The sequence below is a fragment of the Undibacterium sp. 14-3-2 genome, assembly GCF_016595265.1.
GTDB classification, from domain to species: domain Bacteria; phylum Pseudomonadota; class Gammaproteobacteria; order Burkholderiales; family Burkholderiaceae_D; genus Undibacterium; species Undibacterium aquatile.
The window spans coordinates 115,343-172,858 of record NZ_JAENGS010000008.1 but is presented as its reverse complement, the minus strand read 5'-3'; the positions used below and the strand labels follow the sequence as shown (position 1 = coordinate 172,858).

The window sequence follows — 57,516 nt, the reverse complement described above, 5'->3', positions numbered from 1 at the left end:
TTGCAAAAGTGCCGCTACGTCATGTGCCGCAACAATGGCTGGCTGGCTTGCAAGGAAAAGTGATGGTGGCTGCCCACGTGGCCTTGATTCCTGCTACTACGCCTGTCGATGCCACGCCGCCGGCCGGTACGGTAACGATGCGCGGGATGTTTGAAGGCAGTGTGTTAGTCGGTAGCCAGGTGATTGATCGCGGTCAGGTCTGGACAGATTTTCTGATTCAGGCTGACGGTTTTAGCCGTTTCATCGTCAAGGATCAGGGGTTTCTCGATCAGCAGGCGGGACGTACTGTGCAGCGCATACTGGAAATTGAAACCTACCGCATGATCGCCTTACTTGGTCTGCCGCAAGCCCAGGCTGCCGCACCAGTGTTGAATGCAATTGAAAACGAGTTGGTGCAGATCACGTCCACCATGACGCTGGCAAGCGGCAGTGACGGTGAGCTGGCTGATACCGATGCTGAACAGGGTGTCTTACGGCAAATTATTGATCTGGCGGCGCGCATAGAAAAGCTGGCGCTGGAAAACAGCTATCGTTTTTCGGCGTCCAAAGCGTATTTCAGTCTGGTGAACGCGCGTATCGGCGAGCTGCGCGAGTCGCGGATTGATGGTATCCCTACGATAGAAGAATTTATGGAGCGTCGCCTCGCACCGGCAATGCATACCTGTGAGGCGATTGTACGCAGACAGGAAGCGCTGGCTGCCAGAATTGCGCATACCAATGATTTATTGCGCACCCGTGTCGGCATCGTACAGGAACAGCAAAATCGCAAAATCTTGCAAAGTCTGAATGCGCGGGCAGCACAACAACTGCGTTTGCAGCAGGCAGTTGAAGGGCTGTCTGTCGCCGCGATCAGTTACTACGTTGCTGGCTTATTTTTATACACAGGCAAAGGCATGAAAGCCATGGGGCTGGAAATTAATCCAGATTTGCTGACCGGAATCCTGATCCCCGTGATTGCCGTCTGTGTCTGGCTGGGCTTGCGGCGCATGCATAAAAAACTGCATTGAATTGTATTCAGCGGTTTTTTTGCGGGGCGTTGGTCTGCCGATAAACACAGCGCTCTGCAAGGTAATTGCCCCAGGGATCAATGGCGCAACCGGGGCAATTTAGTCTGCGGCAACTGGATGATTGAACGATAAATCCTGGAAACTGACGTAAATATACTCCCCGGAGTATATTTAAAGGCCCAGTCAATTCGCTGACAATAAGGGGTTTTTCTTTAAAAACAGGGGGAGTATATTAAAAACTGCCGTTTTCAGTTGTAAAGCAGGAGGGGGCATATAAAAATGGTTCAGACGCGCACGACGCGGATGACGCCACTCAGATGCTTGATGCTGCGCATAATCTTTGCCAGATGGCCGCGATCTTCCACCTGAATCGTGAAATGGATGTTCGTCATATCATTGGCATCGCCATCTTCCATATTCACGTGGCTGATATTTGCTTCCGATTCACCGATGCCAGCGGCAATACGTGCTAATGCGCCGCGTTCATTATTCACAGTGACGATGATGCGGGTATCAAAACTGCGATTCAGTTCTTCGCCCCAGGTGACGTCGATCCAGCGGTCAGGTTCTTTGAAATGCATGCGTTTTGCATGTTCACAGTCATCGGTATGCACCACCAGACCCTGGTCGCGTTTTAACTGGCCGATGATATTGTCACCCGGAATAGGCATACAACATGGCGCAAGTTGTACTGATAAACCTTCACTGCCATAAATAATGACAGGCTCGCGCTTGTAATTTTGTTTGTCGCCGAATTGCTGGAAAGGGAAAGGCGAATCGTCTTCGACCAGATCCAGAATATGTCGTGCGACCAGCGTTGCCATACGTTTGCCTATACCGATATCAGTATAGATTTCATCCATCTCTTTGGCGGTGGATTCATTGAGTAATTTATCGACCAGCGTGCCCGGTAACTCCGGATTCAGATTGACTGCCACCAGTGCCTGAGCGAGCAACTGTTTACCCAGTTCGGTCGATTCATTCAGGTTGATCGTGCGCAGATAATGGCGAATCGCAGAACGGGCTTTACCGGTACGCACATAAGTCAGCCAGTTCGGTGTCGGGCGAGAGCCGGGTGACGTAATGATTTCGATGATGTCGCCATTTTTTAATTCTGAGCGCAACGGTACCGGTTCGTGATTGATGCGCGTCGCAATCGCCTGATTGCCGATGTCGGTGTGAATGTTGTACGCAAAATCCAGTGCCGTGGCGCCACGTGGCAGTGCGATGATCTTGGATTTCGGTGTGAATACATAGACCGAATCCGGGAACAGATCGATCTTCACGTGTTCTAAAAATTCTGCCGAATCGCCGGTCTGTTTCTGGATGTCGAGTAAAGACTGCAGCCACGCATGCGTGCGTTGCTGCAAATCCGTCAGACTACCTTCAGCATCTTTGTAGAGCCAGTGTGCTGCGACGCCTGATTCGGCAACGCGGTGCATTTCCTGGGTGCGAATCTGAAACTCGACCGGCGTGCCATACGGGCCGATCAACGTGGTGTGCAGCGATTGATAGCCGTTGGTTTTGGGAATGGCGATATAATCTTTAAACTTGCCGAGCATGGGCTTGTACAGCGCATGCAGGGTACCGAGGGCGTAATAACTCTCGCGGAAATTTTCGACAACAATGCGAAAACCGTAAATATCTAATACCTGAGAAAAACTCAGATGTTTATCCTGCATTTTGCGGTAAATGCCATATAGCGTTTTTTCGCGACCATAGACCTCCGCATTCAGACCCGCTTCTTTCAGCGAGTTCTTCACTGCTTCCAGGATTTTGCTGACGACTTCACGACGATTACCACGTGCGGCTTTCACGGCTTTGGACAAAGTCCGGTAGCGCATCGGATACAAATGCGAGAAAGCTAAATCCTGTAATTCGCGATAAATATTATTGAGGCCAAGTCTATGCGCAATCGGCACATAGACGTCCATTGTTTCGCGTGAGATGCGGCGTTTTTTTTCTGAGCGCATCACGCCCAGCGTGCGCATATTGTGCAGGCGGTCTGCCAGTTTAACGAGAATCACACGCACATCGCGCGCCATTGCCAGCAACATTTTGCGGAAGTTTTCCGCCTGCGCCTCGATCTGGCTCTGAAATTCGATTTTTTCGAGTTTCGATAAACCATCCACCAAGGTGGCTACAGGCGCACCGAAGCGCTCTATCAGTTCTTCTTTTTTGACATCCTGATCTTCCATGACGTCGTGCAGCAGCGCCGCCATGATGGCTTGCACATCCAGCTTCCATTCGGCGCAGATTTCGGCGACAGCGATAGGATGCGAAATGTAAGGCTCACCGGATTTACGCACCTGACCCAGATGCTTTTCATCAGAAAAACGATAAGCCTCCTTAATCAGCTTGAGGTCGCCCGGCGACATGTATTCTGCGAGACGAGCGGAAAGTGCCGTCGTTGAGGCAACACCGACAACAGGTGCAGGCGCGGGGGCCTTTACATTGGCTTCAGTCGAAGTTGCGGCGTTTTTTTTTGCGCTGCTCTGCGGCGTGGCCGCTGATGGAAGGGGGGCCGTATCAGGTTCGGCCGGTTTGCTCAGAGATGAAGAGGTTTCTGTTGCGTTCATTCTGTTTTTTCCGGCCGATAAAGGTGGGTACTTTGATTTTTCGCGTAACGCGAAATTACATAGGAACTTTTTTCAGCATCTCAATACCGATTTTGCCGGCAGCGATTTCGCGCAGAGCAACAACGGTTGGTTTGTCTTTTGCTTCAACCTTTGGTGTGTGACCTTGCAATAACTGGCGTGCGCGATAGGTTGCGCACAGTGTCAGCTGGAAACGGTTAGGGATTTGTTTCAACGCGTCTTCAATGGTAATACGTGCCATATTTTTTCCTAAATACAAATGATACAAATAATTTTTTGAATTAATTCGGGTTGGCGTGGATGCCAAGCTGGGCAAACAATTCGCTGTTCCGTGTCGCCTGTTGAGTAAATCTGCAGCGGGTCGCTTTAACGATCGCGTTCAATTCAGACAACGCAGTGGTAAAGTCTTGGTTGATAATAACATATTCGAACTCGGGCGAGTGCGCCATTTCTCCGCCAGCGGCCAAAATCCGGCGTGTAATGACGTGAGGCTCGTCTTGCCCTCGTTTTTTCAGGCGTTCTTCCAGTGCCGGAATCGATGGCGGCAAAATGAAAATGCCGACAGCACCTGGAAATTGTTTACGTACCTGCTGCGCGCCTTGCCAGTCAATCTCCAGCAACACATCCGTACCCGCGCGCATCTGCTCTTCAATGATCAGACGGGAGGTGCCGTAGTAATTACCGTGAACTTCGGCATGTTCGAGAAATTCTCCGGCTTTTTCACGCGCAATAAAGTCTTCGACGGTCGTGAAATGATATTCGCGGCCATCCTGTTCGCCCGGGCGCGGAGGACGTGTCGTCGATGAAATAGATAACTTGATTTGTGGTTCCTGCGCCAGTAAAGCATTTACCAGTGTGGATTTGCCGGCGCCTGATGGCGCAGCAACAATGAACAGGCTGCCTGCAGTGGATGTGATAGGGCGCATACGGATCTCTGGTTGGTATCGTCAGTGAAACATGAGGCAACAAAAACACAACGGCGGCATTGTGTGCCGCCGGAATTGTCGCTTCTTAAAATATCGGCGGCAGTATAAGCAAATGTACCGCGTTATTCAAGGTTTTGTACCTGCTCGCGCATTTGCTCTATCAGCAGTTTCAATTCCATTGACGCATCGGCCAATTCTTTGAGTGCCGCTTTGGAGCCTAGTGTATTGGCTTCGCGATTAAGTTCCTGCATCATGAAGTCCAGACGTTTGCCGACCTGGCCGCCTTTTTTCAGAATGTGGCGTGTCTCTGTCAGATGTGCGGATAAACGGGCAAGTTCTTCCGCAACGTCGACGCGTATGCCGTATACAGTGACTTCCTGACGAATTCTGTCGAACGCTTCTTCGCGGGTAATGGTCTGGGCAGCGGCGTTGCCATTGGCGGGTTGTGCTAATCCCAGTGCTTCTTCGAGACGTGCAATCGATTTCTGCTGAAATTGCTGCAACATTTGCGGCATCAGCGGCTTGATTCTTTCGACGATTTCTTCCATCGCGGCTACCCGGCTGAGCAGTACCTGCTCCAGTGCTGCACCTTCACGCTCACGGCTGGTAATGAATGCTTCCAATGTGTCATTAATGCTACGGATAATCGTATTCTGCAGGCTGTCGGCATTGATTTCAGCTTCCTCTATGACTCCGGGCCAGCGTAACAATTCATTCACGGTGAAGGGAGCAGCGTCGGGAAAATGACTCTTCAAATTGTTTTGGAAGCTGACCAGTTGTCCGAGTATGGTTGTGTTCAGCGCTTTGTTACTGGTTTCGGTGGTTTTTTTTCCGAAACTGAAACGACATTCAACCTTGCCGCGGGCTAACTTGCGCGAGATCGCATCGCGGAATAATGATTCCACAGAGCGAAAATCATCATTGATGCGGAACTGCAGATCGAGAAAACGGGAATTGACACTTTTGATTTCTATGGTAATCGTGCCTGCATCGGTTTCCTGGGTGCTGGTCGCATAACCAGTCATGCTGTAAATGCTCAAGTTGTTTCCTTTTAGAGAGTATGCTGATGGGCGCAAAAGGGAGTAAGAAGTTGTTACAAACCATTATAGTCTTTACAAACAGTGCGATTATCAACACAATCGCTTTTGTCTAAAGGATGGAAACAACAATGGCTGCACAAAATAACGCCCCCTTGCCAGATGGTCTGGAAATCGCCGGTTACCGCATTGTAAAGAAAATTGCCTCCGGTGGCTTCAGTATTGTCTATCTGGCTTCGGATGAAGACGGTAATGCAGTTGCTATTAAAGAGTATCTGCCGAGTTCGCTTGCTTTGCGTCAGCAAGGTGAGCTTGTGCCTGCAATTTCAAATGAAAATCTGCCGATCTACCGCATCGGCTTGAAATGTTTTTTTGAAGAGGGCCGGGCGCTTGCTCGTATTTCACATCCGAATGTGGTCAGCGTTGTTAATTTTTTCCGCGCGAACGAAACCGTGTATATGGTGATGGCGTATGAGTCAGGACGATCATTGCAGGAGCATATTTTACGTCGTCGCGATAAAGGTGAAAAACCGCTGGTATCAGAGCGTTTCATCCGCCGTATGTTCAATCAGGTGATGAATGGTTTGCGCGAAGTGCATACCAATAAGTTGCTGCATCTTGACCTGAAACCCGCAAATATTTATCTGCGTCTTGACGGTACACCGATATTGCTGGATTTCGGCGCTGCGCGTCAGACATTGAAAACAGATATCCCGAAATTGTATCCAATGTACACTCCCGGCTTTGCAGCCCCGGAGTTATATCAAAAAAATGGTAGCCTTGGCCCCTGGACTGATATTTACAGCATAGGCGCTTCTATTTTTGCGTGCATGATAGGCGCTCCACCTCAACCTGCAGATCAGCGATTGACCAACGATAAAATGGAGGCGCATTTCCGCAAGCTGGAAGGTATGTATTCTCCTGAGCTGATTGAAGTTGTTCGCTGGTGCCTGAAGCTTGATCCATTGGAGCGACCACAGAGCGTATTTGCATTGCAAAAAGCACTGGCGATAAAAGCACAGCCAGCCCCAGAGCTGAGTTCGTTTGGCAAAATGAAATTGAAAATTACGTCTTTTCTTAAAAAATATAAGAAAAAGAAGCCAGAGAGTGACCATACAACGATACAAGAAAGCACATTGAATTAACGATGTTTGTGCTCGTACTGTCGGGTTACCTTTTTTATTAATTGTTATTTAAAGCATTACTACTGTTCATGCGCTTTTCCGTTTATCAAGAAAGTCACATTGGCGGCCGCAAGGTCAATCAGGATCGCATGGGATATAGCTTTACCCGTGATGCGATTTTGTTGCTATTGGCAGATGGCATGGGCGGTCATATCCTTGGCGAGATGGCGGCAGCCATCGCTATGCAGACGATAGGTTCGCTTTTTCAACAGCAGGCACATCCTTTGGTTGGGCGCCCGGAGCGATTTCTGGAGGATAGTTTTTTAGCGGCGCATCAGGAAATACATCGTTATCATACGTTGAATAATTTGCCGGAAACCCCGCGCACCACCATCGTTGCTTGTCTGATTCAGAATGGGTACGCTTATTGGGCGCATTGTGGTGATTCCCGTTTGTACTGGATGCGTCAAGGGCAGATACTCTTACGTACAAAAGATCATTCTCGTCTCGAAACCCTGATTGCACAGGGGAAGGTGGATCCATCAGAGCGTCACACACATCCTGATCGCAATAAGTTGTTCAACTGTCTGGGTGCGCCGAATGCCCCTATTGTTGAACTCTCACGGCGTGCTGCGTTGCAGCCGGGCGATATTATTCTGCTTTGCTCAGACGGTTTCTGGTCTATGTTGCCAGATCATATGCTGGCTCAACGTTTGCACGAACACACCATTGTTCGTGCAATTCCGGAGCTGATACGCTCAGCGGTCAGTATTGCTGGCAAACACAGCGATAACACGACGGCGCTGGCAATGATGTGGGAAGGCGATAACAGACTGGAGGATTCCTCCATTATTTCCACCAATACTTTACCTATTGGTTCCATTACGACTACCATACAGGCACCTGTTGATCCAGATGTCGCTTCGGATAGTGCAGAACACGATATTTTCAATGATGCAGAGATCGAAAAAGCGATTGCTGAAATCCGCAATGCGATCCATAAGTCGTCCCGTATTACTTCTAAAGATTAATTTATGTCTCATATTCAACGCCCTAGCGGCCGTGCAGCGGACGCTTTGCGGCCTGTCGTTATCAGCCGCCATTTTACGAAACATGCCGAGGGTTCTGTACTGATAGAGTTTGGCGATACCCGCGTGATTTGCACGGCCAGTATTGAAGATAAAGTTCCTGGCTTTCTGAAAGGAAAAGGGCAGGGCTGGCTCACTGCAGAATACGGTATGCTGCCAAGATCCACGCACACGCGTATGGATCGCGAAGCGGCCAAGGGTAAGCAATCTGGACGTACTCAGGAAATTCAGCGTCTGATAGGTCGCTCTTTACGTGCAGCATTTGATTTGAACGCATTTGGCGAACGCACATTGCATCTCGATTGTGACGTGATTCAGGCCGATGGCGGAACGCGTACGGCTGCTATTTCTGGCGCAATGGTCGCAGCCTTTGACGCCTTTTCCAAACTGGTTGCAAATGGCGTGATTGCGCAGGTTCCGCTCAAAAATTTTGTCGCTGCAGTTTCTGTCGGTGTTTATCAGGGGCTCCCGGTGTTGGACCTTGATTATCCTGAGGACTCTAGTTGTGATACAGATATGAATGTGGTGATGACCGATGCCGGGCATTTTATTGAAATTCAGGGAACTGCCGAAGGCGTCGCGTTTGATCGTGGCACGATGAATCAATTGCTTGATCTTGCTGAAAGTGGCATTAATGATCTCATCGACTTGCAAAAACAGGTACTCGGTTTGTTGGAAAACTGAGTAGATTGTAATGACAAAAAAAATCGTATTGGCCTCCAATAATCAAGGCAAGCTGAAAGAGTTTTACCAGATACTTTCGCCACTTGGCGTTGAGCTGTATTCGCAGTCAGAGTTTGATGTGCCGGAAGCGGATGAGCCTTTTTTCACTTTTGTGGAGAATGCGCTTGCCAAAGCCCGGCACGCGTCAAAACTGACAGGTTTACCCGCACTGGCCGATGATTCAGGCATTTGCGTGAATGCCCTGCAAGGTGCTCCCGGGGTATTTTCTGCCAGATACGCCGGTGAACCGAAATCGGATTCCAGAAATAATCAAAAGCTGATCGCTGATCTGCAAAATAAGGCCGATAAATCAGCATATTATTATTGCGTGCTGGTTCTGGTTCGTTCAGAACACGATCCCCAGCCGGTGATCGCTGATGGCATATGGAATGGTGAAATTGTTGCCAGTGCGCGTGGTGAGAATGGTTTCGGATATGATCCACATTTCTGGATTCCTTCGCTGAACAAAACAGTTGCGGAACTATCAGCAGAGCAAAAAAATCAGTTATCGCACCGAGGACAGGCATTGCGTGCATTGTTTGAGAAATTGAAATAAATGATTCCGATTAAACCGGTATCTCAGTTAACTGGCGTAGTGCGACCAACGACGGATATCTCCCAAATTCCACAAGATGTTGCGACAAAATTTTTGTCTCCGGGCAGTCTGAATCTGTCGGTGTTGCCGCCGCTGTCTTTGTATATTCACTTTCCCTGGTGCGTCAGAAAATGCCCTTACTGTGATTTTAATTCGCATGAAGTAAAGGGAAGTTTTGACGAAGATGCTTATCTGGCGGCGTTGCGCGCAGACCTTGAAGTTTCGCTGCCCCTGATCTGGGGCAGAAAAATTTATACGGTATTTATTGGCGGAGGCACGCCAAGCCTGATGTCGGCTGCAGGTGTTGATCGCTTGTTGTCGGATATCCGCACATTATTACCGATAGATGGTGTCGCAGAAATTACGCTGGAAGCGAATCCCGGAACTTTTGAAACCGAAAAATTTCGCTCGTTCAGACAGAGTGGAATTAATCGCTTATCGGTAGGCATACAAAGTTTCAATTCACAGCACCTTGCTTCTTTGGGGCGTATTCATAACGGTGATGACGCTAAACGTGCAATTGATATTGCCAAAACACATTTTGATAATTTCAATCTCGATCTGATGTTTGCGTTGCCCGGGCAAACGCTGACTGAAACGCAGCAAGACATTGAGATGGCGCTGTCTTTTGCTCCACCACATTTATCCCTGTATCACCTGACGTTAGAGCCGAATACCTATTTTGCCAAATATCCGCCAGCAATTCCTGATGATGATACAAGCGCAGAAATGCAGGAATTGATACACGCGAAGATGGCAGGCGCGGGCTACGTTAACTACGAAGTGTCGGCGTATGCGCAACCCGGTAAAGCATCCCGGCATAATCAGAATTACTGGAATTTTGGCGATTATCTGGGGATCGGTGCAGGCGCTCATTCCAAACTGTCGTTTCCACATCGCATCATTCGTCAGGCCCGCTTCAAACAGCCGAAAGCATTTATTGAGGCGAGTATGGCTGGTAATGCAGTGCAGGAGTCGAATGAGATCGATGCACGCGATTTGCCATTTGAATTTATGCTGAATGCCTTACGTTTGAATCAGGGGTTTCCTGTCAATTTATTTCAGGATCGTACTGGTCTACTGCTGAATTCAATAGAGAAAGAATTGCAACTTGCGGAGAAAAAAGGACTGATACAAAGAGATCATCAGACAATTTCACCGACCCCGACGGGGAGGTTATTTTTGAATGATCTTCAGGAAATTTTCTTGCGTGACGTGTAATTCGATGTGCCAATCATTTATCCCTTCTTTTTTGCCAGTCATGAATTCGCAGCAGCAGTTGTCTGCGATTTACCCGGATTTTGGTGCCATGTCGCAGAGCGTTGTATTCAGAACGCTGGAGCACTGGCAGAACACAAGTTTTTTCGACAGACTTGCTGATATCAGCTATTTCGTTTCTGTGAAGGATCTCCAAGAAATACCAGCAGATTTGCATACCAGTCTGTCTGGCTCCCGGATCGTGCTCTGCGTGTCTGATGAACTATGTGCTGAAGAGTCGAATCACGCCAAGTTGAATGACATCGTCAATAACGGATTCAGAATAGTCACTGATCAGTTAAATGCGCAAACAGAATTGCGTTGGACGGATGCCCGGCATGTTGCGGTCGACTGTACTAATGGTGTGCCATTAAGTTGCAGGCCCTGGATCACACGTCTTAGCAGCGGTCAGCATTGGGCGAAACAACTCTCGTCTTCGATAGAGTTGGAGCAAGCAAAGCAAGCAGGCTTTACTTTGTTTTCAGGAGATTATGCGTTTAATCCTCCAGCAAAAAATAAAGCGGTGGATGGCTCGGCCCGCACGCGTTTGCTGAAATTACTGGGATTGCTTTCCCGTGATGCCGACTCCGATGAACTTGAAAATTTAATAAAACAAGATCCCACCTTGTCTTTCATGCTGTTCAAATTAGTCAGTTCCGCCGCTTTCAGTCAATCGGTGCGCGTTTCATCCTTTGGCCAAGCCATCAGTTTATTAGGTCGCAGGCAATTGCAGCGCTGGTTACAGTTGCTGTTATATGCGCGTCAACAGGATCTGGGTGGTGCGCTTAACCCCTTGATGGCGCGAGCCGCATTTCGCGCCAGTATGATGGAAGCTGTATTTCAGAAGCTTGGTGCAAGTAAAGACGATCTGGATGGTGCATTTATGGTCGGTATGTTTTCCTTGTTGGATAAATTGTTCGGCAGTGCGTTGTCGGAGGTACTTCAGCCTTTGCAATTGCGTGAGGATATTTTGCACGCGTTGTTATACAGATCTGGAAAACTGGGGCAGTACCTTTGTTTAGTTGAACTCGCGGACCGCACAAACACCATGGCGTTAAACGAACAAACGAGATTGTTGGAATTAGATGCAGACAGCTATTACGCTTGTATTTGTGACGCGTACGTTTGGGTCAATCAGGTCTGCCGGGATATGTGATGACGGAAACATCTGTTGATGTACTTAATCTGAGTCTCGGCGTCACTTTGGGTGAGGCTGTTCTTAGCCTGGATGGGCGTGATCTGGACAGTGAAATTAACCGGATTGCGCATACCTTATTTTCTGATGGGGCGGTCAGTTACGAACGAGGTACCGTTGCGTCTGGAATGTCCGGGCAGGGATTTTGTGTTTCTGTTTCGCCGGAGACTTATTATCTGCTCGCCGCTAAACAGGGTGTTTATTCCGAGGCGGATCTGGAAAAAGTGAATGCGTTGGCCGTGTTGACTGCCCGCCTGTTTGCTAAACGTCAGCATCTTTTGCAGCAACAAGATATGAATTTGCAACAACATATGTTGCAGATGCAGATACTGGATCAGATTCATGAATCGGTGATTACGATGGATCTGGCTGGCTTCATACTGAGCTGGAATCGTGGTGCCGAAAAATTATTTGGTTATCGCTCTGACGAAGTGCTCGGAAAAAATATTCTGTTCTTGTATGACAATGAAGAGTCAGATGAAGGAACGTCAGCGTTTTTCGATCATTTTCTGGAGCATGGTGGTCGTGAGATGGAGGTGCGCCGCCGAAAAAAGTCAGGAGAGGTGTTCTGGGCCAGCCTGACTTTGTCTACGCTCATCAGTCAGGATAATCAGCCGGTCGGCATTGTCGGATATCTCAGCGATATCACCCAACGCAAAGAGGCAGAACTAAAAATTAATCGCCTTGCTTATTTCGATACCCTGACGCAGCTTCCCAATCGTAGTTTGTTTAAACAACTGGTTGATCAGTCTTTGCAGCAATTGCGACGTAAACAAACAAGTGGTGCGTTGCTCTTTATCGATTTAAACCGCTTTAAGCCTGTGAACGATACTTTCGGGCGCCAGATTGGCGACGCTTTGTTGATGCAGGTTGCCAGACGTTTTCAGCAAACTCTGCGAAACGAAGACATTATTGCCCGTTTGGGTAGCGATGAATTTGCCATCGCTTTAACCGATGTGAATCAGTATTATCACGCCAGTCTTGTCGCGCAAAAAATTCTCTCGTCCCTTGATGCTGCATTTGATATCGGCATACATGAGCTACGCGTCAGCGCCAGTATCGGTATCAGTCTGTTTCCGGAGGATGGAATGGACGCAGATAGTTTGTTGCAACGTGCAGATATTGCGATGTTTAAAGCAAAGCGCAATGGTGCTGGTATTTCGGGTAGTTATGCGTTTTACAGTCAGGGTATGGATGCACACATTGCCGGAAAGTTATTCCTTGAGTCTGGCTTGCGCAAAGCGCTTCATCAGCAAGAGTTTTTCCTGGTATATCAACCGAAGATCGACGTGCAGACGCGTACCTTGGTTAGCGTTGAGGTTTTGCTGCGTTGGCAGCATCCTGAGCGCGGTTTAATCTCTCCAGTGGAATTTATTTCCATTGCTGAAGAGACTGGGCTGATTCTGCAAATTGATGCCTGGGTCTTAAGTTCCGCCTGCCAGCAAGCGAAGTCATGGCAGGATGCAGGCCTGACTCCGTTCAGAATCGCAGTCAATCTGTCGGCCAATGAATTCACCAGTGGCTTACCATCGAAAATTGAATCGGTACTGCGGCAATATCAGATTTCACCAGACTGGCTGGAACTTGAAATCACTGAAAGTATGCTGATGCACAACACCGAGAGTGTGATCGCGATTATGGAGCAACTGGTTGCACTCGGCGTTAGTCTTGCACTGGACGATTTTGGCACTGGCTATTCCAGTCTTTCGTATCTGAAGCGCTTTCCAATCTCATCCATCAAAATTGACCGTTCTTTTGTGCAGGGCATCCCTGCTGATGCAAGTGATTGTGCGATTGCGAGTGCGATTATTGTTATGGCGCACCAACTGCAGCTGAAGGTTGTTGCGGAAGGGGTTGAGACAACGGATCAGTATCAATTTTTGAGTGCCACATCTTGTGATGAAGTGCAAGGCTTCCTGTTTTCAAGGCCGACATCCCCGCAAGAGATTGTGAAACTGATCGGTAAAGTCTTTTAAGGCAAAAAATCGTCGCCGAGGCTTGTTTTGCGTATCGCTATCAGGATATAATGCGAGGCTCGGAAGCTTGGCAGAGCGGTTGAATGCACCAGTCTTGAAAACTGGCGAGGTGTTAAAGCCTTCGTGAGTTCGAATCTCACAGCTTCCGCCAAAAACATGTAAAAAATGGGGTGAAATCAAGAAAGATTTCACCCCTTTTTTCTTTGTGTAATCAACGCTCTTAGCGTTATGTTTCGCAAACGGACGTAAAGCTATGTAAAAGGTAGGAAGTAGGTGGAATGTAGGTAACTTAAAAAAGTTACCTACTTTTGCCATGGCACTCACGACAAAGCAGATTGACGCTGCAAAATCCAAGGACAAGCCCTATAAAATCCGCGACATCGAGGGGCTATATCTCTATATCTCTGTCGCTGGATCAAAATCATGGAAGTGCGATTGTGATGTTGGTGGCCGGCGCACGACGATCACGTATGGAAAATATCCCGATCTTTCTCTTGCTGATGTCCTCCTGAAAAATTTTGAGCGTAAAAAAGCCCCGGTTGAGCGCGTAAAGATGGCGCAGACATTTCGCGAGGTTGCGCTGGAGTGGCTTGAAAAGAAAGTCCCTTCGCTCTCCAATCCAAAACGTCAGCATCAGACCATCACATCGCTTGAGCAATTTATTTCTAAAGTTGGTGATCTGGCGATCGATAAAATGCCGCTGGCCGTGCGAATGATGTACTCGATCACGTACTCGCCACAACACCGAAAGTAAAAAATCGGTGCTCATTGAGCAGCCTTTCCATCGCCTTCACACCTCAACTAACGACTCCTGTGTCCGTAGCTTTACTGTTTCTCGCACTAGTGGCTGGAGATTTATTGATAGCCAATAGGTCGAATAAGTAGAAAGGTTTACTATCTACACGGCGACATTCTACCGTGGGCTATCTCAGCCTGGTTCAGTTTGAAAATCTAAAGTGCGCCTGGCGGAAGTATCTGTGACGTCGGGAAAGGCCAGTTTCAGCATCAACGCAGCTGGGCTGTATGTTATTTATCGTGATTTTATGCAGACCTTGTTAAAGTGCGCAGCGCGAAGTTGCCGCTGCGCCTTATTTTGCACTAACACCTTTAAACAGTAGACGACTCAATCGAGATAGACACGTTCTGGTACGTTGGGCAAGGTGAGAGCGAGGTCGGCAATTTGGTCCTTGCGCAGAAAGACGACTCCAGGATGGCTCTTGGCGTAGGTGATGAAGTCGTCCAGAGCTTTGACGCGGCTTGGCGTGCCGGCGATGCGGTCGTGGGTGGATATCGACATCATCCGACGCCGTGTGGCAGATTCTGAGTAGAGCTGGTCGAATTCATCACGGAGTTCTTGCCCGAATGCAGCAGCGGTGAGCGGACCTTCAGCGCCGAAGCGAGCAATATCGTTCATGCGCAGTGTGTAGGGTACGATGGCGAAGGGTAGACCATTGATCTGGGTGCGCATAGGTTCGTCTCGTGACAGATCATCGATGTGATAGCGAAAGCCGAGTGAGGCAAGGATGCTCAGCGTGTTTGGGGTGCCGCGTAGCCAAAACGCATTGAAGCCAGTAGGACGTGTGCCAGTGGCGGCTTCAATGGCAGCAATATTGGCTTCGTAGGAAGCACGTTCGGTCGCTTGGTCCATTGTCCAATGTGGAGTCCAGGTTTGCCCGTGTGCGGCCGCTTCGTGGCCGCGGGCGACGATTTCGTGCGCTAGTTCAGGATGTTTTCGCACCGCTTCACCCACCATGTGCGAGGTGACTTTAATGTTGTGTTTGTCCCATAAGTTGAGCAGGCGCGGGATACCTTCATAGATGCCGTAGTCGAACCATGTCCGTGCGGGTAGATCGGGCAGGCTTTGCTCCATGACTGGGAACGGTGAGCCATTGTTGTGTTCGCTTTGGGCGCCTGCTTCGAACTGCATGGAGACGGAAATTACTAGCCGGATGTTATCGGGCCAAAAGGCGTGTGGAGTTGGCATGTATATTTCCTTATCCGGCGATCAATGCGCCGCTGTCGAGATCGATTACCGTGCCGGTGAGGGCACGGGCTTGCATGGCGAAGAGGTAGGCCGCGGCTGTGTCTTCGGGACTGGCAACAAAGCCAACTGGTAGAGTGCTACTGAGCTTGTCAAATACGGCGGCACGGGAATTCTCGTCCAGATGGGTCCAGTTGGGAGTATCGACGGGCCCCGGGCTGACGGCGTAAAAGCGTAATGGAGCGAGTTCCTTTGCCAATTGCCGGACGGCTGCTTCGAGTGCAGCGTTAATGAGCGTTTTGGCGAGGGCATTGATCGTAGGCTTGCGAGCCAACATGCCAGAGGTCAAGCCGATGGAACCACCGTCACGGATGCGCGGTGCTGCGTACTTGGCCGCGAGCAGGCTACCGTAGAGCTTGCTGTCCACCGCATCATGTAGGGCTGAGAAATTTTGTGTGACGAGTGGCGAGGCTCCGATGGGGGCGGCAGCGGTGACGACGAGGTGATCAAACGTACCAATATGCTCGAAGAAGTCAGCGACTTGTTTTTCGTCGCGTATGTCGAGCACTTCGGTAATGATTCCAGGGATATCCTGGGCGGCTGCGGTTAGCTTGTGGGCGTCCCGCCCAGCGATGTGGACTTTCCCGCCTTGCGCGGCAGCGCCACGGGCAACGGCCAGGCCGATACCCGAACTGCCGCCGATGACGACAATTCGTTTGTCTTTGAGTGACATGATAGTTCCTAGGTTTTAGTTGTTGGAATTAGTGACCGACAATGCCCAACTGTTGCAACAACGTCAGGTTGTCTTCCAGGTGCCAGTTCTCGGCGATACGCCCATCGGCAATCCGATAAATATCGGTTGCGATGAAATCTACTTTTTGGCCCTTACCCTGTACGCCGTTGAAGTGCCCGGTGAAGTGCCCGGTGAAATGCAGACGGCCCACCACGCGGTCTCCGACAAGGAGCATTTCATCGACCGAAGTAACGAGATCGGGTACGGCAGCACGAAAATTGCGGGACGCAAATAAGGGGCCTTCAATTCCTTGTGGGCGGCCGGGCGGCAAAGTACGGTCGATAAAGTTGCTGTCAAGCGCAGCTTTGGCGAAACTGGCATCGCCCGTGTTCCAAAAGGCATAGTAGCGACGGGCGGCGAGGCTCATAGATTCCTGCTGCGAGGGTGCAATGCCCTTATCGACGATAACGGAGGGTGCGTTAGGCAGAGCGGAACTGTCGGCCGCACTGGCGGCGTTGCCCATAAGTGTGATCATGACGGCAACGACTAGTTGGTGAAGTTGAAAAGTGCTCATGGATATGTCCTTTAACGATTATTCGTCAGCCACTTGCTGGCGTATCGCTATTTTTATCTTTATTAAATTGGAATAAAATGGATGAAAATGCATAAGCATCTGTTCCATTTTAGAAAAGATTGAGAGGCTTCCATGGTAGAGTTAGCCGATATGCGCCTGTTTGTGAGCACGGTGGCCTGCGGTAGTTTGTCTGCGGCGGGGCGTGATCTTGGTTTTTCTCCGGCAGTGGGTAGTAAGCGACTAACACGTCTGGAGGCGGATTTGGGCGTTCGACTGTTGCAGCGCAGCTCTCGTCGTTTGGCGCTGACGGAGGAGGGGGTAATCTACTACGAACGCTGTCAGGCGATTTTGGCCGATGTAGCTGATGCGGAGGCCGCCGTGGGCAGTGTCCGGCAAGAGGCGCAGGGCGTGTTGCGGGTATCTTCCCCAGTGGCGTTGGGTCGTCGTTGGATCGGACCGGCCTTAGCTGAGCTGGCGGTGATGGCACCAAGGTTGTCTGTTCAACTGACGCTGACAGATCAACTTGTCGATTTGATAGAGGGCGGTCTGGATTGCGTTGTGCGTATTGGCGGTGCACCTGATTCGCGGCTGATTGCGCGGTATCTCACGGATAATCGCCGTATCATCTGTGCCGCACCAACCTATTTGAACCAACGTGGCATACCCCAGACGCCAGCAGAGCTGGTTGCGCATGATTGCATTGTGATGAGTCGCAACAGTGCATCCCATGCAGACTGGCGTTTGGAGCAGCGCGATACGGGGCTGCAGACGACCATAAGGGTCAAGGGGCGATTTGCGACGGATAATGGCGAACTTGCCCACGACTGGGCGCTTGCAGGCATGGGCTTGGTGCGCAGGTCTTTCCTCGACGTTTCGGACGAGTTAGCCAGTGGCCGTTTAGTGGAAGTGCTGCCACAGTGGACTGGTGAGTGCGCCCCTGTGCAAGTGTTGTACGCATCGCGCAGACATTTGCCGGCGAGGGTGCGACTGTTTATCGATCACTTAGCGGCGATGTTTGCGCGTGCCGCAATGTAGTATGCCAAGGAACACTGACGAAGAAATCGAAGCATGGCGCAAAATTCGTTTCGCTTCTGCCCATAGAAATACCTAAGCCGCTGAAAGGTTTTTGAAACACGCCTTACAGGCCGAAACGAATGAGCTTATGGGTAAAACCTTCCCGTAAAATTCAGCCACGCATAATCAGTGTTCTTGAGGCAAACTCATATGCCAAAGTAGAGATGTGTAAGAGCAGATTTACAGAAACACAGATCATCGGAATGATGAAAACCATCGAAGCGGGCAGGCTAGTCAAAGACATCGAAGAAGAAAACCATATCCATCGTAGGCTACACTTCGCCCGCTTCATAACGTTTGATATTAAACATGTTTATCTTTTTTAATAACATTACGCAGCTTCCGCCAAAATCAAAAAAAAAGCCTTTGATTTTCAAGGGCTTTTTTGTTTTTCTGAATTGTTCAGTATGCTATTTTGTGTCGGAATGAGTTGAATTGGCGTGGACGGGGGCGAACCGGCAATTGGCGATATCACTTATTACGCTCCCTGGGGAAATCTGGTGATTTTTTACAAAGACTTCGCTTACTCAGAAGGTCTCATCAAGCTTGGGAAAATCGACTCTGACCTTGAAGCGTTCAAAAGGGATTGGTTGCTAAAAGTCACCATCCAACTGGTAAGTAACGCCCAGTAAACGTGGTTTATCGTCAGAATCGAATCTGCAAGAGATAATGCGTTTTTATCTCGACCAGGGCTAACGCGCGTATTTGTTTGCACTTGTTGGGATTATCTGCGTGCGATAGCTTCGGGATAGTCGCTTTGCCATCCACCGCCCAGCGCCCTGAATGTCGCGACTGCTGTGCGTGCCGATTCAGTTTGCGCTTGTATTTGCATGTCTGAGGCACGTAATAAGTTTTCGTCCGCTTGCAAGACTTCAATCAGGCTGACGATCCCTTTTTGATAGGCTGCAAGCGAGGCGCCTCTTGCCCGTTCCAGAGAAACCACACCCTGGGCTAGGATACTGGCTTGCTCTTCACGTTTTACCAGGGCCGAGAAAGCGTTTTCCACATCTTCGGTCGCCCGCAACATGGCGAGCCGGTATGCTGCCAGGGCTTCGGCTTCTTGCCCCTTGGCCAGGCTAATCTGCGCATTGATACGGCCAAAATCGAACAAGCGCCAGCGAAGACCCAGCGCACCAGTTGCCTGGCTGGCGCCGCTGGTGAATAAGTTGCCAGCAGAAACCGAGGTTGTGCTACCGATGAGCCCACTAAGAGAGAGTTTGGGGTAATACTCAGCGATAGCCATGCCAATACGGGCATTCGACGCAGCCAGGCGGCGTTCTGCCACGATCAGGTCGGGGCGGCGCCGGAGTAAATCACCCGGCGAGCCGCTTGATGCAATCTGTGGGGGCGATGGAATTGCAACAGCATTTGCCAGTTCTACCCGGTAGGTACCAGGCGGTTTACCTAACATGACATCCAGCGCATTCATGGCTGTATCCAGACCTGTTTCGAGAATCGGCACCGATGCCTGTGCCAGCGCCAGCGCGCCTTCGGCTTGTCGCGCCTGAAGTTCAGCGACCAGTCCCTTGCTGTAAAGAAGATTGATCGTGGCAAGCAAGTCTTTTTGGGTCTGCACTTGCTTGCGGGCGATATCAAGGCGAGCTTGCAGGCCGCGGATGCTGATATAGATGTCGGCGGTTTGCGCGGCCACTGTCAGCCGTGTCGCTGCGACGCCAGCCTCTGAAGCCTGATATTCGGCGAGTGCCGCTTCCCTGGCGCGACGTACACCGCCAAATACGTCCAGTTCCCAGCCTACGCCGAGATTAACATCGTAAGCGTTACCGTGACGATCGAAATTAGGCTTTGAATTCAAGACTTGCCCCAGTGGCGTTTCAACCGACTGATAGGCGCGTGCACCCTGAGTATTGACGGTGCCGGAAGGTAGCAATGCAGCATTGGCTGTGTTGAGTCCTGCTCGCGTCTGGGTGACACGGGCGGATGCTTGAGCAAGATCCAGATTTTGCTCCATAGCAGTTTTTACGAAGCGGGTCAGTTGTGGATCACCAAAACTTTCCCACCAGACACTGAAGTCAGCGGTGACTTTGGCATGCCGTTGCTCAATCGCGGTATGACCCAAATATCGATCTGGCATGACAGGGGAAGGTTGAATGTAATCTGGCCCGACAGCGCAACCCGTTGCAAGACTGGTGGTGACGAATATTAAAAGAGAGCGTTTAATCGGCATGGACATCTCCCGTACAGTGAAGGGGCTAACTAAAAGGAAAAATTGAGGTAACTTGAAGTGACTATATCATAAATTAGTCACTTATTGTGTAAGCTGAATTTAAGAGGTAAGCTATTAGCATGAGTAAAATAACCACCACAACCACTATGGCCAGCACCGCTGCCATTGCAACGGCGATTACCGCGACCACTATCGCTGGCACCCATTCAGGCACTACCCGCGGCCCCATTGAGCACGAAGTGCGGAATCAGATCGTCATCGCCGCCACCCAGCACTTCCGGCTGTATGGTTACGAAAAGACCACGGTCTCTGATCTTGCAAAGGCTATTGGGTTTTCTAAAGCGTATATATATAAGTTCTTCGAGTCCAAACAGGCCATTGGCGAACTGATTTGTGCAAATTGCCTGCATGAGATTGAGACAGACGTCAGGACGGCCGTTGATGGAGGCGGTTATCCGTCAGAGAAATTCCGGCGTATGTTTAAGACTATTGTCGAATCCAGTCTCCGTCTTTTTTTTGAAGATCGTAAGCTTTATGACATTGCAGCCTCTGCCGCTACTGAAAACTGGGAGTCGGTACGCACCTATGAAGCGCGCATCAAAATGTTGCTGCGAGACGTCTTAAGTCAGGGGCGCGAGACGGGTGAGTTTGAGCGCAAGACACCGCTGGATGAGACTGTTGCGGCAATTTATCTCGTCTTCCGCCCTTATCTCAATCCTTTGATCTTGCAACACAGCCTTGACTCCACCGCTGATGCGCCGGCACAACTATCCAGCTTAATCCTGCGAAGTCTCTCGCCATAAATGCTATATTTTAATTGTGACTGTTGACATAATTGGTCACTAGTCTCAAAATTGGAATCCTGTTCAGTTATATGTGGGATTCCTATGTTTCGTCACCTCGTTTTTTCTGCTGTCGTATCGACATTGCCGTTTGCGCTGGTCGCTTGTGGTGTAAAACAGCAATCTGATCCGCGTACCGAAGCACCGCTGGTGAGGGTCGCTACCGTCCAGAGTTCGGTCGCAGCATCACGCGCATTTACTGGCACCGTAGCCGCCCGAGTACAAAGTGATCTTGGCTTCCGGGTTTCTGGCAAGGTATTGGATCGATTGGTGGATACGGGGCAAAAAGTCAAACGGGGGCAGGTGCTGATGCGCATTGATCCTGCAGATTTGAAGCTGGCAGCCCATGCGCAGCAAGAAGCAGTTGCCGCTGCCCAGGCAAGGGCATTGCAAACAGCGGGGGAGGAATCCCGTTACCGCGACCTTCGAGGAACCGGTGCAATATCGTCGTCAGCCTACGACCAGATCAAGGCTGCGGCAGATGCCGCCAAGGCACAGCTCAATGCAAGCGAAGCTCAGGCGGAAGTTGCGCGTAACGCTACTCATTATGCAGACTTGGTGGCGGATGCTGACGGCGTCGTCATGGAAACCCTGGTTGAGCCAGGCCAGGTCGTCAATGCAGGTCAGGTGGTGGTGCGCATTGCCCGCGCCGGACGCCGCGAAGCCGTCGTCCAGTTACCGGAAACCTTGCGTCCTGCTGTCGGTTCGGTCGCTCAGGCCACACTATTTGGTAAAGAGGGTAGTGCAGTTCCCGCAAAACTCAGGCAACTTTCAGAGGTGGCAGATCGGCTGACGCGTACTTATGAAGCGCGCTACGTGCTTGATGGCGATCTATCAGACGCTCCGTTGGGCGCGACCGTCACCATACAGATCCAAAGTGCGCAAGCTATCACACAGGATAGCTTGCGCGTGCCGATTGCTTCCGTCTTTGACGCCGGAAATGGACCAGGAGTCTGGGTTGTCGAAGGGGAACCGGCAAAAGTTTACCGGCGCGCAGTGAAGCTTCAGCGTCTGGATGATGACGGTGGGTTTGTTACCGGTCAACTCAAGCAGGGTGATCGGATTGTCGCACTTGGCACACACTTATTGCGCGAAGGTGAGTTGGTACGGGTAGCCAGCCAAGCCACTGCAGCAACGTCAGGAGTAACGCCATGAGTGAAGGTCGTTTCAACCTGTCGGCGCTTGCAGTACGCGAGCGATCCATTACGCTGTTCCTGATTTTCCTGATTTCAGTCGCAGGCATTCTTGCATTCTTCAAACTCGGACGTGCGGAAGATCCTCCGTTCACTATCAAACAAATGACTGTAGTCACCGTGTGGCCAGGGGCAACGGCGAAGGAGATGCAGGATCAGGTCGCAGAGCCACTGGAAAAGCGTCTGCAGGAGTTGCGCTGGTATGATCGCACCGAAACCTATACCCGCCCCGGTATGGCGTTCACGATGATGTCTCTGCTCGACAAGACGCCACCGTCGGAGGTTCAGGAGCAGTTCTATCAGGCCAGAAAAAAAATTGGTGACGAGACCAAAAAGCTTCCAGCCGGCGTCATCGGGCCGATAGTCAATGACGAATATGCTGACGTCACGTTTGCGCTTCTTGCTCTTAAAGCGAAGGGCGAGCAGCAGCGTTTGCTGGTGCGCGACGCAGAAACGTTACGCCAGCAACTGTTGCATGTCGCGGGTGTGAAGAAGGTCAACATCATCGGTGAGCAACCTGAACGTATTTTTATCTCTTTCTCCCATGACCGTCTGGCCACACTGGGCGTCACGCCGCAAGATATTTTCACCGCACTCAACAGTCAGAACGTGCTGACCCCTGCCGGTTCCATCGAAACTAAGGGGCCGCAGGTCTTCCTTCGCGTCGATGGCGCGTTCGATAACCTGGAAAAAATCCGGCAAACCCCGATTGCTGCGCAGGGGCGGACGCTGAAGCTGTCGGATGTGGCGACTGTCGAACGCGGCTATGAAGACCCGACTACCTTCCAGGTCCGCAACAACGGAGAACCCGCATTGCTGCTGGGAGTTGTCATGCGCGACGACTGGAACGGGCTTGATCTCGGTGCTGCGCTTGAGGCGGAAATCAGCAAAATCAACAACAGTCTTCCATTGGGAATGTCCCTGACCAAGGTGACCGACCAGTCCGTCAACATCAGTTCGGCAGTGGATGAGTTCATGGTGAAGTTTTTCGTCGCCTTGCTCGTTGTGCTGGTCGTCTGCTTTGTCAGCATGGGGTGGCGTGTAGGTATCGTGGTTGCAGCGGCCGTACCGCTGACGCTGGCTGCTGTGTTCGTTATTATGGCAGCTACCGGCAAGAACTTTGACCGTATCACTCTGGGCTCGCTGATTCTGGCACTTGGCTTGTTGGTAGACGATGCCATCATCGCCATCGAAATGATGGTAGTGAAAATGGAGGAAGGGTATAACCGTGCTGCCGCATCAGCTTATGCCTGGAGCCATACAGCAGCCCCGATGCTTTCCGGCACGCTGGTCACAGCCATCGGTTTCATGCCAAATGGATTTGCACGTTCCACAGCAGGTGAATACACCAGCAATATGTTTTGGATTGTCGGTATCGCTCTCATTGCCTCTTGGATCGTGGCGGTCGTATTTACACCTTATCTGGGTGTGAAGATGTTGCCAGACATTCAAAAAGTCGAAGGAGGGCACGCCGCTATCTACAATACCCGCCACTACAACCGCTTCCGACAGGTATTAGGACGGGTAATCGCCGGCAAGTGGTTAGTAGCAGGAGCTGTCGTTGCGGCATTCGTACTGGCGGTCGTCGGTATGGGCATGGTCAAAAAGCAGTTCTTTCCGACCTCAGACCGGCCAGAGGTGTTGGTAGAAGTACAGATGCCATATGGTACGTCGATTGAGCAGACCAGTGCCGCGACTGCAAAGGTAGAAGCCTGGCTCGCTAAACAGAAGGAGGCCAAAATCGTGACATCGTACATCGGTCAAGGTGCTCCACGTTTCTTCCTGGCGATGTCTCCTGAGTTACCAGATACCTCTTTTGCGAAGATCGTCGTGCTCACGGGTGACGACAAGGAACGCGAAGCTCTCAAGTTCAGGCTGCGCCAAGCGGTAGCTGATGGTCTGGCTTCTGGGGCACGTGTGCGTGTTACCCAGATTGTGTTTGGTCCACCATCGCCATTCCCTGTGGCCTACCGCGTCATGGGGCCGGATCCGGAGAAGCTGCGTGCGATCTCCGCACAAATCGAGGCCATCATGCACGCAAGTCCGATGATGCGGACCGTCAACACGGATTGGGGTACGCGCGTACCTGCCTTGCACTTAACGCTTGACCAGGACCGGCTACAAAACGTTGGGCTGACTTCGGCGTCAGTCGCATTGCAGTTGCAGTTCCTGTTAAACGGAGCAACGCTGACGGAGGTGCGCGAGGATATCCGTTCTGTGCAGGTGGTTGGCCGTGCGGCCGGCAATATCCGTCTCGACCCTGCGAAGATCGCTGGTTTTACATTGGTTGGCTCGTCCGGGCAACGTATTTCGCTGTCGCAGATCGGCAATGTCGACGTCCGCATGGAAGATCCTATTCTGCGCCGTCGTGACCGTACACCTACCATCATTGTGCGTGGCGACATCGCCGAAGAGCTGCAACCGCCAGATGTGTCCGCCGCTATCATGAAGCAGCTACAACCTGTTATTGACAAGCTTCCGCCTGGGTACAGGATTGAGCAAGCGGGCTCGATCGAAGAGTCCGGCAAGGCCTCTACGGCGATGCTGCCATTATTTCCTATCATGATAGCGCTTACGCTGCTCGTTATCATTCTTCAGGTCCGTTCGATCTCGGGGATGGTCATGGTGTTCCTGACCAGTCCGCTGGGACTGATCGGTGTGGTGCCAACCCTGATTTTGTTCCAGCAACCGTTCGGTATTAACGCGCTGGTTGGGCTGATTGCGCTCTCGGGCATCCTGATGCGTAACACACTGATATTGATCGGGCAGATCCGTGAAAACGAAGAGGCTGGGTTGGAACCATTCAGTGCTGTTGTCGAAGCCACCGTGCAACGTGCCCGTCCCGTGATTCTGACGGCAATGGCAGCAGTCCTGGCATTCATTCCGCTGACCCATTCCGTATTCTGGGGAACACTTGCCTACACACTGATCGGCGGCACATTAGCGGGAACAATTCTGACCCTGGTGTTCTTGCCTGCGATGTATTCCATCTGGTTCAAGATCAGGCCAAGCCCATCGCAACGCTGAATTTTTGCTCATCCACATTTGCTTACACTAAAAGGAATTGCTATGTCGAATTCTAAAGTTGTCGTTGTTACCGGTGTGTCGTCCGGCATTGGGCGCGCCACTGCGGAGAAATTTGCCAGACTGGGATGTCGGGTATTTGGTACGGTGCGTAACCCGGAAACAGCGCAAGCAATACAAGGCGTAGCACTCATTGAGATGGATATCCGGGACGAAGCGTCGATTGAGCGCGGAATCCAGACCATCATCGTTCAAGCCAAGCGCATTGACGTACTTGTCAACAGTGCAGGTATGACCCTGCTTGGCGCGACGGAAGAAACCTCGATTGCCGAAGCGCAGACTTTGTTTGATACCAATCTCTTCGGCCTCTTGCGTACGATCAAGGCCGTGCTGCCGCACATGCGCGAGCAGCGTTCTGGGCGCATCGTCAACGTCAGCTCAGTTTTGGGTTTTTTGCCTGCGCCATATATGGCGCTCTATTCGGCATCCAAGCATGCCGTTGAAGGACTGTCCGAAACCATGGATCACGAGGTGCGTCAATTTGGCATCCGCGTGGCGCTTGTTGAACCATCTTTTACAAAAACCAATCTTGATATCAACGCGCCCCAGACCGTCTCCAGAATTCCTGACTACAACAAAGAGCTTGGCATCGTTTCCCAGGCGATCCAAAACAACGTCCAAAAAGCACCCGCGCCCGATGGAGTTGCTGCCACGATTGTCGACGCCGCGTTAGGCCCATGGAAGATGCGCCATACGCCCAAAGGTGAGGCGTCTCTTCTTGCCAGATTGCGCCGTTTCATGCCCGCCGGACCTGTCGAGAAAGGTCTACGAAAGACGTTCGGGCTGGCCAACTGATTTTGTAGAGAGACGGTGGCGACGTCGCTGCAGAAATGAAATACATGAGTACCCATAACAATTTGGTTAACAATCACATCAACAGATTTATCAACAACGAAGGAGACTGCATCATGAAGCCTAAATTTATGACTCTGACCATCGCGGCAGCCTTAGGTGCTGCATCCCTGTCCTCGCACGCATCTGGCTATCGTTTCGGCTCGCAAAGCGTGTCGGCACAAAGTACGGCTGAAGCCAACGGTGCTGAAGCAATTGATGCTTCCACGATTTTTGCGAATCCTGCTGGCCTGACCCGTCTGGAAGGTACCCAGATCGTGGGTGGTGTGACAGCCGTCGTACCACGTTCGAGCTTCACTGATAGTGGCTCCAGGCGCTTCACCGGCACCAGTTCTGGTGGCCTGACTAGCCAGGATAGCTTTGCACCGGGCGTGGTGGCGGCACCATCCTTGTATGTCAGCAGAAAGATCAACGACCAGTGGGTCGCTGGCTTTGGCCTGTTCGTGCCTTACGGTAGCAAGCTGGACTACGACAATAATTGGTCTGGTCGTTACGCGATGACGAATATAAAGCTGGAATCAATCAACCTCAATCCGTCTGTTGGCTTCAAGCTCAATGAACAGCATTCGTTTGGCTTTGGTGTGAGCGCGCAGCTCATTAAGGCCAATCTGGGGCAGGGGGTGGACGTGCCCGGTTCGATCGCCGCTTTGGCTGGCACCCCAGCTTCTGCTGCTCTGCTGCGTGCCATTGTGACGGCTGGCGGCAACCCGGCCACTCTTGCTGGCGTCAAAGATGGTCACGGCTCTATGGATGGCAAGGACTGGGGCTATGGCTGGAATCTGGGTTACCTGTTCCAGTTGGATGAGAACACCCGCTTCGGCTTGTCTTATCGCTCCCCGATCTCGCACGCGCTGACAGGTAGCGCTGTGTGGGACTTTAACGTGACTACTGATCCGGTAGTTAACAAGATCATTGCCGCCAACTCGGGCAAGAAAAACTCTGATGTATTGCTCAATATCCGCACGCCGGAGACTTTCTCTATTAACGGTTTCCGACAGATCGATCCGAAGTGGGCCGTAATGGGGGACGCCACCTGGACCCGCACTTCACGTTTGCAAAACCTGAACATCCAGTTTCCCGGAACTGTGCAGGGCGATGAGGTCATACTTCAGAATTGGAAAAATACCTGGCGCTTCTCAGTGGGTACGAGCTACAAACTCGACGAAAAATTCACGCTGCGCGGTGGTATGGCATACGATCAGTCTCCAGTTGCAGGCAATACACTGCGTCATCCAGCGTTGCCAGATGCAAATCGCGTGCAGCTGTCATTCGGTACAAACTGGAAGCTGAATAGCAACTCATCTGTTGATCTGGCGTATTCCTATTTGCACTTTCAGAACGCAAGTGGAAGCTACAAAAATTCCTGTTCACCTTTGATCAGTGGGTGCACTGGCAACGGGGAGCTTACTCAAGGTACCTGGAAAACTAGCCTGCATATGATCGGTGCTGCCTACAATTATCGATTCTGAATCGGTTGTATGTAGAAATTTCACCCACTATCAGAACCTGTTTACGTTTTGTTAAAGCATCTTGCATTTCATCTGGTAGTAATAGTGACGACGATAGTTCGCTATCGAGCGTAAAACAGGTTCTCTGGAAATTTCTAAATCAAAAAAATACTGACAATTCTAGCTGCGATATCGGATGAAAAATGTTTGAACTAAGAAACTGCTTGGTGCTGCCGAATTCAGTCTATAGAGCTAGGTAAATGTTAAAAAAAAGCATTGGCTTTTAGATTTTCAATTTTACTTTCGTAAGAGCTAATTTATGTAGGTGAGATATTGTATGACCAGGATGAAGATACGCTATGTCGATGTACAAGCCGCAATTGATAAATTAATTGCTGAAGATAAGCCAATTAATGTTGATAGTGTAAGTTCCTTAATTGGGAAATGGATAAGAAAAGCGACGATAGAAATGTATATTCGAAGGTGGCGAGTTGAGCACCTGACAGATTTTGTTCAGGAAGAATATAAGAAGAATGTATCGATCGACTTGATCAGTGCTTCTTCAAATAAAGTGGAGCTCGACGGAACTGCAAAAGAGGCGTCGATTGCGAGATTTCACGAGAAGATTCAATCACAAGAAGTCATGATTTTTGACTTGAAAAGTCAATTAATAAATTCCGAAAGTGCTTGCTCTTCAGATTCAATACTAAAGGACTAGCAAAATAAACTCACCCCGACGATTAGCGGCTAGACGAAGACGGATGCGTTTCGTTCTCATGATGATTGAGCTGGAACGCAGAGATGCTGCTCGCTGTTGTTGCGTTACGTAGTAGCCACCGGCGTCTCAACTGCCACTCTGATTGCCTCAATGAAGCAACGCAGACGGGCTGGATAGAAGCGCGCATAAGGATAGACCAGATGAACGGGTAGTGGATCCGCCTGCCATGCCGTCGCCAGATGCTGCAGATGTCCGGCGGCGAGATCGTTTTCCATGATCCATGCTGAACTGACTGCGACGCCTAGTCCCTGAAGTGCAGCGCTGCGCAACGCATACAGATTGTCTGTACTCATTCGTGGCGCAATCGCAATACGTTGTACTTCCCCCGTAGTTTTATGGCGCAGGAGTACTTCGTTACGATAATAGGTGCGCAATGCCAGCCAGGGTAGAGCCGCAAGCTCTGCGGGCTGCTGCGGCAATGCTTTATTGTCGAGAATAGCCGGAGACGCCACTACGATACGTGGGACTTCGGTTAGTTTGATCGCAACCAGTGATGAGTCACTGATTTCCCCCACCTGGATCGCGCAGTCAATCCCGTCAGAGATGAAATCACCAATCGCGATATCATCGTGCAACAACCATTCCACATTCACTTTTGGATAGCGTTTCAGATAGTCGGCAAGCGGTTTGATAAAACGCTCCTGACCAAAGGCATGTGGCGCGACCACCCGCAACATGCCCGCTGGCTCCTGACCAGAACCACGCAGATCTGATTCGAACGCCGCCCAGTTCTCTAATAAATTCCTGGCATGCTGGTAGCAGCGCTCACCATCGGTCGTGAGTCGCATGGTGTGGGTGGAGCGATGCAGAAGGCGGACTCCGAGCGAGCGTTCTAATGTTTGCAAGCGGCGGCTGATCGTCGGTTGCGTTGTCCCTAACTGGCTCGCGGCTGCCGAAAGGTTGCCTGCTTCCACGATGCGTACAAAGGTCTGCATTAACTCTATTCTGTCCCCGGAGCTGGATAGTAGAGATGTAGCAGGTGTGCTATCAGGTAGTTGAATGACGGATTTTTTCATACGTTTAACGTATAACATGTGTTCAATCAATGCTACTACCGTATTTTTGTGATCGCAATCAAAATGTGCATCATCAACAATTAACGGGGAATTCGCTATGCCTTCCATTCAGACCACATCAGCTAAAACGCAATCACCTCAGATCGGAACGAGTACCGATTCTCAAAGCCAGCAGCCTTCGTCGTCGCTGGTGTTGCTATTGGCCAGTGGCGCAGGTTTATCTGTCGCTTCACTTTATTACAGCCAACCCATGTTAGGGACTCTGGCGAAGGATATCGGTGTCAGCGACGTCAATATTGGATTTGTACCAACCTTGACTCAGTTAGGTTATGCCTTGGGTATTTTGCTGTTAGCCCCTTTGGGCGATCGTCATGACAGGCGTCAGATTATTCTGATAAAACTGGCCTTGTTGGTATTGGCGCTGCTCGCAACGGCTTTTTCTCATTCGTTGGATGTACTTTTAGTTGCCAGTCTGGCTATCGGGCTGACGGCGACGATGGCGCAGGATATTGTTCCGGCAGCGGCGACGCTCGCGCATGAAAGCCGGCGTGGAAAAGTTGTCGGTACCGTGATGACGGGTTTGTTGCTAGGTATTTTGTTGTCGCGTGTCGTCAGTGGTTTCGTTGCCGAGCGCTTTGGTTGGCGCGTCATGTTTGTCATTGCTGCGGTGAGTGTATTTGGAATAGGGATAGCGATGTGGCGGGGCTTACCTCGGTTTTCGCCGACAACCAATCTTTCTTACAGAGCATTGCTTGCCTCGCTGCTGGACCTCTTACGTCGCCATGCGCGATTGCGTCAGGCGGCACTCGCGCAAGGTGTGTTGTCGATGGGGTTTAGTGCATTCTGGTCTACGCTGGCAGTGATGCTCCATGGTGAACCATTCCATATGGGAAGCGCGGTTGCGGGTGCGTTTGGCCTGGCTGGCGCTGTTGGTGCGCTTGCAGCTCCGGTTGCCGGGCATCTGGCTGATAAGCGGGGGCCAGAAATGGTAACGCGCCTTGGCACCGGATTGGCGGCACTGTCGTTTGCGTTAATGAGTATCGGCTCATGGTGTTCTCCTGATACGCAGTTGTGGCTGCTTATTATTGGCACCATCGGATTTGATCTTGGTGTACAGATGACACTCGTTGCCCATCAGACCATTGTCTATGGAATTGATACCGGAGCGCGTAGTCGCCTGAACGCGGTGTTATTCGTTGGTATGTTTATCGGTATGGCGATTGGCGCATCTGCAGGTAGCATACTTTTGGCGCAATGGGGATGGATTGCAGTGACAGGTATGGCTGCCTTGACTTCCTTAGCTGCGTTTGCTCTGCGTCTAAAGACGACACCCGTAAGCAAATCGTGATGCAGCATTCGGATGCCGAGGCCAGAGTGATTTGTTACTGAGCGTGGTTTGCGATCTTTTCCTTAAATAAAATTTAGGAAGAAATCTTGTAAATGTGGCGTATATGGCAAGATATGTTGCTTACAGAGCAATGACTTTTGGTGTAATGTCAGACGTCACATCTGAGCGGCCAGTGGTGATTCGCCAGAACTGCTTGATGCGAATGAAAAAGATTGTTTTGAATTTTTAAAATTGAATACGGGGACTTGTGGTGGTACCAGAAGAGATGCAGACATGTGATCGCCAGAATCATAGCCAGCGACGTTTGGCTTGTGCTTTTATTTTGTCATGCCTGACATTTTTGTTTGCTTGGACAGGTCTTGCTCATGCTGGTTTGCTGGATGAATATACCCATAAGGCATGGACTGCGACAGATGGCGGGCCGGCGGATGTGCAGGCGATTACACAAAGCCGCGATGGCTGGCTCTGGATTTCAACCCAGACAGGTCTTTACCGCTTTGACGGCAGCAGCTTTGTACGGATGGATAACATTGATGGAACACCGCTGTTGTCAACGAATGTGCTACCAATCTATGCGCCACCGGATGGTGGTTTGTGGGTCGGTTACCGCTTTGGTGGTGCCAGTTTTTTTAAGGATGGGCAGGTTACCCATTATCGTGTAAGTGATGGTTTTCCCCCGGGAGCAGCAATGAGTTTTGCCCGCGCACCGGATGGGAAAATATGGGCGACAAGTTCGCTTGGTCTTGCCTGTCTCGAGGCTGGTCGTTGGCAACGGATAGGAAAAGATGTCGGCTTTGATCCTCATCCGACTGCAGTACGTCAGGTGCTGTTTGATCGCGTCGGTACACAATGGGTATCAACCGAGGCTGGCGTTTATTATCGTCACCAAGGCCAGGGAATGTTTCAGTTGGCGAGCCCGACATCGGTCGAGTTGTGGTCGCTTGCAGAGGGGCCAGACGGCACAATCTGGGCGTCAGATGGCAAAGATGGTAACTATCGATTGTCTAAGGATCCACGTAAAAAAATAGCTGGTGCCCATCCTGATTTACCTGGAAGCGGCATGTGGTTTGACCGTCGTGGCGGGATGTGGATATTACGCCAGTCCAGCGTGGAAAAAATGCCTCCTGATTTGATCGCAAATTCAAGAATGCGTATGGGAATTGAACAGGGATTGAGCGGCAATTCCCCACAGACATTTCATGAAGACAGGGACGGAAATATCTGGATAGGTACCGCGAAAGGATTGGATCGTTTTCATCCGAATCGTCTGCAACCATTGTCGCCTGATGCCGAGCCAACTTACCATGCAGCGATCATTCCCGGAACTGCGGGAGATCTCTGGATTGGTGATTGGATGAACGGAACTGTACATCTTGATGCAAATGCTCGTATCGCAGAAAAATTAAAAATACATTTTAAAACCGCCGCCTTTGGCAATGACGGTCGCGTACGGCTAGGTACTGCGTCAGGCATCTGGTCACGCGAGGGAAAACAGGATTCGCTGATTAAGATACCTCCTGAATTAGTCAGGGATGGTGTGGATATGCGTGCATTAGCGCAGGATGGGAATGGTGCGTGGTGGGCCGCTTTTCTCAATAAGGGTATCTGGATATATCAGTCGGGAATATGGGCAAACGCGCACGAACGCTTCCCCGGGTTATCGGCAGACCGGCCTTTGGTGATGTCTGCAGATGCGTTGGCGCGTCTCTGGATCGGCTATGTACACAATCAGCTTGCTGTGATTGACCAGGGAAAAGTGCAGATCTATGGTCTTAAGGATGGCTTGGACTTGGGAAACGTCCAGAGTTTTTATCACAAACGTGGCCATTATTGGGTTGCAGGTGAAAAAGGTGTGGCACGCTTTGATTCAGGCCGCTTCCACATGTTGCGGACGGCAGATGGGAAAAAAATTCTTGGGGTGAACGGTATTGTTGAAACCGCTGGAGGCGAATTATGGTTGCATGGTTATGACGGTGTCTTTCGTATTCCTGCAAGTGATGTCGGCGAGTTGTTGCAGGGGAAAAGGGATACGGTTCATTACGAACTGTTTGGTGCCCACGATGGCATCAGCGGCAGCACCTCGCCAGTCGGCCCTTTCCCGTCGATGTGGGAAGCGGAGAATGGCAGATTATGGATCACGACTCCTTCCAATATCGTGCATATCGATCCGGCGAATATTCGCCGCAGTTCGCAGGCTCCAGCAGTCGAAATAAGAGCTTTGTCCGTTGATGGAAAACAGTATGCATTACAAAAAAGTGTGACCCTGCCACAAGGAACAACCAGTCTTCATTTTGAGTTTGCAGCGCTGGCGTTAACAAATCCTCAGCGTGCCTCGATCCGTTATAAGTTAGAAGGCGTTGATCAGAATTGGCAAGATGCGCAAGGACGTCATGAAGCCTTTTACACCAATCTGGGGCCGGGACAATATCGCTTTCGTGTGATCGCCGCGAATGAAGATGGTGTCTGGAATAACGAGGGTGCGGCGCTGGATCTGGTGATTACGCCATTTTTTTTGCAAACGATGGCATTTCGCTTACTGTGCGCCGTATTGATTATCGCATTTGCTTACGCAATCTATCGTTGGCGCTTATGGCAGCAATGTAAGGTGATCGAAGTGCGCATGGCTGCGCGGCAGCACGAAAGGGAGAGGGTTGCACGGTCGCTGCACGATACTTTACTGCAGGGGCTGCATGGCACTGTGTTGCTGATGGATGCGGCGATTCAGGATGTCGAGATGAGTTCTCTGGCACGACAGCCGCTGGAGCGTGCGGTTGACCATCTTGAAAAAGTGCTTGCTGCTGGTCGCGATGAAATAGTTGGATTGCGTTCCAGTAAGTCTGATTACTTTTGTCTGGCGGAGTCATTGGAAGCAGTGGGTAAGCGTATGGAACAAAGTTTCCCTGCGAAATTTAAACTGGAACTGCTGGGGCAACCATGGTCTGTGGATGAGGATGTCTGTGACCAGTTTTTTGCCATCGGGCGTGAAGCCATCGTCAATGCTTTTCGTCATGCAGATGCACGCATGATTACTGCCAGGTTGCATATTGATGATGAAACGCTTCTCTTGACGATCAGTGATGATGGCAGAGGCATTGATTGTTGCCCTGATACCTCGGTTGCACGCAGCGGGCATTGGGGTGTGGTTAACATGCGGGAGCGGGCGACACAGATCAATGCTGAATTATCGATACAAGGTCAGGCAGGTAGTGGAAGTGAAGTGCGTTTGTTGTGGCGACGTCCATCGCAAGAGCCGGGACGGCATGCGGCAGATTTTGTCGTATTACCTATGTGAATTAATAATGACTGACGTTGTAACGATGCAGATAAGTGCCGCCAGTTCAGAGCGCATATGGGGGGGTGTTAAGACGACGCAAATCGATGATGCCGCGTTCTATTCCCAGAACTGCGGCGTGCGTTCTGTCATTGGCGGCCAGTTTGCAGAGAATATTTTTGACGTGCGCCTTAACGGTGTCTTCAGAAATATCCAGTACTGAGGCGATGCGTTTATTGGATTGTCCCGCTGCGATTTCCTGCAAAACCTCGACTTCTCTTTTACTCAGCATATCGGCATTGTTTGAGCTTACAAGCTCCATTGCTAACTCATGCGGGATACAGCGTCGTCCCTGATGCACGTTGCGCAATGTATCGAGTAAATCCTTCCTGAGTGAACTTTTCAGCAGATAGCCTGCAGCACCTGCTTTGATTGCACGTATTGCGCGGACATCGCCTTCATAGGTGGTAAGGGCGATAATGCGCGCTGCGGGAAATTCTTTGCGAATAGCGACAATAGTGTCTATGCCATTCATGACGGGCATCTGGATATCCATTAATGTGACGTTGGGACGTAATTGACGGAAACGATCAAGTGCTTCTTCGCCATTGCTTGCTTCTCCGATCAGATGCATGTCGTCCTGACGTTCGAGAATGCTGGCGATGCCCTGGCGGAATACCGGATGGTCATCAACTGTAAGTACGGTGATAGGCTTGCCAGGCAGGTTGGTGTCCATAGAAAATTCCTTGAGTACTGGTCGCAATTACGACAAAAATTCCTGATATGCCGAAATGAGCAGCTGGTCATTGTAGCAAAAGAGGCATTTCTTCACAGACCAGCAAACATGACGCTAAAACGAGAGTCGATGCATGACCGCAGATGTACATGCAATAGAAATTTCAGTGGATTTTTTTTAGTAAATGACCTTTATCACTGTATAGGATTAACCTGAATCTGCAGGTGACTCTGGATAGTGCAACGTGTGGTCGGTATTAATGCTTGTTGGCAGTTGTCGTAGTTAATTTTTAGTGAGTGTCAATACCTCTTACGGGTATTGTGCATTTGCGTGCAGGCCGCAAAATACGACGGTTACTTCGATATCCGTGTCGACACGTCAGCCGCCATCATGCACCTCAAACATGAGTACCAGGTATTTCTGCAAAAGATATGTCTGTTTTTCTTATTGATGTTGATTGTGCCATGCATGGGCAGCGGCAAAAATGAAAATTCGACGTCCAATAAAACCACGCAATTCAGTGTTTGCTCTTTCTTCTGTGATGAGTTGCGTTATGCCCGTTCAGAAAAAAACGGCGAAGGCACTCTCACTGTTTTCTCTTCTTCTCTTGCGTTATGGGGAAATTCAACAACGCATCCGATTGTTGGTCCGGCTGCACCGACAGGATTTTTCCTGGCTTTTTTCTTTGCATTGATCTTACTTATTTTTCGTTACTTTAAGTTGTTGCGTCGGCGGCAGCTGGCCGCTGGATATTTGTTGCATAGAGTGATGACAAGTGAACGCGCTGCCAAGGCAGCACATGATGCGTTGCTACAGGATGTGCAGGGTCTGGCGCTACGTTTGCAGGCGATCTCAAACGAACAGCAGATGCCAAATGCCGGAATAGTCAATATCGCCTCGGTTTTACGGGATATTGATGTGTTGTTTATGCGTGAGCGGACAGCTGTGATGGGGCGGCAGTTGTCACTGAAATTCCAAAGCGAGCTTGAGCAAATGTTTGCCGAATTGGGCGCAGTGATGGCTGAGGGTAGTCATCTCAGTTTTTCTCTCATGGTCTTGGGTGATGTGGTTGAACCAGAAGCCAGCGCAAGAGAAGAAATTTACCAGCTTGGTCGTGAAGTCTTGTGCAATGCCTACCGCCATGCAAGAGCTAAAAAGATTGAAATGGAAATGATCTACACAGGGAATTTTCTGTTGTTACATATCCGAGACGATGGTGTCGGTTTTACGCGCACATCCGAGCTGCGAGCTTTGTTTGTGATGCGGCGTCGCTTAAGGGCGTTGGGAGGTTCTTTAAATGTGTGGAGTCGTTCTGATATTGGTAGTGAACTTTCTCTTGTTGTACCTATTGGTTAATTATTTGATGATCTTCATTCTGCTGATGGTAAGCCGACATGATTGCGCCAGCCGGTGCCGCAGACAGACATGGTCGTCTCAATTTCTCCCTTTGATTGCTTGCAGCTGTTGTTCTTATTACCCGAAATGATGATTGCTGAATACCAATATCTGGCGATGGCGACGAGAGATATCGCGCCTACACTTTGACTCAAGTCGTGCAATCGCTGCATGGGAGGAAATCTTCTTCGTAGATATTTGCATGATGAACTTCAACGCGACAGGAGAGTAATTCATGGATACAGCAGATCAACCATCTGAAGTCGATCTTCAGCGCCGCAACATACTTGTCGGAAGTGTGGCAGCCGTTGCCATGTCCAGTCTGCCATTTGGTGCTGCTATCGCGCAAACCGGGCAGGGAAAACGAAGCGATATTCATCAACATATACCAGGAGGAAAGAACATGGCTACATTTAAAACTAAAGACGGTGTAGATATTTACTACAAGGACTGGGGTTCTGGCCAACCTATCGTCTTTTGTCATGGCTGGCCATTGAATTCAGACAGTTGGGAATCGCAGATGATTTTCCTCGCGTCACAGGGCTATCGTTGCATTGCTCATGACAGACGCGGCCATGGGCGTTCCAGTCAGCCATGGAGTGGCAATGATATGGACCACTATGCAGACGACCTGGCGCAATTGATGGATTTGCTGGATCTGAAAAATGCGGTGTTGTTTGGTTTTTCTACTGGCGGCGGAGAAGTAGCGCGCTATCTTGGTCGTCATGGCAGTAAGCGGGTTGCAAAAGCTGGGTTGATTTCAGCTGTACCACCATTGATGGTTAAGCGTGAAGATAATCCAGGCGGTGTTCCTATCAAAGTATTTGATGATATGCGTGCTGCATCACTGGCGGATCGTTCACAGTTGTATCTGAATATCGCAGGTGGACCATTCTTTGGCTTCAATCGTCCTGGTGCGAAAGTCTCTCAGGGATTGATCTATTCTTGGTGGGCGCAGGGCATGCAGGCAGGACACAAGAACACCTACGATTCCATTAAGGCATTTTCGGAAACCGATTTCCGCGACGATTTGAAAAAAATTACTGTGCCAACGCTGGTTGTTCACGGTGATGATGACCAGATCGTTCCTGTCGAAATAGCAGGTCCGCTGTCTGCCAAATTACTCAAAAATTCTAAGTTGCTGGTCTATAAAGGCGCGCCTCACGGTTTAACTGATACGCACAAAGATCAGTTAAATACAGACATGCTTGCGTTTATCAAAGCATAAGCCTGTGCCAGCGATGTCGTCGATGGCGTGTGTGGCGATATGCGGGTTCCGACGTGCGTGCAAGAGCGAGGTTGCATCATGCAGAGATTGTTTACGATGTTCCCAGCAGGATATCCGGGGATGGGATTGATATTGCTTCGCATCGCGGTTTCTCTTCAATTCCTGTGGCTGGTGTGCTCAGGTGTTGCCATTGCTGTTGAACAGCAATGGGTAATTGCAATTAGTGTGTTATTTGCTGCTTTACTTTGTATTGGTCTCCTGACGCCGGCAATTACTGTGTTGTGGACATTAGCGACAGTTCTACATTTGTCGGCCCATGTTTTTCAACATTGGTGGTTGCTGTTGATCTCGACGTGCAGCGCCACGGCGCTAACGTTATTGGGGCCGGGAGCATATTCGCTGGATGCAAAATTATTTGGTCGGCGGTTGTTGCGTTTACCAGATGGGGACGAGGATTAACTGATTTGTCTGTCCTTCAGGCCAGAAGCGGTGCTATGCATCATGCAGGTCTGGCGCCGTTTAACAGAATGAGTTCTATATAAATATTACTGGCCAAAGCGATTGCGGCGGCCAAATTCATCAACTTTTTCAAGGAGTACATTATGCCAGTAGCAAAACCAGAACCAGGTGAGACTTTACTGAATCCAGTCAATCACACTTTGATCATGATCGATCATCAGTCGCAAATGGCGTTCGCGACTAAATCAATCGATGCCGTTACTTTGCGCAATAACAGTGCCTTGGTTGCCAAGGCGGCCAAGGAATTCAAGGTCTCAACGATACTCACAACCGTGGCAGAAAAATCTTTCTCAGGTCCGATTTTCGATGAAATTAAATCGGTATTTCCGAATGAGAATGTGATTGATCGTACGACGATGAATTCATGGGAAGACAGTCATATTACTGATCGCGTCAATGCTTTCGGCAAAAGTAAAATTGTGCTGGCGGGTTTGTGGACAGCCGTTTGTATCGTCGGCCCGGCATTGTCTGCGCTTGATCAGGGCTTTGATGTGTACGTGATTGCTGATGCTTGCGGTGACGTTTCGGATGAGGCGCATGAACGTGCAATGCAACGCATGATACAAGCAGGCGCACGTCCAATGACTTCACTTCAGTATCTCCTGGAATTGCAGCGCGACTGGGCTCGTGGCGAAACTTACAATGAAACTGTCGCAACATCGATCGCGCATGGCGGCGGCTATGGACTTGGTCTGATCTATGCCAAAACGATGTTTAACGCATCCGAAGGTCATTGATTCTTAGTGGTAATTAGTTGTAGTAATAGATAGTTCTGCAGGAGCTGATGCAATCCGTCGCTCCTGCAAAAATACGTTTGTTAGCACCGATTTTTCTGAACATTTTTGCGCCTTTTCCGGGAGATTCCCATGCATGCTGATCTTATTTTGCACAATGGCCGTATACATACCGTTGATCGTAGTCATCCGTTTGCTAATGCTGTTGCCATCAAGGATGGCAAGTTTTTGATAGTAGGTGAGGCTGCGGAAGTCATGCAATATCAGGGAGACTCTACCCAAGTCATTGATTTGCAGCGTCGCACAGTGATTCCTGGTCTCAATGACTCCCACATGCATCTGATTCGTGGCGGACTCAATTACAACCTGGAATTACGCTGGGAAGGTGTGCCTTCCTTAGCCGATGCCCTGCGCATGTTGAAAGAACAAGCGGAGCGCACACCGCATCCGCAATGGGTACGTGTGGTTGGTGGCTGGACAGAATTTCAGTTTGCCGAGAAGCGAATGCCAACATTAGACGAAATTAATGCTGCCGCTCCTGATACTCCGGTGTTCATTCTGCATTTGTATGATCGCGCCTTACTGAATCGTGCTGCCTTGCAGGCGGTTGGCTACACTAAAAATACACCCAATCCACCTGGCGGTGAGATTCAGCGGGATGCTGCAGGGAACCCGACAGGTATGCTGATCGCACGGCCAAATGCGATGATTTTGTATGCAACTCTGGCGAAGGGGCCGAAACTGCCTCTTGAGCAGCAAATCAATTCAACGCGTCAATTTATGCGTGAACTGAATCGACTCGGGCTGACGAGTGCGATTGATGCTGGCGGCGGCTTTCAAAATTACCCTGATGATTACGCCATCATTGATCAACTCGCGAAAGATGAACAGTTGACGATACGTATTGCCTACAATCTTTTCACGCAAAGAAAAGGTCAGGAATCAGAAGATTTCGAACAATGGACGCAAATGGTGAAACCCGGTGATGGTAATGATTTTTACCGTCATAACGGTGCCGGCGAAATGCTGGTGTTTTCCGCCGCTGATTTTGAAGACTTTCTCGAACCTCGTCCCGAGTTGGCAGAAAGCATGGAGGACGAATTGGAAAAGGTTGTCCGTCATCTGGTCAGCCAGCGTTGGCCATTCCGTTTGCATGCGACATACGACGAGTCTATTTCACGCATGCTGGATGTGTTTGAAAAGGTAAATCGTGAAATTCCTTTTGATGGTTTGCATTGGTTGTTTGATCATGCTGAAACCATTACGGAACGAAATATCGAACGGGTGAAAGCGTTGGGTGGCGGTATAGCAATTCAACACAGAATGGCGTTTCAAGGTGAGTATTTTGTTGAACGCTACGGCGTTGAGGCCGCAAGCGCAACTCCGCCAGTGGCAAAAATGTTGGAGCTGGGCGTCCCGGTGGGGGCGGGTACTGATGCGACAAGGGTCGCCAGCTATAACCCCTGGACTGCCTTGTACTGGTTGGTATCGGGCCGTACCGTTGGCGGTATGCGGCTATACGATGCTGCTGGCAGACTGCCACGTGAAACGGCACTGGAACTATGGACGCGCGGCAGTAGCTGGTTTTCCAGTGAGCAAGGGAAAAAAGGCCAAATTCAGGCGGGGCAGCTTGCCGATCTGGCTGTTCTCTCGGCGGATTTTTTCAGCGTGTCTGAAGATGATATCAAGGCGATCGAATCGGTTATTACAATCGTCGGTGGGAAAATCGTTTACGGTGCCGCTGAATTTACACCACTTGCCCCGCCGCCTTTACCAGTCCTTCCTGACTGGTCGCCCGTCGCAAAAATGGGCGGACATTATCGTCCACTGCCAGTACAGGCGACACACAAAAATGCATTGCCGCACCAATGCAAGGGTGCATGCAGTGTGCATCTGCATTCCCATGATCTCGCCCGCAAATCCACCGTGCCTATCTCTGAGTTCAGTGGTTTCTGGGGCGCGCTGGGATGCAGTTGCTTCGCTTTTTAACTGACGCACCGAGAGGGGAGCTGATCGTGCCATATTTTAAAATCGCTATTGGGCTATTACTGTCATTTCTAGTGGGTCTTGCCTGTCGCATCACGCATATCCCTGTACCGTCTCCACCAGTATTGAGTGGGGCATTATTAGTACTCATGATGAGTTGTGGTTATTGGCTGGTTGATCGGCAATATACCTTGCGTGTAGCACGCAACAAAGGTCTTTGCGCAGGCCATGCGCTGGAGAGGAAATAATATGGAGCTGATCATAGGATCTCTGCTAGGCCTGGCTATCGGTGCATTTTGTCGTTGGCAGGATATACCTTCGCCTGCGCCGCCGACACCCATTGGTGCTCTGCTGGTGGTGGCGATGAGTGCGGGGTATGTTGTCGCAGGTTTGCTTTGAATTGCAGATACAACCAACCAAAACCTGGAAGCTCGATGAGTAAAAAATATCTGAATCAGTTGTTAACGAGGAATTTCCCCGATGCTGGTTTGCTGTTGCTCAGACTGGCTGGTTCTCTGTTGCTGATATATGTACATGGTCTGCCAAAAATCACAGCATACAGCGCCGAATTGCGGCACATAGAGGATCCGCTGCATATCGGTGCCACTCTCACATTGTCAATGGCGATTTTCAGCGAAGTATTTTGCCCTGTGCTGATTGCGCTTGGTTTTCTGACGCGACTGGCTTGCCTGCCGGTGTTATTTTTACTTTTTATCTCTATGCTATTCGTTCATCCAGAATGGACTATCGCAGAAGGCCAATTTGGATGGTTGTTGATGATTATTTTCGCCAGTATCGCCTTAGCAGGTCCCGGATGTTACTCACTACAGCCACTATTGTTGCGCAACTCACAGTCATACGGGAAATTTGGATAATGCAAAACAAATATGTTGGAATTGGGCTTGGCTTTGTTGCTGGCTATGTCGATACAGTTGGATTCATATCGCTGTTTGGTTTGTTCACGGCACATGTTACCGGGAACTTCGTCTTAATCGGTAGTGAGTTGGCACATCCGAGCCACGGGGTGCTCATTAAGTTACTGGCTTTCCCTGCATTTGTGTCAGCCGTGGTATTGACGTATTTGGTAGTGAGCTGGCTGAGGAACAGGGAGCGCAAGGTGCTTGTTCCCATACTGATTTTACAGATAGTATTTTTGATGGCATTCATGCTGTTCGGCTCGCTGGCAGAACCCATCCAAAATGCAAACCAACTTCTTGCCTTGTATGCCGGTAGCGCAGGCGCCGCTGCGATGGGAATACAAAATGCGGCCAATCGATTGATACTTAGCGAAATTGCTCCGACAACAGTCATGACTGGCAACGTGACGCAACTGGTGATTGATCTGATGGCGACTGTTAAAGATAAGAACAGTGCAATTGGTCAGCGTATGGGTAAATTTCTATGGCCTGTCGTCGCCTTTGGCGTTGGTGCGATCAGCGGTGGTTTTGCGTGTGTTCAATGGCAATTTTGGAGCTTGCTGATACCGATGAGCGTGTTATCTTTCATTGCTGCATGTTGGAACGGCGAATAATTAAATCCCCCGGATCTGGCGTCATGGCTGGTTATGTATATGCATGTAAGAAATTGTGAACCATTATGCTTGTCGGCGTTTGTAATTTTTGTAGTCGAAAGGAGATTCTGTATATGAGTCCAGATTTTTCGCCACTTATAACGTTGACGGCGTTAAGTAAAGCGCTGAGAAAATTGCATAAACAACTAATTGACGTTGAAACACAATACTTCGGCAATGTCGGTAGCCCACTTGAGCATTTGCATTTAGTTGTCAATCATCCACATTTTGCGTGGATACAGAAATTATCCAGTTTGATGGCACAGATCGATGAGCGGTTGGATGATCCAGAAGAAATCAGCCCGTCTGAAGCTTTCGCATTTCGTATTGCGATCGAAGAATTGATTGGACCCGCTGAGAAAGGGGATGCGCTGTTTCAGGCGAAATACAACGCATTGTTACATGAAGATCCGGCGCTGGTGATGATGCATGGTGCTGTGAGGCAGACACTGTTGAATATTCGTCCGCAATAATGTTCACTAAAGCGTGTGTCGGGATAAGTGCAAAGTGCCCTTATCCCGACACTAATGCAGAGTTTTGTTGCGTCATTTGATCCATCTTACTGATCGCATCATTTACCTGATTGATGCCTGCGCTTTGTTCAACGCTGGCGTGACTGATTTCATTGACCAGTTTTGTTACTTTATGGATATCTGCGACTAAACGAGACTCCATAGTGATATGTTTCCGATTAATGTTGGCAAACCAGATCTGCTTTTTCTTTCGTCCTCTTTAGTTTTTGTCGCGCTTTAGCTTCTGATTTGGGTGAAGCATTGCGTGCATCTTCTTCGGCCCATTTCACTTGTAAGTGCGCTTTGTCACACTGGCTTTTTTGTTTTTCTGTTTTAGCAGCTTGCCGACTGTTTTCTTTGTCTCGTTTATCTTCTGTTTTATGCCGTTCGCGTTCTAATCTGGCAGCTTCTTTTTTATCTTGTGCTAACTGATTAATGCGATGCTGTTTTTCGCTGGCGCTATCTGTTGCATCCTGGGTGACTTTTTTTCCTATGGCTTTCTGATCTTGGGAGCAGGGCGTCTGGCTGTATTGCATCCGCCCATCTTTTTCACATTGATAAATTTCCGCCGCAGACAGATTCTGGACGCAAGAAATACTGAGTAAGAAAACCATCAGAAAACGTTTCATTTACATCTCCCTGATCAGATAATTTTTCCCGGGTTCATCAGATTGTGAGGATCTAAAGCCTGCTTTATCGAACGCATCAGATTCATTTCGATAAGCGATTTATAACGTAGAATTTCTTCTTTCTTTAATGCACCGAGACCATGTTCGGCTGAGATCGATCCGTGAAAATGATGAACCTGATCATGCACCAGCCGGTTAACTGCTTCCTGGTTCTGAATGAAGACGTCAGCCGATTGACCATCTGCGGGGGAAACGTTGTAATGCAAATTGCCGTCACCCATGTGGCCGAAACAGACTACTCTGCTTCCTGCGAAATGGTGCGCTAATAATTGATTCGTTGTTGCGATGAAGGCGGGAATGCTGGAAATGGGAACGGAAATATCATGTTTGATATTCTTACCTTCGGTTGCCTGCGCCATGGATATGTTTTCCCTGAGACTCCACAAGGCATTTGCCTGGGTCAGGTTTTCTGCCAGGACGGCGTCAAGGATATGCCCCTGATTTAACTGTGCTTCCAGAAAATCCCTGATGAACACTGTCGCGAGTTCCGCGGATTGATGCTCGGACGTTTCTAACAACACGTAATACGGATATTGTTGCGTGAACGGATCCGACTGGTTGGGAATATGTTTGATCACCAGTTGCAGGCAAATCCTGGAAATTAATTCGAATCCGGTCAGGGTGGGGCCGAGTTTTTTACTCGCTTCATTCAGTAATAATAAGGCGGCTTCAGGGCTTTTCAGCGCCACCAAGGCCGTCATATTGGCCACCGGTGCCGGATACAATTTAAGGGTCGCGGCGGTAATGATGCCCAGAGTGCCTTCGGCTCCGATAAAAAGATCGCGCAGATCGTAACCTGTATTGTCTTTGCGTAAGCCTCGCAAGCCATCCCAGATATCACCGTTTGCAGTGACGACTTCGAGCCCAAGGCATAAGTCGCGTGCGTTGCCATAGCGCAGTACAGCAGTGCCGCCAGCATTCGTAGAGAGATTGCCGCCGACGGTGCAGCTTCCTTCTGATGCGAGCGACAAGGGGTAAAGTCTGTCCACCTTTGCCGCTGCTTGCTGAATTGCGCTGAGCAGGCAGCCAGCTTCCGCGGTCAATGTATTGTTTGCAGTGTCAATTGCACGTACGTTGTTCAAGCGCCTGAGCGACAACACAACTGATTTACCGCCACTGTCAGGGATACTACCTAAAACCAGGCCAGTATTACCTCCCTGAGGTACAACAGATACGCCGAAAGATTTACAAATAGTGATCAGACTGGCGACTTCTTGTGTTGACGCTGGTCGTAACACCGCTAAGGCATTCCCACGCAGGCGTTGACGCCATTCCTGCTCGTATGCAAATGTGTCTTCTTTATCCGTCAGAACATAACTTGCGCCGATAGCGTTACGGCATTGCTGGATGAATTCAGTCATTCTGAATCTTTCTGGCTTTTTTCGCTTCCTTTTTAATCGGACGTAAATAGCCCAGAACACCGGTGACGTAAGTGATAGAGAGTATAACTTCCATCCAGGCCAGTTTAACTGACAGCAGATTAATGTCGCTATAGGCGCGGACGATACCTTCAGTGAAATACAGCCAGATCAGCATTGAGGTCCATTGCATCGTGTAATTATCTTTGCGTAAAACGCCGCGCAAAGGAATAAACAAAGGCAATGCTTTCAGCATGAGCCAGAAGCTGCCCGCCCTGACTGGTGCCAGCCAGGCTTCCCATAAAATACACAGCAAAATCAGCGCAATCAGACTGACACAGGCGAGCAGGTGAAATTGCTTTTGGCGTGCTGTAATCATGATGAAGCATTGAGTTTGATAGCCGTTTCCGCAAGCCGGCGACCCAGCGCGATTGCCAGACGGCGACTATCTTCGGAGATCGTGTTTTTCCCATCCAATCCGGACCAGTGGGTGGCGCCGTAAGGGCTGCCGCCTGTGGATGTCGTCATCAGTTCAGCCTCGCTGTATGGCAGGCCGGTGATCAGCATGCCGTGATGCAGCAGCGGTAACATCATGCTTAATAAAGTTGACTCCTGACCGCCATGCAGACTGCCGGTACTGGTGAATACGCAGGCTGGTTTTCCGCTCAGTGTTCCTGAAAGCCAGTCGGCGGCGGTGCCATCCCAAAAATACTTCATTGCCGACGCCATATTGCCGAAGCGCGTCGGCGAACCCAGTGCTATGCCTGCGCATTCTTTAATATCTGAGAGTTCGACATACGGCGCACCGCTGGCGGGAATGTCGGATTCGCTGGCTTCTGTTGTCGGCGACACGGATGGCACAGTCCGCAATCTGGCATCGCAACCGGGAACACTTTCAATTCCCTGTGCGATAAATTCTGCCAGTTTTCGTGTGCTTCCATGGCGCGAGTAATATAAAACGAGTAGGGTGAGGTTAGTTGTGTTCATATTTATTATTATATTGGGCTTTATTGTGACTCTCTCAGTAAAATAGAGCACTTGTATTTTTTATTTAAGAAATGTATGCACGGACCGTTGTGGAAGCATTTGCAGAATTTGTTTCAGTTTGCCCGCAAGCGATTGCGGGAAGGGCAATTGCCGCAGGTGGCAGGTAGCCTGACGTTTACCACCGTACTGGCGCTGGTGCCTATTCTGACTGTGGCGCTGGCAATATTTACGGCGTTTCCCCTGTTTAACACTTTCAGGACTTCATTAGAGGCTTATTTCGTCCAGAATTTAATGCCGAAAGGGATTGCGAATACTATTCTTGGCTATCTCACACAGTTTGCGACAAAGGCAACCCGACTTTCCGCTGTGGGCGGTATCGCATCTCTGATTACTGCGATTGCGACGATGGCGATGATAGACAAGACGTTTAACCAGATATGGCAGGTCAAGCGGTCTCGCCCCATATTTCAGCGTGTGCTGGTGTATTGGGCCATTATTACTCTTGGTCCTCTGCTGATAGGTGCATCCATTTCTGTGACCTCTTACTTGTTTACGGCAACGAGTGGAATGGTCAATTCTGTTCCGTTTGTCGGAGGGATTTTCTACACAACAATCTCTATCGCGATTACGACTGGCGCTTTTACTCTTTTATATCTTGCCGTGCCTTACCGAAAAGTTCATCGGCGCGACGCGGCTTGGGGTGGTTTGTTTGCCGCATGTGCATTTGAAATTTCAAAACGAGGCTTCGCCGCGTTCATTACGCATTTTTCAACCTACACTCTGGTCTATGGCGCGTTGGCGGCGGTGCCTATTTTTTTGATCTGGATCTATCTGTCATGGTTAGTCACCTTGATCGGTGCGGTGATTGCTGCTGCGATGCCTATCGTGAAATTCGAGCGTTGGTGGCATGTTCCGACACCGGGAAGCGCATTTGAAGATGCGATCAAAATTTTACAAGTATTGTTTTTTGCTCGTTACAACACGAACAATGCAGTCGTTAATACTGCGCAGATACGTGCGGAAACCAAGTTCGGGCTCGATGAGATAGAGGGCTTGTTGCAGCGTATGCTCGAGGCTGGATGGGTGGCACAGGTGTCTTTGCCCACGGTAGCGTCAGCTTCAACTTTATGGGTTCGTAGCAGTGATGGTGGCGATTTATGGACGATGTCGGCCAATCCTTCTTTGTTGACAATGGCCGATGTCTACAAGGTATTTGTGTTTGAGCCCGTACAAGGCAGCCGTTTATCTGCCCTCGTTGAAGAGGTCATCGAAGTGAGCTTGCAAAAAAATCTGCAAGAGTATTTTCTGACGCAAGAGCAAAAAAATGAAATTTAGTCAGATTATTACCTCGGAATTAGAACCGGGCTTGCTCACGCAATGGCAGCAATTACAGTTTGTATCCACCGTTTATCGCAGTCCTTATTATCATCCGCAATATTCTCAGATTATCGCGGCTGCGCGGCCGGACGTACGTGTTCTGGTAATAGAAGATGCAGGGCAGGTGATCGGGTTTCTCCCTTATCACAAAACAAATCGGTTCCGTGCCGATGTCATTGGCGGTGGACTCACTGATTATCAGGGGCCAATCTGTTCCTTTCAGTATCACTTGCCGGTCGGTGAAATGCTGAAAGCAATGGGTGTCGCTTATATGGGGTTTAACCATATGCCGCAGGAACGGCATGATTTCTCTGCGTATGCATGGAGTCAGGGCCGTTCATTGACCCTGAATCTTGAAGGCGGTTTTACAGCCTATGCTCAACGTCTGAATGATAAACGCGATGCGTCTTTGCTCAAAAAAGTTGAAACCAATGAGCGCAAACTCGCCAAGAAATTCGGGGCCCTGTCTTTCACCATGGATTCAAGAAGCGCAACGGAATTTGATGCTTTGTTAGTGGGTAAATCGGCGCAATTCACCAGAACGCTTGGTGCTGAGCATGATATTTTTGCGACGCCATGGATACGTGATGTTGTGTATGGAATTTTTTCGCAGCACAGCACAGATTTTGGCGGAATACTCTCAAGTCTATATGCGGGCGATAAGATGATCGCTGCCCATTTTGGTGTGCGCTCGGGTAACGTTTTGCACTATTGGTTTCCTTGGTACGACACGGATTACGCAGAATTTTCACCAGGTTTGATTTTGTTGGCATCCTGCGCCCGAGAGGCGCAGGCACATCAAATTGAGCTGATAGACCTGGGACGTGGTGAGCAAGCGTATAAGCAGCGCTTTGCAACTGGATTCATTCCTCTTTGCGAGGGTGCGGTATCTGCTCCTGCAGCGATAAGTAAAGCGCAGGGCGCTTACTTATCGGCAAGGGCGCATCTGAAAGAATCCAATCTGGGAAAAACGATCCGCGCTTGGAAAAATGCTAAAAAATAAGACGAATGAATGATGGCTCAATAAGCATTTTTATCGCCAAAAACGACTTTCAGAGTGCGCCAGATAATGACGATATCGAGCCAGATAGACCAGTGCTGCATGTAGTACAGATCATAGTCAACACGCGCCTGCATTTTTTCCAGTGTTTCCGTTTCACCTCTGAGGCCGTTAACCTGCGCCCAGCCAGTGATCCCTGGCTTGATCTTATGGCGGAACATGTAGCCAGTCACCAGTTTTCTGTACAGTTCATTGTGCTCCACGGCGTGTGGCCGTGGCCCGACCAGACTCATTTCACCTTTGAGGACATTAAACAACTGTGGTAATTCGTCGAGCGATGTTTTTCTGATGAAGCTACCAAATTTAGTGACCCTGGAATCACCGACTTTCGCCTGAATCACCGGAACATCTTTCGGTGCTATTTTCATGCTGCGGAATTTATACACATTGATCGGTCGCCCGGCAATACCGTATCGGACTTGCTTAAATAGTACAGGGCCGGCCGAACTCAGACGGACGCCGATGGCAATCGCAAGTAAAACAGGTGCCAACAGTATCAGACCTATCAGTGCCCCGGTAAAATCCAGTATCCTTTTGGGTAGTGCTGCCAAACCGATGAATGGCGTCTCGGTCGACGCCAGCACCGGCTGACCTGCTAATTCGCGTAGTTGAATGCCTGGCATACCGAAAATTAAAGATTCCGGAACAAAATAAGTCGTCGCCGTGCTGTCATACAGAACTTCAATAATCTCTTCAAGTTCCGGCGACTCTTTACTGCTCATACCTATAAAGACGATATCCACATTCATTTTCCCGGTTTCCTGATCAACGATCCAGTCAACCGCATCTTCGATATTTCCCAGCTTTTTAATATCGATAGGTGGGCGTAACTCATTCCTGTTATCAAAAAAACCGATCAGGTCTATCGCTGCCAACGGCGAATCCCTTAAAGCACTGACTAATCCAGCAGAAGCTGAATTTGACCAGATCAGCACTGCTTTTCTGCGGCGGGCGGGGTTGGAATAGTAAGCTTTGGCAACAGACCTTATCAGCATGGCGACGCTCATCAGAACAAATGGCGTTATCACCAGCCATAAGAACATGACTTTACGAGACAGTTGTTCCGATGCCTTATCGATATAGGCCGTCAGCAACACGACCATGAAGACGATAAACCAGCGCCAGCTCAATTTGGGAAATAAAGGAAGTGCGTCTTTAGCCTGCAGTGAATTGAGTAACTGGTGACTTGAGAAAACGATGATGCTGGTAAAGCCTGCAATAATGATGCGGATGCCAAACACATCCACATCTGTTTCTTCGACCTGATGCAAAATAGCAAACAAGGTCAGGCAAATTGCGGTACCGAATGCTATTCCCGTCAACACAGAGAGCAAATGTGCCGGTTGCGATGAGTTAGCATGCGAGTGAGAATTGAACATAAGTGCTGATTCTTTTTATTTGGTTTTACTTTTGAAAAATAATCTTTTGATTTGTGCCAGCTGCCATTGATGCAGGTGTTTTCTGAATTCCGGATTGTCATATCTGGGAGCATGCTTCAAGGCTGCTTGCAGATAACCGGCGATAATCAGCAAACCACCGATGATGAAAGGCTTTTCGCGCATCCTGAAGATGCCGGATGCAATTGCATACAGCGGGTGATATCCCATAAACCAGATGCCTCTGCCCCAGCGCAGGCGTCCCCGATAGACATTTTTATCTGAGGATCCCATCAGCCTGTGGTGCATCAGGATGGCTTCCGGATGATAAAAACTCAGGGTATTCCATCCTTTCATCCGTGCTGTATGTACATCAATTCCATCCCACAATACTTCTTCGACGAAGCCGCCTATCTGTTCGAACGCGACACGTCGGTACAACTTAAACTGACCTGCGACATGTTCGTCGATGATGATTTCTTCAATTTTTTTTCCATCTTCCTCGCGAAAGACTTTGCCGGAAACGGCGGCTAATTTTTCATCCTTCGCAAACTGATCAAACATCATTTCCAGGTAGCGCGGCCCAAATGACATGTCGCCATCTAATTTCGCGATGTATTGATAATCCTGGTGTTTGATCTGCGATACGCCGTACTTGAAGGCGGCAACAACGCCGCCACCGACTTTGCGGAATCCCCGGTCTGGCCGTTGCACCAGACGGATGAATTCATATTTTTCTGCATATTCACGAACAATGTCTGGCGTTGCATCTTGTGATCCGTCATCGACGATGATCCACTCAACAGGACGTATGGTTTGGCGAACCATAGAATCGAGAGTCAGACGGATTAAGTCTGCTTCGTCGCGAACAGGAGCGATAATGACCAGCGGTACGGTCTGATAGCTACTGGAGTCAACCTTGATGTTGTTATTCAAAAAGGGATGCTGCGGGACTTGCTCTGTTGTAGATGGAACCATAGTTTGCTTTCATTCATTTTGTGCAATATTAACGTAGCGAGTGTCGTGCGAACAATTGTTAATAGTTAATAATTGTTATGTTTGTGTTTTAAGTCATGGATATGCGGATGCATTTCAAACGCAAGATATTTTGTGTGTATGACAAAAATTTGCATCTTTATTTACTCTGGCAATATAAAATAAAACGGTTTTCCCTCTAAGCTTAGGTTTAAATGATTTTTACTTCTATTTTGAAATTTGAAGCAAAATTTTTAGGGCGTTTTTGTGCCGGAATTCTGCTGATTTCATTATTTGCTAACGTTTTTGCACAAGAGACTGAGCAAGCGATCAGTCCAAAGCTGAAGGTGGAAAGCCAACTCTCCACTTTGCCCACAGAGAAAACACCCACCATTCAGCAGGATCAATCTGCTTTATCTGTACCTGATTTCTCTTCCGACCTGGTAGGAGAAGGCGATCAACTGTTGATTACCGTGTTCGGACAACCTGATCTGAGCGCTGATGTGATTGTTGGTCCTACCGGTATTATCACCTTGCCTCTGGTGGGAACGATAGACATAAAAAGAAAGACGGCGAATGAGGTTGCCAGTATTTTTTCCCGCAAACTGGAACAGGGCCAATACTTACTGAGTCCGAAAGTTTCAGTCAAAATCAATCAGCAAGTCAGTCGCAGTTTTTCAGTGATAGGCGAAGTGCTGCGTCCCGGGCGTTTCCCTCTGCAGGGGCAGATGAGTATTGTGGAAGCGTTGAGCCTTGCTGGTGGTGTTACTCCCCGAGCAGATAAACATCTGAAGGTATTGCGCAGGGCTAGTCGGAACGGTCAGACAGAGTTGCACGAGTTTACTTCGCTGAAGCTCGATTTTGACGATGATAAAAACAATGACAGTCTGATGCAAAAAATTCTGCCGAATGACGTACTGATCATCGGGCAACAAAAGAATTTCTATGTTTACGGAGAGATCCGCCGTCCCGGAATGTATCCGATGGAAGAGGATCTGAATATCGTGCGCGTATTGTCTATCGGCGGCGGCGTTACCGAGCGTGGCTCTGCTTCGAGAATTATTATTCATCGAAAATCAAATAACGGAGAGTTGAAAGAAATTCCGGCGCAGATATCAGATACTGTATTGCCGGGTGATGTGGTCATGATCAAAGAACGGATTTTTTAATGAATAAGATGAAAAATCCTTCGGTTGAATTAATACTTTCATTTACACAAATAGGCGCGATGCTGCGCGCCCGTCGCTATTTGATTTTCATTGTGACGATGATTGCGGTGCTCGGCGCAGGTATCACCAGCATGTTACTGCCGAAAACTTATGTCGCGACAGCAGATATTTTCATTGATTACAGAGTTAATGATCCTATCGGCGGCCGACAGTTTCATCCTTTGCAGGACGAAAGCTATCTGCAGACGCAGTTTGACGTCATTAAAAGTGTGCAGGTGGCTGAACGTGTGATTGCCGAGTTACATCTGCAAAATTCCGCAGACAGCCGGCGTCTGATTGCCCGATATGGCGAGCAGGGTGGCTTACGTGCACTCGCAGAGTCGATCGCAAAAAATATCGAAGTCGCGCCACATAAAAATAGTCGTGTCATTGGTATTCAGTATTCCGCCGGTACCCCGCAGCATGCAAAAGAAGTCGTGAATGCGGTGGTGAAATCTTATATTGATTTATCACTGGAAATGATGAACGCACCGGCGCGTGCGCGCAAGGATCAGTACAACGCTCAGTTGGAAACCTTAAGCCGGCAGATGGATGAAATACAAAAAAAACTGACCGCATATCAACAGGAATTCCAGATTGTTGATGTTGATGAGCGTGCCGATCTGGAATCCCGGCAAATGTCAGCATTGAGTACCAAGCTGATGGAAACACAGTTGCAAAAGCTTGAGGCGCAGGCAAAACGACAATCTTTAGAAAAATTACTGAAGCAGGGTAATTTAAATTCTGATATCCCCGAAATCGCAGGTATTGGTCATATATCTGGCCTGAAGGCCGCCCTGATTTCTCTTGATACGCAACTGGCTAACGCTAAAACCACTTTGGGAGTCAGACATCCCCGTTACATCGCGATTCAGGATGAACGAAAAGCTTTGATGGATAAGCTGGAAAAGGAATCGGCAACGGCGTTTCAATCCCAGTTGACTGTTGAAAGCAGGCTGGCACAACAAGAAAAAGTAATGGAAGCAGAATTAGCGGGCTATCAGAAAAAAACTTTTGAAAACAAAAAGCACCGTGATGTCATCAGCTCCTATCAACGGCAATTAGACAGCGTGCAAAAAGTATATAACGCTGCGATACAAAAATTTGATGAATTGCTGATGACGAGTAACGTTGTCATCTCGAATGCAACCGTCATGCAATGGGCGGAGCTGCCAGAGAGACATGCGAAACCTTTACTGAAAAATAATCTGGTATTTGGTCTGATTGCAGGTCTGATGCTGGGTCTGAGTCTGGCTTTTTTACTTGAGTTGATGCATAGAAAAGTTCGTTGTCTGGAGGATCTGGAGCGGGAATTTGATGTTCCTGTAATGGCGCAGGTCGGCTTTCATGAAAGGCTGCTGGATAAAGACGTAAATATCGGTCGTATTGCTGAGAGGAAGACGCATGCCTGAATTGAATGAGGCGCAATCGGGCGCAACAAAAATTGGGCGTCTTGGTGAATTGTTTTTACAAAAAGGCTTGCTGACCGAAGCGCAGGTTGAACAGATATCTGTCGAACAGCGAGAAAAAAAATTACGTTTTGGTGATGCTGCGCTTGCATTAGGCTTACTTAGCCAGGCAGAAATTGATTCCGCCCTGGGTGAGCAGTTTGGTGTTGGCAGCAAGGACCTTTATAACGGTAGTGCAGATAAGAAGCTGCGTTTTTTTCACGCGCCTTTTTCCAAAGAAGCGGAAGAAATCCGCGGCTTACGTAGTGAATTGCTGTTGAAGTATGGGGCACAGGAAAAAATTAAATTTGCGTTGATCAGTCCAGGGACCGCCGAAGGTAAGACATATATGGCCGCCAGTCTTGCAATCGCGTTGTCGCAAGTCGGACGAAAAACGCTACTGATTGACGCGGATTTACGCACCGGTAATTTGCATGAATTATTTTCGTTGGGGGTTCGCGACGGCTTATCATCCGTCTTGATAGGCCGCCTGGCAATGAGTGATGCCTTGATTCCGCTGATGCCCAATTTGCATATTCTGCCTGCCGGCCCACGTGCGCCGAATCCGCTGGAAATTTTGCGGGCACCAAGACTGCGGGAATTGCTGGATTCATGCCACGACCAGTTTGACGCTTTTGTATTCGATACCTGCGCGGCGTCTGAAAGTTCGGACGCGCAGATGGTTGCACATCAGATCGGCGTTGCTTTACTGGTCGCGCAGAAAGACCTGACGGTATTAAGCGATTTACGTCAGACCAGAAGCGACATGCAAGCGGCAGGGGTCAATGTGATTGGTACGATATACAATCAATACGCGCCGCAGGGCGACAGCACAGGGTTACGGGCTAAAATATCAGCACTTCTGCGTCGCTTGCCCTTCTTTCGACGCGCTGTATAAGATGACGGACGGATACACCAGATGATCGATGTCAGTGTCTGTATTTGTACTTTTCGTCGCCCTCAGTTATTGCGCCGCTTATTACTTGCTGTTTTTTCGCAGAACATACCGGATTGCCGGATTGAAGTCGTTGTCGTTGATAATGACCCACAACAGTCGGCAGCAAGTGTATTGGCGGAAATTAAAGCCGAGCATCACGATCAGTTGATCGTGCTGAATTTAAGTCAGCCAAATATTTCCCTCGCAAGAAATGCGGCCATCCGCGCCGCAGGTGGCGAATGGATATGCATGATCGATGATGACGAGATTCCCCGGCGTGACTGGTTACTGAATTTGTTCAGTACGCAAAAAAAATACGCAGCAGACGTCGTGTTTGCACCGGTGTTGCCCGAATATCAGGATGGTGTGCCTGAGTGGATAAAAAAAGGTGGCTACTTTGACCGGCGTCGTTTAGCGACAGGAACCGTGATCGATCATCGTGATGCCCGTAGCGGCAATGTGCTGGTTCGTCGCACCGCACTAGCGCAGATTACTCAGACGCAAGGCGGCACAGAGGGGCCGTTTGATCCGGCGTTTGGCCGCACTGGCGGTGAGGATTCCATGTTGTTCCGTCGTCTCGACGAGTCCGGTAGTCGTATGGTCTGGTGTGACGATGCTCCAGCGCTTGAATTTGTTCCGTTGGATCGTGCCAGGGCTGCATGGTTGTTGCAAAGATCGTTTCGTACCGGGCAATTGTTTATGCGTACAGAGTTGGCAATGTGTCCGCCATCGGCGCGTTCAGGGCATGCGCTCTGGTTGTCTTTCCGTGCAGTTGTGCAGATGGGTATTGCCTCTGTTTTTGTTATCGCGCTGATGCTTTTCGCTCCCCTGAAAGCGTTTCATTGGGCGCGTGTTGCAGCCTCTCAATTAGGTAAGCTGAGCCATTTCCGTGGCAAGGCATCTGAGGCTTATGGTGATTAATAAATAAAATAAAGTAGCGGGTTTCTTATGAGTTCTTTGCATCAACAGCGACTTTTGGCATTAGACGGCCTGCGGGCAGTCTCGATCTTGCTGGTGCTGGTATCACACGCATGGCTGGGGCACATCGTCCCCGGCGGTTTAGGCGTCACGATTTTTTTCTTTATCAGTGGTTTTATTATTACCCGCCTGATGATTTCAGAGTGGGATAAGACGGGCACGATCAGCATTAAAAAATTTTATATACGGCGCTTTTTCCGGCTGATGCCAGCATTGATTGTATTTGTTGTGCTCTCACTCATCACGATGCAGTTAGCTCATGTTAACTGGACATGGACAGAGCTGAGTTCGGTGTTTTTTTATTTTGCGAATTATTTCGGTATCTTTGTTGGCTTCAGTGGTGAAGTATTGCCGCCACCTTTGTCGATTACCTGGTCATTGGCGGTCGAAGAACATTTCTACATGATCTTTCCGGTATTTTTTCTCGCTGTGATTGCTGTGCCCAAGCGGTTTTATCGTATCGCGATTTGTTTGTTGATTGGCGTGCTGCTCTGGCGAATTTATCTGGTCTATGGCATCGGGCTCGACAATCTGCCGCATTACCGCATTTACAAAGCCACCGATACACGAGCAGACTCAATTGTGTACGGCACTTGTTTTGCGTTTTTACTCGCACGAACAGAGTGGGCCTTAGAATTTTTCAGTCAAAAGAAAGTGATTCTGGCTGGTGCAGCGTTAATGCTGTTTTCGTTGCTGTTCCGCGATGAAAACTTCCGCGAAAGCTTTCGTTACTCGATACAGGGTATCGCTTTGATGTGTCTGTTTCCGGCGCTGGCTTTGAATACCAGCATTGCCAGCCGCATCCTGAGCGCGCCGGTATTTGTGTACATCGGGCGCGTCAGTTATTCGCTTTACCTGTATCACTGGCTGGTTTTCGGCATCATCACCATGTGGCTGCCCGATCTCAGTTTTGCGGTGAAATTTCCAATGATGATCGTGCTCTCGTTTGTGCTTGCCGACTTGTCGTGCCGTTGGGTGGAAACTCCGTTTCTACGCTGGGGACGCCGGTTTGCGCATTAAGAAACGGAATCCTGATTTGATTCTGAATCAGGATTCTCTTCGTCCTGATTCAGTCTGCGCGTGGCCGAGGTAACGGCAACCAGCGCAAAGATAAAAAACACATTCTGAAAACCAAACCCGCGGAACAAGCTGCTTTCCGTAAAATTCGTGACCACCACAACGAGCAGCATCGCACTCCAGAATGCCGCCTGTATTCTGTCTTTATGTGACAGAAGAACCAGCATTCTGACCTGCACCAGCAAGGTTAATATGCAAAGCGTCAGCCCCACCAGTCCTTGCTCGTTGAGGATATCCATATAGCCATTGTGCGATTGCAGCGGAATCCAGTTCAGCGCATCAATCACGAATTGCGAGAGACTGTCCGGCCCCAGCCAGAAAGCACCATAACCCAGCCCAAGCACCCAGTGCCGCTCAATTTCCAGCCAGACCAAGTCCCAGATATCAGTGCGGCCAGTCAGATCCGAGCCTTTGCCGAAAATACCCGCAATCGGCGCAGAGATTTCCGGCCAGGTCGGAAAGCGCGATTCCTGCATATAAAAAATATAGACTGCAACCAGAATCACACACAGCAAGGACAGTAGCACGCGTGTAATCGAATAATCAGAACTTAAACGACGTTTTCTGAGTAAATGAAAAATACCGCTGGTCGAAAGTGTGATGATCATGCTGGTCGAACTTTTACTCATCACCAGCATAAAAAAGCTGAACATAATCACGAATAACAGCAGCTTAAAATCAACTTTTTCCAGGCATGCTTTTACTTGCCATAACAGGATAGACATCGCGGCGACCTGGCCTAATTCATTTTTTTGCGAGAGTGCGCCACGCCACGCGCCCCCCAATTCATAATCGATACCTATGCTCGGCACGGCCACCGCCATCACCAGCGAGAGCGCCAGCATGCTCATCAGGGTATAAATTAAACAGTTCACAATCAGATGCAAAGGGCGCGGTGCAAGCTGTATGCTGAGACCGATCAGGACGATGCCGTAAAGCTGTATCGCCCGTTTGAACGTGACGGCAGGCAAGGGCGACCAGATGCTCGACAGCACGCACCAGATCAGCACCAGCACCAGAAAAGGATTTAAGGCACGAAGGTCTTTCAATACTTGCGGCAGGTGTTTCGATAAAACGAACAGCGCAACCAGAAACAAACTCCCCCATTCTAATTTCGTGGTCAGCGACCCTTCCATCGTCAATGCAGATGTACCGGCATAATCCCAGGAGATACCGTAAGGCAGCAGAGAAAAAATCGCAAATAAGACCACCATGGCCCGTATGAGCAGGATTTCATAGTCTTGCATGGGCTTAAATTGATCTGAAACCGGCGGAATTGTCATTGACTCATATCTTTGTCATTTGTTTGTGCGATATTCTAATGTCTTGCTCTGTTGTCGCGATTTATTTCATGAACTATTTTCTGCATTTGTCCAAACACGGTTGGCGGTCATTGATTTTTCAGTTAATGCTGATGTCCGCTGCATGTTCCATCTCTGCAAGACCTGTTTTTGCCGCTGAT

54 protein-coding genes, 1 tRNA gene and 1 pseudogene (2 of these 56 only partly in view) are annotated in these 57,516 nt (G+C 49.5%); 38 read left to right on the top strand and 18 right to left on the bottom strand.

Annotated elements, in window-relative coordinates:
* Nucleotides 1-1,007, top strand: the 3' portion of a protein-coding gene (locus Undi14_RS17135; protein ID WP_200181820.1) for a DUF3422 family protein. It extends 361 nt beyond the left edge of the window; 1,007 of the gene's 1,368 nt are visible here — the last part of the coding sequence; its start codon lies off the left edge, out of view; the stop codon is at nt 1,005-1,007.
* Nucleotides 1,008-1,291: 284 nt separating this feature from the next.
* On the opposite strand, the gene Undi14_RS17130 is transcribed toward Undi14_RS17135, so the two are convergent.
* The 4 genes from Undi14_RS17130 to Undi14_RS17115 all read right to left on the bottom strand — a co-directional run bounded on the left by Undi14_RS17130 (nt 1,292) and on the right by Undi14_RS17115 (nt 5,555).
* Nucleotides 1,292-3,586 carry a bifunctional (p)ppGpp synthetase/guanosine-3',5'-bis(diphosphate) 3'-pyrophosphohydrolase gene (locus Undi14_RS17130; RefSeq protein ID WP_200181818.1) on the bottom strand — a complete coding sequence of 765 codons (2,295 nt, stop codon included), beginning with the start codon at nt 3,584-3,586 and terminating at the stop codon, nt 1,292-1,294.
* Nucleotides 3,587-3,641: 55 nt separating this feature from the next.
* Complete coding sequence (rpoZ, locus tag Undi14_RS17125; RefSeq protein ID WP_186883493.1) at nt 3,642-3,845, bottom strand: DNA-directed RNA polymerase subunit omega; 204 nt, start codon at nt 3,843-3,845, stop codon at nt 3,642-3,644.
* A 40-nt stretch (nt 3,846-3,885) separates the two neighbouring features.
* A complete protein-coding gene (gmk, locus tag Undi14_RS17120; protein WP_200181816.1) occupies nt 3,886-4,530 on the bottom strand; it encodes a guanylate kinase in 645 nt (214 codons plus the stop codon).
* A 122-nt stretch (nt 4,531-4,652) separates the two neighbouring features.
* Nucleotides 4,653-5,555, bottom strand: coding sequence for a YicC/YloC family endoribonuclease (locus tag Undi14_RS17115; protein WP_200181866.1), 903 nt, complete (start codon nt 5,553-5,555; stop codon nt 4,653-4,655).
* Between the two features lie 143 nt (nt 5,556-5,698).
* Here Undi14_RS17115 and Undi14_RS17110 point away from each other — a divergent pair, with 143 nt between their 5' ends.
* The 9 genes from Undi14_RS17110 to Undi14_RS17070 all read left to right on the top strand — a co-directional run bounded on the left by Undi14_RS17110 (nt 5,699) and on the right by Undi14_RS17070 (nt 14,279).
* Nucleotides 5,699-6,712 (top strand): serine/threonine-protein kinase, encoded by a 1,014-nt coding sequence (locus Undi14_RS17110; protein WP_186898405.1) that lies wholly within the window; start codon nt 5,699-5,701, stop codon nt 6,710-6,712.
* Nucleotides 6,713-6,780: 68 nt separating this feature from the next.
* Entirely contained in the window at nt 6,781-7,722 is a 942-nt protein-coding gene (locus Undi14_RS17105; RefSeq protein WP_186883490.1) for a PP2C family serine/threonine-protein phosphatase, read from the top strand.
* 3 nt (nt 7,723-7,725) lie between these two features.
* Nucleotides 7,726-8,463 carry a ribonuclease PH gene (rph, locus tag Undi14_RS17100; protein WP_200181814.1) on the top strand — a complete coding sequence of 246 codons (738 nt, stop codon included), beginning with the start codon at nt 7,726-7,728 and terminating at the stop codon, nt 8,461-8,463.
* A 10-nt stretch (nt 8,464-8,473) separates the two neighbouring features.
* Entirely contained in the window at nt 8,474-9,058 is a 585-nt protein-coding gene (rdgB, locus tag Undi14_RS17095; protein WP_200181811.1) for an RdgB/HAM1 family non-canonical purine NTP pyrophosphatase, read from the top strand.
* Nucleotides 9,059-10,318: a radical SAM family heme chaperone HemW gene (gene hemW, locus Undi14_RS17090; RefSeq protein WP_200181809.1), complete on the top strand. Its 1,260-nt coding sequence runs from the start codon at nt 9,059-9,061 to the stop codon at nt 10,316-10,318.
* 88 nt (nt 10,319-10,406) lie between these two features.
* Nucleotides 10,407-11,510 carry an HDOD domain-containing protein gene (locus Undi14_RS17085; protein WP_234030660.1) on the top strand — a complete coding sequence of 368 codons (1,104 nt, stop codon included), beginning with the start codon at nt 10,407-10,409 and terminating at the stop codon, nt 11,508-11,510.
* Nucleotides 11,510-13,525 (top strand): bifunctional diguanylate cyclase/phosphodiesterase, encoded by a 2,016-nt coding sequence (locus Undi14_RS17080; RefSeq protein ID WP_200181805.1) that lies wholly within the window; start codon nt 11,510-11,512, stop codon nt 13,523-13,525. Before Undi14_RS17085 ends, Undi14_RS17080 begins: the two co-directional genes overlap by 1 nt.
* 61 nt (nt 13,526-13,586) lie before the next feature.
* Nucleotides 13,587-13,676 (top strand) — tRNA-Ser (locus Undi14_RS17075).
* 162 nt (nt 13,677-13,838) lie between these two features.
* On the top strand, nt 13,839-14,279 hold the full coding sequence (locus tag Undi14_RS17070) for an Arm DNA-binding domain-containing protein (RefSeq protein ID WP_186883484.1): 441 nt from the start codon (nt 13,839-13,841) through the stop codon (nt 14,277-14,279).
* 369 nt (nt 14,280-14,648) lie between these two features.
* On the opposite strand, the gene Undi14_RS17065 is transcribed toward Undi14_RS17070, so the two are convergent.
* From Undi14_RS17065 to Undi14_RS17055, 3 genes are read right to left on the bottom strand one after another with little or no spacing between them, the layout of a single operon-like run.
* Nucleotides 14,649-15,509: a polysaccharide deacetylase family protein gene (locus Undi14_RS17065; protein ID WP_200181803.1), complete on the bottom strand. Its 861-nt coding sequence runs from the start codon at nt 15,507-15,509 to the stop codon at nt 14,649-14,651.
* Nucleotides 15,510-15,519: 10 nt separating this feature from the next.
* Nucleotides 15,520-16,239 (bottom strand): SDR family oxidoreductase, encoded by a 720-nt coding sequence (locus Undi14_RS17060; protein ID WP_200181801.1) that lies wholly within the window; start codon nt 16,237-16,239, stop codon nt 15,520-15,522.
* Between the two features lie 28 nt (nt 16,240-16,267).
* Complete coding sequence (locus tag Undi14_RS17055) at nt 16,268-16,813, bottom strand: ester cyclase (protein WP_186883481.1); 546 nt, start codon at nt 16,811-16,813, stop codon at nt 16,268-16,270.
* A 132-nt stretch (nt 16,814-16,945) separates the two neighbouring features.
* Here Undi14_RS17055 and Undi14_RS17050 point away from each other — a divergent pair, with 132 nt between their 5' ends.
* Entirely contained in the window at nt 16,946-17,848 is a 903-nt protein-coding gene (locus Undi14_RS17050) for a LysR family transcriptional regulator (protein WP_186883480.1), read from the top strand.
* 479 nt (nt 17,849-18,327) lie between these two features.
* Nucleotides 18,328-18,519, top strand: coding sequence for a cyclophilin-like fold protein (locus Undi14_RS17045; RefSeq protein WP_370589969.1), 192 nt, complete (start codon nt 18,328-18,330; stop codon nt 18,517-18,519).
* Between the two features lie 92 nt (nt 18,520-18,611).
* On the opposite strand, the gene Undi14_RS17040 is transcribed toward Undi14_RS17045, so the two are convergent.
* Complete coding sequence (locus Undi14_RS17040; protein ID WP_200181799.1) at nt 18,612-20,072, bottom strand: efflux transporter outer membrane subunit; 1,461 nt, start codon at nt 20,070-20,072, stop codon at nt 18,612-18,614.
* Nucleotides 20,073-20,191: 119 nt separating this feature from the next.
* On the opposite strand from Undi14_RS17040, the gene Undi14_RS17035 reads away from it, so the two are divergent.
* The 6 genes from Undi14_RS17035 (at nt 20,192) to Undi14_RS17010 (ending at nt 28,209) form a co-directional block, all read left to right on the top strand.
* Complete coding sequence (locus Undi14_RS17035; protein WP_234030659.1) at nt 20,192-20,875, top strand: TetR/AcrR family transcriptional regulator; 684 nt, start codon at nt 20,192-20,194, stop codon at nt 20,873-20,875.
* 84 nt (nt 20,876-20,959) lie between these two features.
* The gene (locus tag Undi14_RS17030) at nt 20,960-22,069 is read left to right on the top strand and encodes an efflux RND transporter periplasmic adaptor subunit (RefSeq protein WP_200181797.1); all 1,110 of its coding nucleotides are present in this window, start codon (nt 20,960-20,962) and stop codon (nt 22,067-22,069) included.
* Nucleotides 22,066-25,134: an efflux RND transporter permease subunit gene (locus Undi14_RS17025; RefSeq protein WP_200181794.1), complete on the top strand. Its 3,069-nt coding sequence runs from the start codon at nt 22,066-22,068 to the stop codon at nt 25,132-25,134. Before Undi14_RS17030 ends, Undi14_RS17025 begins: the two co-directional genes overlap by 4 nt.
* A gap of 42 nt (nt 25,135-25,176) precedes the next feature.
* Nucleotides 25,177-25,986 (top strand): oxidoreductase, encoded by an 810-nt coding sequence (locus Undi14_RS17020; protein ID WP_200181792.1) that lies wholly within the window; start codon nt 25,177-25,179, stop codon nt 25,984-25,986.
* 113 nt (nt 25,987-26,099) lie between these two features.
* A complete protein-coding gene (locus tag Undi14_RS17015) occupies nt 26,100-27,512 on the top strand; it encodes an OmpP1/FadL family transporter (RefSeq protein WP_200181790.1) in 1,413 nt (470 codons plus the stop codon).
* Nucleotides 27,513-27,837: 325 nt separating this feature from the next.
* Nucleotides 27,838-28,209, top strand: a complete 372-nt coding sequence (locus Undi14_RS17010; RefSeq protein WP_200181788.1) for a DNA-binding protein — start codon at nt 27,838-27,840, stop codon at nt 28,207-28,209.
* Between the two features lie 104 nt (nt 28,210-28,313).
* On the opposite strand, the gene Undi14_RS17005 is transcribed toward Undi14_RS17010, so the two are convergent.
* Nucleotides 28,314-29,285, bottom strand: coding sequence for a LysR family transcriptional regulator (locus Undi14_RS17005; RefSeq protein ID WP_200181862.1), 972 nt, complete (start codon nt 29,283-29,285; stop codon nt 28,314-28,316).
* A 97-nt stretch (nt 29,286-29,382) separates the two neighbouring features.
* Here Undi14_RS17005 and Undi14_RS17000 point away from each other — a divergent pair, with 97 nt between their 5' ends.
* Entirely contained in the window at nt 29,383-30,633 is a 1,251-nt protein-coding gene (locus Undi14_RS17000) for an MFS transporter (protein ID WP_200181786.1), read from the top strand.
* Nucleotides 30,634-30,973: 340 nt separating this feature from the next.
* On the top strand, nt 30,974-33,925 hold the full coding sequence (locus tag Undi14_RS16995) for a sensor histidine kinase (RefSeq protein ID WP_200181784.1): 2,952 nt from the start codon (nt 30,974-30,976) through the stop codon (nt 33,923-33,925).
* A 46-nt stretch (nt 33,926-33,971) separates the two neighbouring features.
* On the opposite strand, the gene Undi14_RS16990 is transcribed toward Undi14_RS16995, so the two are convergent.
* Nucleotides 33,972-34,640, bottom strand: coding sequence for a response regulator transcription factor (locus tag Undi14_RS16990; protein WP_200181782.1), 669 nt, complete (start codon nt 34,638-34,640; stop codon nt 33,972-33,974).
* A gap of 468 nt (nt 34,641-35,108) precedes the next feature.
* Here Undi14_RS16990 and Undi14_RS16985 point away from each other — a divergent pair, with 468 nt between their 5' ends.
* From Undi14_RS16985 to Undi14_RS16940, 10 genes are all read left to right on the top strand, one after another.
* Nucleotides 35,109-35,996, top strand: coding sequence for a sensor histidine kinase (locus tag Undi14_RS16985; protein ID WP_200181779.1), 888 nt, complete (start codon nt 35,109-35,111; stop codon nt 35,994-35,996).
* A 442-nt stretch (nt 35,997-36,438) separates the two neighbouring features.
* Nucleotides 36,439-37,263, top strand: coding sequence for an alpha/beta fold hydrolase (locus Undi14_RS16980; protein WP_370589970.1), 825 nt, complete (start codon nt 36,439-36,441; stop codon nt 37,261-37,263).
* 78 nt (nt 37,264-37,341) lie between these two features.
* Nucleotides 37,342-37,722, top strand: a complete 381-nt coding sequence (locus Undi14_RS16975) for a hypothetical protein (RefSeq protein ID WP_234030658.1) — start codon at nt 37,342-37,344, stop codon at nt 37,720-37,722.
* Between the two features lie 143 nt (nt 37,723-37,865).
* Nucleotides 37,866-38,519, top strand: coding sequence for a hydrolase (locus Undi14_RS16970; RefSeq protein WP_200181775.1), 654 nt, complete (start codon nt 37,866-37,868; stop codon nt 38,517-38,519).
* A gap of 129 nt (nt 38,520-38,648) precedes the next feature.
* Entirely contained in the window at nt 38,649-40,505 is a 1,857-nt protein-coding gene (locus Undi14_RS16965) for an amidohydrolase (protein WP_200181774.1), read from the top strand.
* Nucleotides 40,484-40,750, top strand: a complete 267-nt coding sequence (locus Undi14_RS16960) for a DUF1427 family protein (protein ID WP_234030657.1) — start codon at nt 40,484-40,486, stop codon at nt 40,748-40,750. Before Undi14_RS16965 ends, Undi14_RS16960 begins: the two co-directional genes overlap by 22 nt.
* A gap of 1 nt (nt 40,751) precedes the next feature.
* Nucleotides 40,752-40,901, top strand: coding sequence for a DUF1427 family protein (locus Undi14_RS16955; RefSeq protein ID WP_200181772.1), 150 nt, complete (start codon nt 40,752-40,754; stop codon nt 40,899-40,901).
* Nucleotides 40,902-40,936: 35 nt separating this feature from the next.
* Nucleotides 40,937-41,377, top strand: a complete 441-nt coding sequence (locus Undi14_RS16950; protein WP_200181770.1) for a DoxX family protein — start codon at nt 40,937-40,939, stop codon at nt 41,375-41,377.
* On the top strand, nt 41,377-42,033 hold the full coding sequence (locus Undi14_RS16945) for a YoaK family protein (RefSeq protein ID WP_200181768.1): 657 nt from the start codon (nt 41,377-41,379) through the stop codon (nt 42,031-42,033). The genes Undi14_RS16950 and Undi14_RS16945 overlap by 1 nt, the downstream gene beginning before the upstream one ends.
* A 113-nt stretch (nt 42,034-42,146) precedes the next feature.
* Nucleotides 42,147-42,545: a hypothetical protein gene (locus Undi14_RS16940; RefSeq protein WP_200181766.1), complete on the top strand. Its 399-nt coding sequence runs from the start codon at nt 42,147-42,149 to the stop codon at nt 42,543-42,545.
* Between the two features lie 49 nt (nt 42,546-42,594).
* Here Undi14_RS16940 and Undi14_RS18555 read toward each other — a convergent pair.
* From Undi14_RS18555 to wrbA, 5 genes and pseudogenes are all read right to left on the bottom strand, one after another.
* Nucleotides 42,595-42,699, bottom strand: a pseudogene (locus tag Undi14_RS18555) (chemotaxis protein); the annotation flags it as partial.
* 64 nt (nt 42,700-42,763) lie between these two features.
* Nucleotides 42,764-43,198, bottom strand: a complete 435-nt coding sequence (locus Undi14_RS16930) for a DUF4124 domain-containing protein (protein ID WP_255520398.1) — start codon at nt 43,196-43,198, stop codon at nt 42,764-42,766.
* Between the two features lie 29 nt (nt 43,199-43,227).
* Nucleotides 43,228-44,634: an FAD-binding oxidoreductase gene (locus tag Undi14_RS16925; RefSeq protein ID WP_200181760.1), complete on the bottom strand. Its 1,407-nt coding sequence runs from the start codon at nt 44,632-44,634 to the stop codon at nt 43,228-43,230.
* Nucleotides 44,627-45,010 (bottom strand): DUF2069 domain-containing protein, encoded by a 384-nt coding sequence (locus tag Undi14_RS16920; protein ID WP_200181757.1) that lies wholly within the window; start codon nt 45,008-45,010, stop codon nt 44,627-44,629. The genes Undi14_RS16925 and Undi14_RS16920 overlap by 8 nt, the downstream gene beginning before the upstream one ends.
* On the bottom strand, nt 45,007-45,618 hold the full coding sequence (gene wrbA / locus Undi14_RS16915) for an NAD(P)H:quinone oxidoreductase (protein WP_200181755.1): 612 nt from the start codon (nt 45,616-45,618) through the stop codon (nt 45,007-45,009). The genes Undi14_RS16920 and wrbA overlap by 4 nt, the downstream gene beginning before the upstream one ends.
* 75 nt (nt 45,619-45,693) lie before the next feature.
* On the opposite strand from wrbA, the gene Undi14_RS16910 reads away from it, so the two are divergent.
* Nucleotides 45,694-46,953 (top strand): YihY family inner membrane protein, encoded by a 1,260-nt coding sequence (locus Undi14_RS16910; protein WP_200181753.1) that lies wholly within the window; start codon nt 45,694-45,696, stop codon nt 46,951-46,953.
* Nucleotides 46,943-47,998, top strand: coding sequence for a GNAT family N-acetyltransferase (locus Undi14_RS16905; RefSeq protein WP_200181751.1), 1,056 nt, complete (start codon nt 46,943-46,945; stop codon nt 47,996-47,998). The genes Undi14_RS16910 and Undi14_RS16905 overlap by 11 nt, the downstream gene beginning before the upstream one ends.
* 17 nt (nt 47,999-48,015) lie before the next feature.
* Here the strand turns inward: Undi14_RS16905 and Undi14_RS16900 are convergent, their stop codons facing one another.
* Nucleotides 48,016-49,434, bottom strand: a complete 1,419-nt coding sequence (locus Undi14_RS16900) for an undecaprenyl-phosphate glucose phosphotransferase (protein ID WP_200181748.1) — start codon at nt 49,432-49,434, stop codon at nt 48,016-48,018.
* A 15-nt stretch (nt 49,435-49,449) separates the two neighbouring features.
* Nucleotides 49,450-50,409 carry a glycosyltransferase family 2 protein gene (locus tag Undi14_RS16895; protein ID WP_200181746.1) on the bottom strand — a complete coding sequence of 320 codons (960 nt, stop codon included), beginning with the start codon at nt 50,407-50,409 and terminating at the stop codon, nt 49,450-49,452.
* Nucleotides 50,410-50,621: 212 nt separating this feature from the next.
* Between Undi14_RS16895 and Undi14_RS16890 the strand changes: the two genes are divergently transcribed.
* Genes Undi14_RS16890 through Undi14_RS16870 form a run of 5 tightly spaced genes read left to right on the top strand, consistent with a single transcriptional unit; the run spans nt 50,622 to nt 55,997 of the window.
* Nucleotides 50,622-51,575, top strand: coding sequence for an SLBB domain-containing protein (locus tag Undi14_RS16890; protein WP_200181744.1), 954 nt, complete (start codon nt 50,622-50,624; stop codon nt 51,573-51,575).
* The gene (locus tag Undi14_RS16885; protein ID WP_200181742.1) at nt 51,575-53,026 is read left to right on the top strand and encodes a Wzz/FepE/Etk N-terminal domain-containing protein; all 1,452 of its coding nucleotides are present in this window, start codon (nt 51,575-51,577) and stop codon (nt 53,024-53,026) included. Before Undi14_RS16890 ends, Undi14_RS16885 begins: the two co-directional genes overlap by 1 nt.
* The gene (locus Undi14_RS16880; RefSeq protein ID WP_200181740.1) at nt 53,019-53,960 is read left to right on the top strand and encodes a polysaccharide biosynthesis tyrosine autokinase; all 942 of its coding nucleotides are present in this window, start codon (nt 53,019-53,021) and stop codon (nt 53,958-53,960) included. Before Undi14_RS16885 ends, Undi14_RS16880 begins: the two co-directional genes overlap by 8 nt.
* A 21-nt stretch (nt 53,961-53,981) precedes the next feature.
* Nucleotides 53,982-54,920 (top strand): glycosyltransferase family 2 protein, encoded by a 939-nt coding sequence (locus Undi14_RS16875; protein WP_200181738.1) that lies wholly within the window; start codon nt 53,982-53,984, stop codon nt 54,918-54,920.
* Between the two features lie 27 nt (nt 54,921-54,947).
* On the top strand, nt 54,948-55,997 hold the full coding sequence (locus Undi14_RS16870; protein ID WP_200181736.1) for an acyltransferase: 1,050 nt from the start codon (nt 54,948-54,950) through the stop codon (nt 55,995-55,997).
* On the opposite strand, the gene Undi14_RS16865 is transcribed toward Undi14_RS16870, so the two are convergent.
* A complete protein-coding gene (locus Undi14_RS16865; protein WP_200181734.1) occupies nt 55,994-57,337 on the bottom strand; it encodes an O-antigen ligase in 1,344 nt (447 codons plus the stop codon). The genes Undi14_RS16870 and Undi14_RS16865 overlap by 4 nt on opposite strands.
* Before the next feature lie 68 nt (nt 57,338-57,405).
* Here Undi14_RS16865 and Undi14_RS16860 point away from each other — a divergent pair, with 68 nt between their 5' ends.
* Nucleotides 57,406-57,516 carry the beginning of a cellulase family glycosylhydrolase gene (locus Undi14_RS16860; RefSeq protein WP_200181732.1) on the top strand. 2,313 nt of this gene lie beyond the right edge of the window, so 111 of the gene's 2,424 nt are visible here — the first part of the coding sequence; its start codon is at nt 57,406-57,408; its stop codon lies beyond the right edge, outside the window.

Coding starts and splice junctions, on each gene's coding strand:
- Undi14_RS17130 (WP_200181818.1), bottom strand. CDS start 3,586: ATGAACGCAACAGAAACCTCTTCATCTCTGAGCAAACCGGCCGAACCT.
- rpoZ (WP_186883493.1), bottom strand. CDS start 3,845: ATGGCACGTATTACCATTGAAGACGCGTTGAAACAAATCCCTAACCGT.
- gmk (WP_200181816.1), bottom strand. CDS start 4,530: ATGCGCCCTATCACATCCACTGCAGGCAGCCTGTTCATTGTTGCTGCG.
- Undi14_RS17115 (WP_200181866.1), bottom strand. CDS start 5,555: ATGACTGGTTATGCGACCAGCACCCAGGAAACCGATGCAGGCACGATT.
- Undi14_RS17110 (WP_186898405.1), top strand. CDS start 5,699: ATGGCTGCACAAAATAACGCCCCCTTGCCAGATGGTCTGGAAATCGCC.
- Undi14_RS17105 (WP_186883490.1), top strand. CDS start 6,781: ATGCGCTTTTCCGTTTATCAAGAAAGTCACATTGGCGGCCGCAAGGTC.
- rph (WP_200181814.1), top strand. CDS start 7,726: ATGTCTCATATTCAACGCCCTAGCGGCCGTGCAGCGGACGCTTTGCGG.
- rdgB (WP_200181811.1), top strand. CDS start 8,474: ATGACAAAAAAAATCGTATTGGCCTCCAATAATCAAGGCAAGCTGAAA.
- hemW (WP_200181809.1), top strand. CDS start 9,059: ATGATTCCGATTAAACCGGTATCTCAGTTAACTGGCGTAGTGCGACCA.
- Undi14_RS17085 (WP_234030660.1), top strand. CDS start 10,407: ATGTCGCAGAGCGTTGTATTCAGAACGCTGGAGCACTGGCAGAACACA.
- Undi14_RS17080 (WP_200181805.1), top strand. CDS start 11,510: ATGACGGAAACATCTGTTGATGTACTTAATCTGAGTCTCGGCGTCACT.
- Undi14_RS17070 (WP_186883484.1), top strand. CDS start 13,839: ATGGCACTCACGACAAAGCAGATTGACGCTGCAAAATCCAAGGACAAG.
- Undi14_RS17065 (WP_200181803.1), bottom strand. CDS start 15,509: ATGCCAACTCCACACGCCTTTTGGCCCGATAACATCCGGCTAGTAATT.
- Undi14_RS17060 (WP_200181801.1), bottom strand. CDS start 16,239: ATGTCACTCAAAGACAAACGAATTGTCGTCATCGGCGGCAGTTCGGGT.
- Undi14_RS17055 (WP_186883481.1), bottom strand. CDS start 16,813: ATGAGCACTTTTCAACTTCACCAACTAGTCGTTGCCGTCATGATCACA.
- Undi14_RS17050 (WP_186883480.1), top strand. CDS start 16,946: ATGGTAGAGTTAGCCGATATGCGCCTGTTTGTGAGCACGGTGGCCTGC.
- Undi14_RS17040 (WP_200181799.1), bottom strand. CDS start 20,072: ATGCCGATTAAACGCTCTCTTTTAATATTCGTCACCACCAGTCTTGCA.
- Undi14_RS17035 (WP_234030659.1), top strand. CDS start 20,192: ATGAGTAAAATAACCACCACAACCACTATGGCCAGCACCGCTGCCATT.
- Undi14_RS17030 (WP_200181797.1), top strand. CDS start 20,960: ATGTTTCGTCACCTCGTTTTTTCTGCTGTCGTATCGACATTGCCGTTT.
- Undi14_RS17025 (WP_200181794.1), top strand. CDS start 22,066: ATGAGTGAAGGTCGTTTCAACCTGTCGGCGCTTGCAGTACGCGAGCGA.
- Undi14_RS17020 (WP_200181792.1), top strand. CDS start 25,177: ATGTCGAATTCTAAAGTTGTCGTTGTTACCGGTGTGTCGTCCGGCATT.
- Undi14_RS17015 (WP_200181790.1), top strand. CDS start 26,100: ATGAAGCCTAAATTTATGACTCTGACCATCGCGGCAGCCTTAGGTGCT.
- Undi14_RS17010 (WP_200181788.1), top strand. CDS start 27,838: ATGAAGATACGCTATGTCGATGTACAAGCCGCAATTGATAAATTAATT.
- Undi14_RS17005 (WP_200181862.1), bottom strand. CDS start 29,285: ATGAAAAAATCCGTCATTCAACTACCTGATAGCACACCTGCTACATCT.
- Undi14_RS17000 (WP_200181786.1), top strand. CDS start 29,383: ATGCCTTCCATTCAGACCACATCAGCTAAAACGCAATCACCTCAGATC.
- Undi14_RS16990 (WP_200181782.1), bottom strand. CDS start 34,640: ATGGACACCAACCTGCCTGGCAAGCCTATCACCGTACTTACAGTTGAT.
- Undi14_RS16985 (WP_200181779.1), top strand. CDS start 35,109: ATGGGCAGCGGCAAAAATGAAAATTCGACGTCCAATAAAACCACGCAA.
- Undi14_RS16980 (WP_370589970.1), top strand. CDS start 36,439: ATGGCTACATTTAAAACTAAAGACGGTGTAGATATTTACTACAAGGAC.
- Undi14_RS16975 (WP_234030658.1), top strand. CDS start 37,342: ATGCAGAGATTGTTTACGATGTTCCCAGCAGGATATCCGGGGATGGGA.
- Undi14_RS16970 (WP_200181775.1), top strand. CDS start 37,866: ATGCCAGTAGCAAAACCAGAACCAGGTGAGACTTTACTGAATCCAGTC.
- Undi14_RS16965 (WP_200181774.1), top strand. CDS start 38,649: ATGCATGCTGATCTTATTTTGCACAATGGCCGTATACATACCGTTGAT.
- Undi14_RS16960 (WP_234030657.1), top strand. CDS start 40,484: ATGCAGTTGCTTCGCTTTTTAACTGACGCACCGAGAGGGGAGCTGATC.
- Undi14_RS16955 (WP_200181772.1), top strand. CDS start 40,752: ATGGAGCTGATCATAGGATCTCTGCTAGGCCTGGCTATCGGTGCATTT.
- Undi14_RS16950 (WP_200181770.1), top strand. CDS start 40,937: ATGAGTAAAAAATATCTGAATCAGTTGTTAACGAGGAATTTCCCCGAT.
- Undi14_RS16945 (WP_200181768.1), top strand. CDS start 41,377: ATGCAAAACAAATATGTTGGAATTGGGCTTGGCTTTGTTGCTGGCTAT.
- Undi14_RS16940 (WP_200181766.1), top strand. CDS start 42,147: ATGAGTCCAGATTTTTCGCCACTTATAACGTTGACGGCGTTAAGTAAA.
- Undi14_RS16930 (WP_255520398.1), bottom strand. CDS start 43,198: ATGGTTTTCTTACTCAGTATTTCTTGCGTCCAGAATCTGTCTGCGGCG.
- Undi14_RS16925 (WP_200181760.1), bottom strand. CDS start 44,634: ATGACTGAATTCATCCAGCAATGCCGTAACGCTATCGGCGCAAGTTAT.
- Undi14_RS16920 (WP_200181757.1), bottom strand. CDS start 45,010: ATGATTACAGCACGCCAAAAGCAATTTCACCTGCTCGCCTGTGTCAGT.
- wrbA (WP_200181755.1), bottom strand. CDS start 45,618: ATGAACACAACTAACCTCACCCTACTCGTTTTATATTACTCGCGCCAT.
- Undi14_RS16910 (WP_200181753.1), top strand. CDS start 45,694: ATGCACGGACCGTTGTGGAAGCATTTGCAGAATTTGTTTCAGTTTGCC.
- Undi14_RS16905 (WP_200181751.1), top strand. CDS start 46,943: ATGAAATTTAGTCAGATTATTACCTCGGAATTAGAACCGGGCTTGCTC.
- Undi14_RS16900 (WP_200181748.1), bottom strand. CDS start 49,434: ATGTTCAATTCTCACTCGCATGCTAACTCATCGCAACCGGCACATTTG.
- Undi14_RS16895 (WP_200181746.1), bottom strand. CDS start 50,409: ATGGTTCCATCTACAACAGAGCAAGTCCCGCAGCATCCCTTTTTGAAT.
- Undi14_RS16890 (WP_200181744.1), top strand. CDS start 50,622: ATGATTTTTACTTCTATTTTGAAATTTGAAGCAAAATTTTTAGGGCGT.
- Undi14_RS16885 (WP_200181742.1), top strand. CDS start 51,575: ATGAATAAGATGAAAAATCCTTCGGTTGAATTAATACTTTCATTTACA.
- Undi14_RS16880 (WP_200181740.1), top strand. CDS start 53,019: ATGCCTGAATTGAATGAGGCGCAATCGGGCGCAACAAAAATTGGGCGT.
- Undi14_RS16875 (WP_200181738.1), top strand. CDS start 53,982: ATGATCGATGTCAGTGTCTGTATTTGTACTTTTCGTCGCCCTCAGTTA.
- Undi14_RS16870 (WP_200181736.1), top strand. CDS start 54,948: ATGAGTTCTTTGCATCAACAGCGACTTTTGGCATTAGACGGCCTGCGG.
- Undi14_RS16865 (WP_200181734.1), bottom strand. CDS start 57,337: ATGACAATTCCGCCGGTTTCAGATCAATTTAAGCCCATGCAAGACTAT.